General features: G+C 45.9%; 47 protein-coding genes (2 of these 47 only partly in view). 20 read left to right on the forward strand and 27 right to left on the reverse strand.

Going from position 1 to position 54,829, the window contains the following annotated elements; translation table 11 throughout:
• On the forward strand, positions 1 to 326 hold the 3' end of the coding sequence (locus B5D50_RS11210) for an AEC family transporter (RefSeq protein WP_078922736.1). The gene continues 601 nt to the left of window position 1, outside the view; 326 of the gene's 927 nt are visible here — the last part of the coding sequence; its start codon lies off the left edge, out of view; it ends in the stop codon at positions 324 to 326.
• Between the two features lie 2 nt (positions 327 to 328).
• On the opposite strand, the gene B5D50_RS11215 is transcribed toward B5D50_RS11210, so the two are convergent.
• Together B5D50_RS11215 and B5D50_RS11220 are read right to left on the reverse strand one after the other, a co-directional pair.
• Positions 329 to 988, reverse strand: coding sequence for an SH3 domain-containing protein (locus tag B5D50_RS11215; protein WP_078922737.1), 660 nt, complete (start codon positions 986 to 988; stop codon positions 329 to 331).
• Between the two features lie 176 nt (positions 989 to 1,164).
• The gene (locus B5D50_RS11220; RefSeq protein WP_078922738.1) at positions 1,165 to 1,602 is read right to left on the reverse strand and encodes an LEA/WHy family protein; all 438 of its coding nucleotides are present in this window, start codon (positions 1,600 to 1,602) and stop codon (positions 1,165 to 1,167) included.
• A gap of 212 nt (positions 1,603 to 1,814) precedes the next feature.
• Between B5D50_RS11220 and B5D50_RS11225 the strand changes: the two genes are divergently transcribed.
• A complete protein-coding gene (locus B5D50_RS11225) occupies positions 1,815 to 2,648 on the forward strand; it encodes a transglutaminase-like domain-containing protein (RefSeq protein ID WP_078922739.1) in 834 nt (277 codons plus the stop codon).
• Between the two features lie 61 nt (positions 2,649 to 2,709).
• Here B5D50_RS11225 and B5D50_RS11230 read toward each other — a convergent pair whose 3' ends face one another.
• From B5D50_RS11230 to B5D50_RS11240, 3 genes are read right to left on the reverse strand one after another with little or no spacing between them, the layout of a single operon-like run.
• Positions 2,710 to 3,075, reverse strand: coding sequence for a HopJ type III effector protein (locus B5D50_RS11230; protein ID WP_078922740.1), 366 nt, complete (start codon positions 3,073 to 3,075; stop codon positions 2,710 to 2,712).
• A gap of 2 nt (positions 3,076 to 3,077) precedes the next feature.
• Positions 3,078 to 3,641, reverse strand: coding sequence for a YqiA/YcfP family alpha/beta fold hydrolase (locus tag B5D50_RS11235; protein WP_078922741.1), 564 nt, complete (start codon positions 3,639 to 3,641; stop codon positions 3,078 to 3,080).
• A 12-nt stretch (positions 3,642 to 3,653) separates the two neighbouring features.
• Positions 3,654 to 4,700 carry an NADP(H)-dependent aldo-keto reductase gene (locus B5D50_RS11240; protein ID WP_078922742.1) on the reverse strand — a complete coding sequence of 349 codons (1,047 nt, stop codon included), beginning with the start codon at positions 4,698 to 4,700 and terminating at the stop codon, positions 3,654 to 3,656.
• A 151-nt stretch (positions 4,701 to 4,851) separates the two neighbouring features.
• Here B5D50_RS11240 and B5D50_RS11245 point away from each other — a divergent pair, with 151 nt between their 5' ends.
• Both B5D50_RS11245 and B5D50_RS11250 read left to right on the forward strand, forming a co-directional pair.
• Entirely contained in the window at positions 4,852 to 5,637 is a 786-nt protein-coding gene (locus tag B5D50_RS11245) for an inositol monophosphatase family protein (RefSeq protein WP_234975861.1), read from the forward strand.
• 55 nt (positions 5,638 to 5,692) lie between these two features.
• A complete protein-coding gene (locus B5D50_RS11250; protein ID WP_159448622.1) occupies positions 5,693 to 7,021 on the forward strand; it encodes a right-handed parallel beta-helix repeat-containing protein in 1,329 nt (442 codons plus the stop codon).
• Here the strand turns inward: B5D50_RS11250 and B5D50_RS11255 are convergent.
• The 3 genes from B5D50_RS11255 to B5D50_RS11265 all read right to left on the reverse strand — a co-directional run bounded on the left by B5D50_RS11255 (position 7,018) and on the right by B5D50_RS11265 (position 11,625).
• Positions 7,018 to 8,310 (reverse strand): replication-associated recombination protein A, encoded by a 1,293-nt coding sequence (locus B5D50_RS11255; RefSeq protein ID WP_078922744.1) that lies wholly within the window; start codon positions 8,308 to 8,310, stop codon positions 7,018 to 7,020. The two genes, B5D50_RS11250 and B5D50_RS11255, sit on opposite strands and share 4 nt — an antisense overlap.
• 7 nt (positions 8,311 to 8,317) lie before the next feature.
• Positions 8,318 to 8,986, reverse strand: a complete 669-nt coding sequence (gene lolA / locus B5D50_RS11260; protein WP_234975862.1) for an outer membrane lipoprotein periplasmic chaperone LolA — start codon at positions 8,984 to 8,986, stop codon at positions 8,318 to 8,320.
• Between the two features lie 98 nt (positions 8,987 to 9,084).
• Complete coding sequence (locus tag B5D50_RS11265) at positions 9,085 to 11,625, reverse strand: DNA translocase FtsK (RefSeq protein ID WP_327193195.1); 2,541 nt, start codon at positions 11,623 to 11,625, stop codon at positions 9,085 to 9,087.
• A gap of 176 nt (positions 11,626 to 11,801) precedes the next feature.
• On the opposite strand from B5D50_RS11265, the gene trxB reads away from it, so the two are divergent.
• Together trxB and aat are read left to right on the forward strand one after the other, a co-directional pair.
• Positions 11,802 to 12,767 carry a thioredoxin-disulfide reductase gene (gene trxB / locus B5D50_RS11275; protein ID WP_200807085.1) on the forward strand — a complete coding sequence of 322 codons (966 nt, stop codon included), beginning with the start codon at positions 11,802 to 11,804 and terminating at the stop codon, positions 12,765 to 12,767.
• Positions 12,768 to 12,776: 9 nt separating this feature from the next.
• Positions 12,777 to 13,529 carry a leucyl/phenylalanyl-tRNA--protein transferase gene (gene aat / locus B5D50_RS11280; protein WP_078922747.1) on the forward strand — a complete coding sequence of 251 codons (753 nt, stop codon included), beginning with the start codon at positions 12,777 to 12,779 and terminating at the stop codon, positions 13,527 to 13,529.
• Here the strand turns inward: aat and B5D50_RS11285 are convergent.
• The 3 genes from B5D50_RS11285 to B5D50_RS11295 are packed head-to-tail and all read right to left on the reverse strand — an operon-like array spanning position 13,526 to position 16,099.
• Positions 13,526 to 14,470: a S49 family peptidase gene (locus B5D50_RS11285; RefSeq protein ID WP_078922748.1), complete on the reverse strand. Its 945-nt coding sequence runs from the start codon at positions 14,468 to 14,470 to the stop codon at positions 13,526 to 13,528. The two genes, aat and B5D50_RS11285, sit on opposite strands and share 4 nt — an antisense overlap.
• Before the next feature lie 22 nt (positions 14,471 to 14,492).
• Positions 14,493 to 15,161, reverse strand: coding sequence for an HAD-IA family hydrolase (locus tag B5D50_RS11290; RefSeq protein WP_078922749.1), 669 nt, complete (start codon positions 15,159 to 15,161; stop codon positions 14,493 to 14,495).
• Complete coding sequence (locus B5D50_RS11295) at positions 15,158 to 16,099, reverse strand: RluA family pseudouridine synthase (protein ID WP_078922750.1); 942 nt, start codon at positions 16,097 to 16,099, stop codon at positions 15,158 to 15,160. The genes B5D50_RS11290 and B5D50_RS11295 overlap by 4 nt, the downstream gene beginning before the upstream one ends.
• Positions 16,100 to 16,782: 683 nt before the next feature.
• Here B5D50_RS11295 and B5D50_RS11300 point away from each other — a divergent pair.
• The gene (locus tag B5D50_RS11300; RefSeq protein WP_078922751.1) at positions 16,783 to 18,543 is read left to right on the forward strand and encodes an Rne/Rng family ribonuclease; all 1,761 of its coding nucleotides are present in this window, start codon (positions 16,783 to 16,785) and stop codon (positions 18,541 to 18,543) included.
• Positions 18,515 to 20,101 carry a ribonuclease E domain-containing protein gene (locus B5D50_RS11305; protein ID WP_143594342.1) on the forward strand — a complete coding sequence of 529 codons (1,587 nt, stop codon included), beginning with the start codon at positions 18,515 to 18,517 and terminating at the stop codon, positions 20,099 to 20,101. Before B5D50_RS11300 ends, B5D50_RS11305 begins: the two co-directional genes overlap by 29 nt.
• Before the next feature lie 28 nt (positions 20,102 to 20,129).
• Here the strand turns inward: B5D50_RS11305 and B5D50_RS11310 are convergent, their stop codons facing one another.
• Complete coding sequence (locus B5D50_RS11310; RefSeq protein WP_078922753.1) at positions 20,130 to 20,630, reverse strand: low molecular weight protein-tyrosine-phosphatase; 501 nt, start codon at positions 20,628 to 20,630, stop codon at positions 20,130 to 20,132.
• Positions 20,631 to 20,818: 188 nt separating this feature from the next.
• Between B5D50_RS11310 and B5D50_RS11315 the strand changes: the two genes are divergently transcribed.
• From B5D50_RS11315 to B5D50_RS11335, 5 genes are all read left to right on the forward strand, one after another.
• A complete protein-coding gene (locus tag B5D50_RS11315) occupies positions 20,819 to 21,757 on the forward strand; it encodes a chromate resistance protein ChrB domain-containing protein (protein ID WP_078922754.1) in 939 nt (312 codons plus the stop codon).
• A complete protein-coding gene (gene chrA / locus B5D50_RS11320) occupies positions 21,754 to 23,100 on the forward strand; it encodes a chromate efflux transporter (RefSeq protein WP_078922755.1) in 1,347 nt (448 codons plus the stop codon). Before B5D50_RS11315 ends, chrA begins: the two co-directional genes overlap by 4 nt.
• Positions 23,101 to 23,255: 155 nt before the next feature.
• Positions 23,256 to 23,666, forward strand: coding sequence for a hypothetical protein (locus tag B5D50_RS11325; RefSeq protein ID WP_078922756.1), 411 nt, complete (start codon positions 23,256 to 23,258; stop codon positions 23,664 to 23,666).
• 74 nt (positions 23,667 to 23,740) lie between these two features.
• The gene (locus B5D50_RS11330) at positions 23,741 to 24,904 is read left to right on the forward strand and encodes a HupE/UreJ family protein (protein ID WP_078922757.1); all 1,164 of its coding nucleotides are present in this window, start codon (positions 23,741 to 23,743) and stop codon (positions 24,902 to 24,904) included.
• A 31-nt stretch (positions 24,905 to 24,935) separates the two neighbouring features.
• The gene (locus B5D50_RS11335; RefSeq protein ID WP_234975863.1) at positions 24,936 to 25,307 is read left to right on the forward strand and encodes a DUF6488 family protein; all 372 of its coding nucleotides are present in this window, start codon (positions 24,936 to 24,938) and stop codon (positions 25,305 to 25,307) included.
• Between the two features lie 89 nt (positions 25,308 to 25,396).
• Here B5D50_RS11335 and B5D50_RS11340 read toward each other — a convergent pair whose 3' ends face one another.
• Positions 25,397 to 26,434, reverse strand: a complete 1,038-nt coding sequence (locus B5D50_RS11340; protein WP_078922758.1) for a DMT family transporter — start codon at positions 26,432 to 26,434, stop codon at positions 25,397 to 25,399.
• A 232-nt stretch (positions 26,435 to 26,666) separates the two neighbouring features.
• On the opposite strand from B5D50_RS11340, the gene B5D50_RS11345 reads away from it, so the two are divergent.
• Entirely contained in the window at positions 26,667 to 27,704 is a 1,038-nt protein-coding gene (locus tag B5D50_RS11345; RefSeq protein WP_078922759.1) for a hypothetical protein, read from the forward strand.
• Positions 27,705 to 27,788: 84 nt separating this feature from the next.
• Here the strand turns inward: B5D50_RS11345 and scpB are convergent, their stop codons facing one another.
• From scpB to B5D50_RS11365, 4 genes are all read right to left on the reverse strand, one after another.
• A complete protein-coding gene (scpB, locus tag B5D50_RS11350) occupies positions 27,789 to 28,319 on the reverse strand; it encodes an SMC-Scp complex subunit ScpB (RefSeq protein WP_234975864.1) in 531 nt (176 codons plus the stop codon).
• Positions 28,316 to 29,107: a segregation and condensation protein A gene (locus tag B5D50_RS11355; protein WP_327193202.1), complete on the reverse strand. Its 792-nt coding sequence runs from the start codon at positions 29,105 to 29,107 to the stop codon at positions 28,316 to 28,318. The genes scpB and B5D50_RS11355 overlap by 4 nt, the downstream gene beginning before the upstream one ends.
• A gap of 24 nt (positions 29,108 to 29,131) precedes the next feature.
• Entirely contained in the window at positions 29,132 to 30,352 is a 1,221-nt protein-coding gene (locus B5D50_RS11360) for a tryptophan--tRNA ligase (protein ID WP_078922760.1), read from the reverse strand.
• Positions 30,353 to 30,434: 82 nt separating this feature from the next.
• Positions 30,435 to 31,061, reverse strand: a complete 627-nt coding sequence (locus B5D50_RS11365) for an L-threonylcarbamoyladenylate synthase (protein ID WP_078922761.1) — start codon at positions 31,059 to 31,061, stop codon at positions 30,435 to 30,437.
• A 147-nt stretch (positions 31,062 to 31,208) separates the two neighbouring features.
• On the opposite strand from B5D50_RS11365, the gene B5D50_RS11370 reads away from it, so the two are divergent.
• The 4 genes from B5D50_RS11370 (at position 31,209) to ygfZ (ending at position 34,255) form a co-directional block, all read left to right on the forward strand.
• On the forward strand, positions 31,209 to 31,832 hold the full coding sequence (locus tag B5D50_RS11370) for a septation protein A (RefSeq protein WP_078922762.1): 624 nt from the start codon (positions 31,209 to 31,211) through the stop codon (positions 31,830 to 31,832).
• A 3-nt stretch (positions 31,833 to 31,835) separates the two neighbouring features.
• On the forward strand, positions 31,836 to 32,135 hold the full coding sequence (locus B5D50_RS11375) for a YciI family protein (RefSeq protein WP_078922763.1): 300 nt from the start codon (positions 31,836 to 31,838) through the stop codon (positions 32,133 to 32,135).
• 29 nt (positions 32,136 to 32,164) lie between these two features.
• Positions 32,165 to 33,118, forward strand: coding sequence for a peptidylprolyl isomerase (locus B5D50_RS11380; RefSeq protein ID WP_078922764.1), 954 nt, complete (start codon positions 32,165 to 32,167; stop codon positions 33,116 to 33,118).
• 108 nt (positions 33,119 to 33,226) lie between these two features.
• A complete protein-coding gene (gene ygfZ, locus B5D50_RS11385) occupies positions 33,227 to 34,255 on the forward strand; it encodes a CAF17-like 4Fe-4S cluster assembly/insertion protein YgfZ (protein ID WP_078922765.1) in 1,029 nt (342 codons plus the stop codon).
• An 804-nt stretch (positions 34,256 to 35,059) separates the two neighbouring features.
• On the opposite strand, the gene B5D50_RS11390 is transcribed toward ygfZ, so the two are convergent.
• A complete protein-coding gene (locus B5D50_RS11390) occupies positions 35,060 to 36,097 on the reverse strand; it encodes an isocitrate/isopropylmalate family dehydrogenase (protein ID WP_078922766.1) in 1,038 nt (345 codons plus the stop codon).
• Between the two features lie 254 nt (positions 36,098 to 36,351).
• Between B5D50_RS11390 and aceK the strand changes: the two genes are divergently transcribed.
• Positions 36,352 to 38,094: a bifunctional isocitrate dehydrogenase kinase/phosphatase gene (aceK, locus tag B5D50_RS11395; protein ID WP_078922767.1), complete on the forward strand. Its 1,743-nt coding sequence runs from the start codon at positions 36,352 to 36,354 to the stop codon at positions 38,092 to 38,094.
• On the opposite strand, the gene B5D50_RS11400 is transcribed toward aceK, so the two are convergent.
• Positions 38,091 to 40,121: a hypothetical protein gene (locus B5D50_RS11400; RefSeq protein WP_078922768.1), complete on the reverse strand. Its 2,031-nt coding sequence runs from the start codon at positions 40,119 to 40,121 to the stop codon at positions 38,091 to 38,093. The genes aceK and B5D50_RS11400 overlap by 4 nt on opposite strands.
• A gap of 31 nt (positions 40,122 to 40,152) precedes the next feature.
• Positions 40,153 to 41,439: an ATP-dependent 6-phosphofructokinase gene (locus tag B5D50_RS11405; protein ID WP_078922769.1), complete on the reverse strand. Its 1,287-nt coding sequence runs from the start codon at positions 41,437 to 41,439 to the stop codon at positions 40,153 to 40,155.
• Positions 41,440 to 41,475: 36 nt separating this feature from the next.
• On the opposite strand from B5D50_RS11405, the gene B5D50_RS11410 reads away from it, so the two are divergent.
• Positions 41,476 to 41,877: a hypothetical protein gene (locus B5D50_RS11410; protein ID WP_078922770.1), complete on the forward strand. Its 402-nt coding sequence runs from the start codon at positions 41,476 to 41,478 to the stop codon at positions 41,875 to 41,877.
• 72 nt (positions 41,878 to 41,949) lie between these two features.
• Here B5D50_RS11410 and B5D50_RS11415 read toward each other — a convergent pair whose 3' ends face one another.
• The 7 genes from B5D50_RS11415 to dnaX form a co-directional block, all read right to left on the reverse strand.
• Complete coding sequence (locus B5D50_RS11415; protein ID WP_159448624.1) at positions 41,950 to 44,925, reverse strand: IPTL-CTERM sorting domain-containing protein; 2,976 nt, start codon at positions 44,923 to 44,925, stop codon at positions 41,950 to 41,952.
• Between the two features lie 220 nt (positions 44,926 to 45,145).
• Positions 45,146 to 46,624 (reverse strand): DUF7507 domain-containing protein, encoded by a 1,479-nt coding sequence (locus tag B5D50_RS11420; RefSeq protein WP_078922772.1) that lies wholly within the window; start codon positions 46,622 to 46,624, stop codon positions 45,146 to 45,148.
• A 48-nt stretch (positions 46,625 to 46,672) separates the two neighbouring features.
• Positions 46,673 to 51,694 carry an SdrD B-like domain-containing protein gene (locus B5D50_RS11425; RefSeq protein ID WP_078922773.1) on the reverse strand — a complete coding sequence of 1,674 codons (5,022 nt, stop codon included), beginning with the start codon at positions 51,692 to 51,694 and terminating at the stop codon, positions 46,673 to 46,675.
• Positions 51,695 to 51,930: 236 nt separating this feature from the next.
• Complete coding sequence (locus B5D50_RS11430) at positions 51,931 to 52,281, reverse strand: histidine triad nucleotide-binding protein (RefSeq protein ID WP_078922774.1); 351 nt, start codon at positions 52,279 to 52,281, stop codon at positions 51,931 to 51,933.
• A complete protein-coding gene (gene recR / locus B5D50_RS11435; protein ID WP_078922775.1) occupies positions 52,281 to 52,877 on the reverse strand; it encodes a recombination mediator RecR in 597 nt (198 codons plus the stop codon). The genes B5D50_RS11430 and recR overlap by 1 nt, the downstream gene beginning before the upstream one ends.
• Positions 52,878 to 52,894: 17 nt before the next feature.
• Positions 52,895 to 53,218, reverse strand: a complete 324-nt coding sequence (locus tag B5D50_RS11440) for a YbaB/EbfC family nucleoid-associated protein (RefSeq protein ID WP_200807086.1) — start codon at positions 53,216 to 53,218, stop codon at positions 52,895 to 52,897.
• Positions 53,219 to 53,270: 52 nt separating this feature from the next.
• A protein-coding gene (gene dnaX / locus B5D50_RS11445; protein ID WP_078922777.1) for a DNA polymerase III subunit gamma/tau crosses the window boundary here: on the reverse strand, positions 53,271 to 54,829 show its 3' portion. 268 nt of this gene lie beyond the right edge of the window; 1,559 of the gene's 1,827 nt are visible here — the last part of the coding sequence; its start codon lies off the right edge, out of view — the gene reads right to left on this strand; it ends in the stop codon at positions 53,271 to 53,273.

The raw sequence follows: 54,829 nt of genomic DNA on the forward strand, positions 1-54,829 counted from the left end.
CAGCGATTCCGGTGGCTTTATTCTGTTTAGGTGCAAGCTTACAGTTTCGGCAGATTCAAACCAGCCTTGGTGAATTAGGCTGGTTGATTGGAGTCAAGTTACTGGTACATCCGACGTTAACCTATTTAGCCTGTTATCTACTGGGCGTGACTGATCCTGCTTGGTTAGTGGCCAGCGTGCTGCTGACGGCTCTACCGACGGGCGCTTTAGTGCATGTTGTCGCCATGCGCTATGCTTTATTTGAGCAAGCCAGCTCACAAATCGTGGTGTTTTCCACACTAATTTCGATACTTACGGTCAGCTTTTGGGTTAACCTCATGCTTTAGGCTTAATCGCCTGCGATAAATACCGTCATTTGCCAGCGCCCCTTGATCTTTTCAAAAAAAGCCCGATAGTCCACCGAGCTTCTAATGTATTGACTGGCGATATAGCCTTTTTTACCACCGTTGAGTTTTACCGTTACCCACTGCTGATTTTCGCTGAATTCAACAGGGAGAATTTCATAACTCACGGTTTTCAGAATACTGGCATTTAAGCTGGGTTTGGCACGGATGCGCACATTAGCGCCTAATACGGCTGCATACTCAAAAGCATCTATCGAATCAGGCCATTGGCTAAACACATAAGGTGCTACAAAAGTAGTTTTATTGCTGAACGACCCACCCATTTTTAACACAGTACTTAATTCACGCCAAATAGAGCTAGTCGCAGGTTGATCCAACTTCCACAGCTCTTTAAAACCCTCGATCCCATTTTCAGTACCAAAAGAAGCTTTAATGTCTTTATTCACCACCGCCAATAGACCTTTCAGATCTTTGCGCTCCAAGGTTTGCAGGAGCTGATTGCGAAACTCGAGAAAACTAGCTTGTTGGGCTGCTTGATCGACAGGCTTGAGAATAGTGGCGGCTTGAGTAGGCAGACTTGCCGATACCGCCCAGATCACCAGTGCAGTTAATCCGGCCAAATACCTAGATTTGAAACAACGCATAAACAACCTCGCTTGATTTGCAGGAGAAAAGCATAGCAGCCTAGTGTCTAGCGAATGAAGCATTTAGGCTATCCCTTAATCAAGGGAAAACCAGAAAAACCTGCCAGCCTGTGAAAGATTGGGTTAAAAATCAGGTTTAGGTAGCTGTGTTGAACAACTACCTAGCCTGAGCAAACTTAATTCACCCCAATCCCACCCTGCCGTTGAAAAGGTACACTAATAAACGGCAAGCGCACGGCTCCATCCAATTGATATTGCACCGAGCGATTCTGCCACAGCACAGGCGCAAGCTGCATAATCGTTGCTAACTGCAATTGCACAGGGATTTGTACCGCCGTGGGTTGATTCGGCGGCAGATACATGGCTTGGCGCTGATCACCGCTAGCAACCGGTGTACCGTTTAAACGCAAATTATATTGCACCCCTTCTAATGGAATGGGGAAGGCATTCGGATTGGTCACATTCAAACTCACCAACCCCGTACCTTGCGTGAGTGAGAGGCTTTGTAAACTCACGTCTTGCACCGAAATACTCGGCGGTGCGACCACATTGGGCATTGCAGTGCAACCTGCCAGTAAACTCATAGCCCCAAATAACAATGTTGTTAACTTCATCAGATTTTTTCTTATTCAATAACAGAAGTTGTTATCATAAGCCAAGTGTCTCACCACGCAAGCCTAGATCACATAATTTCTATCCAGCCATTCACTATTTTGTGGTGAATAGACTAGCCTATTAAGTTTAAGCAGCGCTTGATTGGCGCACAAATTGCTTCGTAATTGCTACCTGCCCTATTCATGCCCCACTTTTGCCCCGAGGATTCTGTATGAGCCTTATTCAAGTTGCCACCAAACTCGATTACAAACTGGAATCACCTACCAGCTTTATTTTTAGCTTAATGCCTGCACTCAATCCGCATCAAATCATTCAGCAAGAAAATTTAATTTTAAACCCCTACCTGCCCTATGAAACCTTTAACACGGATAACTGTGGCGGGCGGAGCCTGCGTTTGACAGTGCAAAGCGAGTTTTTTAGTATCGACTACGCAGCAACCCTTGCTTTGCAAGTTAATACGGCGGATCCCTATACCTTACCGGAAACTCCTTATCTACAATTGCCACCCGAGGTATTACCTTATCTCAATCCCAGTCGCTATTGTGAATCAGATCGGCTAGGGCGCTTTGCCTATAAAACCTTTGCCAATTTCCCCAGTAGTTATGCACGGGTCGCCGCAGTAGTCGACTGGGTATACCAACATATTGAATATCTACCTGGTACCACCAATGCCTCTAGTGGTGCTTGTGAGGTCTTATTGCAGCGGGCGGGGGTTTGTCGTGACTTTGCACATTTAAGCATCAGTTTATGCCGTAGCCTAGGGATTCCCGCCCGCTATGTATCTGCTTATGCACCCGGCTTAGAACCCCCATCAGATTTTCATGGAGTATTTGAGGCTTATTTAGGCGGTCATTGGTATTGCTTCGATGCCACTCGCATGGCCCCCCTGAGTAGCTTAGTGCGAATTAGTACGGCGCGTGATGCCGCTGATGCCTCATTTGCAACCATTATTGGCAAAGCTAGCCTAACCAATATGCAGGTTTCAGCCAGCAACCTAAGCTCGCAGGAAACGGTCAGCGCGGGTTTAGTGATTAGCATGAGCTAACTAAGCTTAGCCAACCACACAGAGGCCAACTTCCAATGGCCTCAATTTAGTACCTAAATAGTCAACCCCCTGACTTACTTTTTAACGCAGGCTCAGATCCGAGAAATTCAAGCCCCGCCCAACCGTGACGCATAAAACTGCGAATATTCGCATGATCACTACCCTCTGGGGTGGCGAGCACATTCTGGTAATGTTCGGCAAAGCAAGCTAAAGTTTGCTCAGCTGACAATTGCTGAAGCAAGCCAAAAGCAAACACCTTGCAAGAACCTTCATTTGTACCTGCCGGATTATGGATAACCTCTGCACCTAAGCCATTATTAAAGCTTTGTGGTGTGTACTGATAATAGGTTTCAAGGGTAGCAATAACCTCCGCAAATTTGAGCTGCTGTGGATCTTGCAGCCGCAATAAAAGATGCTCAAGCGTCATGATTAATCTCTAAAAAAATGATCCATTAAATCCAATACCGCCGAATAGCGACTAAAGCTATGATTGCCGCCTGCAAACACCAGCTGATGGCAAGCACGATAATAAGCCAAGCCTTCCTGCCAGTCTAAAACTTCATCACCGCGCTCTTGCATAAACAGGATCTGCTCTGGATAAAGCGGTGCAGGCAAATCGAGAGCATGGAGTTCTTGCAAATGGGCTTGAGTGAATTCGTATTGCTGGTCGCCATAAAAACTCTTAATTAGCCCTACAGCTGGACGCAATACCAGCCCCGGATGCACCGCCGGATTCACGACCACTGCTTTCAAACGAAAGCGTGCAACCAATACCGTTGCATAGAAGCCACCTAAGGAGCTGCCAATTAAGTGTGGTGGCTCTTTAGCATCTTGCACTATCGACTCTAAAATTTGCATTGCCTCCAGTGGATACGGGGGCAAATCAGGGCAAACCCACTCTTGCTCACGCCCTTGCGCGGCTAGCCAACGCTGAGTCAGTTGCGCTTTTACTGAAAGTGATGAGGAAAGAAAGCCATGAATATACACAATCATTAGCAGTATCCACTAAGGACAAGGATTAGGATGAGCATCATGAATCGCTTCAATGCCTTTCAGGACTTCCTCAGATAACACTAAATCCACACTGGCAATATTCTTGCGGAGCTGTTCCATAGTGGTAGCACCAATAATATTAGCCGTTAAGAAGGGGCGTGAATTCACATAAGCCAAAGCCATTTGTGCTGGATCTAAGCCGTGCTGTTGAGCCAATTCAACATACTGTTGAGTCACTGTTTGTGCATGCTCATGCGTATAGCGAGTGAAGTATTGCCCCCAGCGTGTCAAGCGAGTTCCCTCTGGACGCTGCCCCTGCAAATATTTACCACTGAGCACACCAAAACCAAGAGGTGAATAGGCTAATAAGCCCACAGAACTACGATGGGCAAACTCAGCTAAACCCACTTCATAGCTACGATTTAACAAACTATAGGGATTTTGTATGGTCACCACGGAAGGCAAATTTAAGTCTTTAGCTAAGCTTAAGTATTCAGCTAAACCCCAAGGGGTTTCATTGGATAAGCCAATCTGGCGTACCTTGCCTGCAGAGACCAGTTGACCTAAAGCAGTCAAGGTTTCTGTAATCGTTTCGGGATGATGGTCTTTGCCATAGCGATAACCGAGTTGCCCAAAATAATTTGTATTGCGACTAGGCCAATGGACTTGATAAAGATCCAGATAATCTGTCTGTAACCGTTGCAAGCTAGCCTCGCATGCTTGCTGAATATGCTCAGCACTTAAACGCGGTCCCTCTCGTAAATGCCCTAGCACTTCTTTTCGCCCAGGTCCAGCTACTTTACTTGCAAGAACAAATTGATCTCGATCCGAGCGTTTGTTTAGCCAAGTACCAATATACTGTTCAGTGCGGCCTTGCGTAGCGGCATTAATCGGCACGGGATACATTTCTGCTGCATCAATGAAGTTAATACCCTGTTCTAGGGCATAATCAAGCTGTTGATGTGCCTCGGCTTCCGTGTTTTGCTCACCGAAGGTCATGGTACCTAAACAAATCTTGCTGACTTTAATATCAGTTTTTCCTAAACGGCGATACTCCATCCCCGACTCCTAGGTGGTAGTTATTTTGACTGCTGATTATAACGCAATTCTGCCGACCCGCCTCAAAACACTTAAAATGAGCACTTGACGCGCGTCAGCTAATCCTGCTGAATGTCGCTTTTTTTGACTTACTTTCAGCGAAATTAACCTAATGATGAGTCCTTTCCTGCACACGGCACTTGAAGCAGCGCGTACTGCTCAAGAGATTATCCTGCATTACTACCACGGCAGCTTTGATATTGAATTAAAACCTGATCAATCTCCGGTCACCATTGCAGATCTTGAAGCCGAACAAGCTATTAAAAACCTGATTCTAGCCCGCTTCCCAGAGCATGGTTTTTTCGGTGAAGAAACTGGCAAAACCAACCCCGATGCCGAATACACTTGGCTAATTGATCCGATTGATGGGACGAAAAGCTTCGTGCGCCGCTATCCGATGTTTTCGACTCAGATTGCCCTGATGCAAGGCTCTGAGCTGATTTTAGGCGTTTCTAATGCCCCCGCCTTTGGTGAATTAGCGTATGCCGAGCGAGGTCAAGGCGCTTTCCTCAATAACCAACCCCTTAAAGTCAGTGGCTATACCGAGTTAAAACAAGCAGCATTGTCTTTAGGGAATATCGCCTCCTTAGCCGCTAGCCCGCAATGGGCTGCTTTAGGCCAGATCATCCCTCAAGTACAACGGATTCGCGGTTATGGTGATTTTCTGCATTATCACTTATTAGCCAGCGGTAAATTAGAGATCGTGATTGAATCGGATGTCAATATTCTCGATGTCGCCGCTCTCTCCGTGATCGTGCAGGAAGCAGGCGGGGTCTTAACTGATTTAAACGGGCAAACCTTGAACCTCGCCAGTACCAGTATCTTAGCGGCGGCCAGCCCTGAATTACATCAACAGGTATTACAACACCTGCACTATCAAGGGATTAATGCAAGCTAGCCTTAAAGCGGCTAGACTTAAAAACCACTCAAATCGACAATCAGGTCAGGCTATCATGATGAAAATAGATCGAGCCGTACTAGCTAGCCTGTTGGCAATTGTCTTGCTAACAGCCTGCAGCGATGAGCAACTGGATGATATTCAAACAGATATTGATAATAATCTTTATCCAGACAAAGATTACTCAAGCGTCATCACTTTCCCTACGACCAACAATACCGCTTGCCCTAACTGGCAGGCGAATAGCACGATTACCTTACGCGAGTCACTCAGCTTGCCCGCTAATTGCACCTTCCAACAGGTCACAGTGCTGATTGACCGCCCTAATGTCGAACTAAACTGTAATCAGGCGGTGTTTAATGGATTGACCACCGTAGCGCGCAATAAATACGGTAAAGCCTATACCCCAGCAACAGCCCCCACCCGCTATGGGATTATTGTCAAAGGAGCTGAGGCTGGCGTGCGGGTCAGTAATGTCACTATTCGCAATTGCCAATTCTTAAATTACAGTGATGCCATTACTGCACATATTGAATTAAAACAAAATACCTTATTAGGCTTACGCAATGGGACTATTCAAGAAAGCACCATTCAAGCAATCGCGCCAACTCGAATTAATGTATTCAACTCACGGATCATTAATTCCCACATGCACGGAATTTTTCTTAATCGCTATATCACGCATTTAAACGTCAATAATACGCGCATTTTAGGCTCATCTAATTCAGGTATTTATTTAGGTGCTGATACTGAGTATGCTTTGATTGAAAATTCCGTATTTGAAGGCAATGGCTTCTCTAATTATGATACTGAAACTTTAAAACGTTTCCCCCGGCGCGATGAAACCTCTCGCCGTGAAGCAATTGCAGTCGATGCCTCCAGTCATAATCAAATTAGTCATAATACTTTCCGGGACAATGGTGATGGTGGGGTATATTTATATAAAAACTGTTGGGAGTTTGAAGAAGAACCACTCACGGCCCCCCATCGCTATGGCTCTAACTCTAATTTGATCACAAGTAATGACTTTTCTGCTGAGGAAACTGCGATTTGGGTCGCTGAGCGGGCTGATCGAAATCTGGCTGATTTTACCTGTGGTGACCCACTGATTTATACTGCTAATTCTAATAAATACTATCGTGATATTGCTCAAAATAATATTATTAGCAATAACAAGATCAATCACAATAAATTTGGTATTCGTGTACAAGACAATGGTACGGTGATTACCAATAATAGTTTTATCGGTACTAAATCAGGGCCGGATATTTGGGTCTATAGTGTGGTTCGCCAAGCCATCAATGATCCGGTTAACACCACCACGATTCGTGATAATACTTTAAGCAAACCGAATAATATTCTTTATGAAAATGGTGCAAGCTAAGACTCTCCGCGCAGCTTCGCCAGTTTTTCACGAATTTTCAGCTCTAAACCCCGCTCAACTGGTTGGTAATAACGCCGACCTTTGAGCGGTTCGGGGAAATAGTTTTCGCCAGCTGCATACGCATCGGTTTCGTCATGGGCATAGCGATAAGCGCGGCCATAATCCAGAGCTTGCATCAGTTTTGTGGGCGCATTACGCAGATGCAGCGGTACATCTAGTGAGCCGAATTGCTTTGCATCGGCCATTGCTTGTTTAAAAGCACGATAACTCGCATTACTTTTGGGTGCACAAGCCAAATAAACCACGGCTTGAGCTAGCATCAACTCACCTTCAGGGCTACCTAAGCGCTCATAAGCATCCCAAGCATTTAAGGCAAGTTGCAAACCGCGTGGATCGGCATTGCCAATATCCTCGGAGGCCATCCTTACCAGCCGCCGAGCAATATATAAAGGGTCACAGCCCCCATCTAGCATGCGACAAAACCAATACAAAGCCGCGTCTGGATCAGTCCCACGAATTGATTTATGTAAGGCTGAAATTTGCTCATAGAATAAATCGCCTGCTTTATCAAAACGCCGTAACGAACCACTGGTAACTTCATGGATGGTTTCATCACTGATCAGCCAACCTTGCTCGGTTGCTTCAGCTAGATCAGCCGCTAGCTCTAGCCACACTAAAGCCCGACGAGCATCACCGTCTGCCATCTGCACTAATTGCTCTAAAGCCGTCGCACTCAGTTTCAAACTCCGCGCACCTAAACCCTGCTCTGGATCGGTTAAAGCCTGCTGTAAAATCTGATGTAACTCAGCAGGGCTTAAACTACGCAAGACATAAGTCCGCACCCGTGAAAGCAGTGCATTATTCAGCTCAAACGAAGGATTTTCAGTCGTTGCACCAATAAAAATCAGCACACCCGCTTCAATATGTGGCAGGAAAGCATCTTGCTGGGCTTTATTGAAACGATGGACTTCATCAACAAATAGCACCGTGGCTTTGCCAAATTGCTGACGATTATTTTGAGCGACCTCAACAGCTGCCCGAATTTCCTTTACACCTGCGAGCACCGCAGACAGGGTTAAAAACTCAGCTTGCCAATAGTGAGCAATCAAGCGCGCCAAAGTGGTTTTACCTGTCCCCGGCGGCCCCCAAAATAGCATTGAATGCAGATAGCCTTCCTCTAAAGCACGACGCAAGGGTTTGGCGGGTGCCAATAAATGCGACTGCCCCACATAAGTGGCTAAAGTTCGCGGACGCATCCGCTCTGCTAGGGGTGTGAAGGCAGTCGCCATACTCAGCTTAAGATGGCTTACCAATCACATCGACACCTGCCGGTGGCTTGAACTGAAACCGTGAAGTATCAATATTCACATCCAGCTTCATTCCTCGGAAATGAATATAAGTCTGCTGACCGAACTTATCGCCCAAAACCATTTCTTGAATCCCCTGCTCACTCATCCCCAGATCCATCGTGGTGAAATCAGAGTCTTTTTTATGCGGCTTGAGGCGAAACCAAGACAATTTACTGTTTTCGGCCTCCATTGGCTCGACTGCAAACTGCTTTTCAACCGGTTGCTTACTTAATAACATGCCCACTGGGGCAGCGGATAGGGCTTGGGTCATCGGTTTGACGGTGACTTGATCTAACTCCACATCATACACCCAAACATTTTTACCATCGGCAACAATTTGATGCGACTCAGGAGCCGCATATTCCCAACGGAATTTGCCCGGACGCGATAAATAAACCGTGCCTTTAGAATTCTGCTTAAGTTTGCCTTTGTCATCATAGACTTCTTGCACAAAGCTAGACTGCATGGAATTGACCGTGGTAAAAAATTGGTTTAACTGTGCACGCCCATCGGCGGCTGAAACCTGCCCAGTAGAAGGTGAGGTATCAGTTTCGGCATAAACACCTTGCATTAAACCAACCACCAAAAATACGCTGACTAATAGTTTTTTCATCATAAAACTCAACAAGATCCTAATTTTAATTTAATTAGCTTTAATCTAATTAGTCTTAATTTAACTAATTTCAATTTAACTACAATTTAACTATTTTTAATCTAATAATCATCGACCGGTGGCGGTGCGAGCACATCACGGGTACCATTGGCTAGCACTGCACTAACCACTCCCGCAAGCTCCATATCCTCAATCATGCGTGCTGCACGGTTATAACCCACTTTTAAACGGCGTTGCAGATAGGAAATCGAAGCCCGACGCGATTCAGTAACAACTTTCACCGCCTCATCGTACAGCGGATCAGCCTCTTCACCGGCTTCTAATGGCTCTAAGCCCGGAATCGCATCCGAACCACCTTCCGTATCAGCTAGGACACCAACAATATATTCAGGTTCCCGTTGCTGCTTCAGATAAGTGGCTACATCCTCCACTTCTTGGTCAGTAACGAGGGCACCATGAATGCGTTGTGGGATGGACGTACCCGGTGGCATATACAACATATCACCATAGCCGAGTAGCTGATCCGCCCCACCTTGATCGAGAATCGTCCGTGAGTCGATTTTAGTCGACACTTGGAAAGCAATCCGCGAAGGAATATTTGCCTTAATCAAACCCGTAATCACATCCACGGAAGGCCGTTGCGTCGCTAAAATCAAGTGAATCCCCGCTGCCCGTGCTTTTTGGGCTAGGCGTGCAATCAACTCTTCCACCTTTTTCCCCACCACCATCATCATATCGGCAAATTCGTCGATCACAATGACGATATAAGGCAAGGGTTGTAAAGCTTGGGGCTGCATGTCTAGCGATTTAGCAGGGTCAAATAAGGGGTCAGGAATGGGTTCACCACGAGCCTCGGCTTCTTCTACCTTCGTATTGAAACCGGTGATATTGCGCACTTTTAGCTTAGACATCAGCAAATAGCGGCGCTCCATCTCTGCCACACACCAACGCAAGGCATTGGCAGAATCTTTCATATCGGTGACAACAGGAGCTAATAAATGCGGAATATTCTCATAGCTACTTAACTCTAACATTTTGGGGTCAATCAAAATGAGGCGCACCTGCTCGGGGGTTGCTTTATACAATAAGCTTAAGAGCATGGCATTCACTGCCACTGATTTCCCTGAGCCGGTTGTACCTGCCACCAGTAAATGTGGCATCCGTGCTAAATCGGCTACAATCGGATTACCAGCAATATCTTTACCCAAAGCTAAAGTGAGTGGCGAGACACTTTTTTGATAAGCACGCGACTCAATCAACTCACTAATCGTGACCACATCGCGCTTTTCATTCGGCACTTCAATCCCAATCGTCGGTCGCCCCGGAATAACCTCCACCACACGCACACTAGAAACGCACATATTGCGGGCTAAATCATTGGCTAACCCAGAAATCTTGCTAGCTTTCGTCCCATCCGGCAGCTGCAACTCAAAGCGAGTAATCACAGGTCCTGGCTCACAAGCCACCACGGTTGTATCTTTCACTCCATAATGTCCCAGCGACTCCACTAAGCGGGAGGCCAGTAAATCCAAAGCTTCTTTCGACTGACGGACCCGATCCTTCGCTGAAGGTGGTGGATTTAACAGTGATAAGCGCGGTAAGGTCACGGAGCTATCAGGATTTAGGGTATAAGCAGCATCTGCCAAAACATTATCCCGCACGGCCTGATCCGCTGCTGTCGTCCGCACTCTCGGCGTTTTTTCCTCAGCCACCTCTTTCACTGGCAATTTGGTCGGTACTTCTAAAGTTTTGGTTGGCTTGTCGGTGCGCTCTAAGTCTAAGGGCTGCTCACGCTCAGCAACCCCATGATCATCAAACAGTGGATCGTGTGATCCATAGGGGTCGGTTTCTAATGGATTACGCTTACCCGTCATTTGCTCTTTTAACGATTGCAACGCTGAAACCTTACCGAGCAAAGCCCCCATTTTACTCACCGACTCACCACTCGATTTTAATAAGTCCTTACTTACACTTAAGGTTGTGCCAGAGGCTGCCGCGACTGTAGGAGCATGCTTATCCTTCATGCCTTGTGCTTTTTCAAAGACACTCAACATGAAATCACCGACCTTTTCAGTGACCTCTCCCCATGAAATATCTGCGACTACGGTCAACCCTCCCAAAAACAAGGACAATAACACCAGCAAACTGCCATAAAAGCCTAAGAAGGTACCTTGTAGACCACCCGTTACCACAGACCCAAGGATACCCCCACCAATGCCATCGGGATAAGGTACAAATAGCATGTGCGCCAAACCACTCCCTGCCACGAGGGTCAAAATCGCCCCCACTATCGTAATCACATCATTCAGACCCCCAATAGGATTCGCAGGTGTGCGTAAATGTTTTGGATAGCGGAAGGCAGTCAAGCCTAAAGCCACTAAGACCACCGGCACGGCATAGGCAAAATAACCTAATAAGCCATACAGAAAATTGGCTAACCATGCACCCTTACAGCCCGCGAGGTTTTTGCACACCGCCACACCAATGCCGCTATTATTGTGCACAAAAGGCCCTGGGTCTTTAGCATCATATGAGACGAGGGCTAACAGCAGCACGGCTGCGATCCCCATAAAGACGATCATCGAGGCTTGTTGCAAACTAACACGCTTGCGCTGGTTGAGTTTAATTTTATCCTTGCTCAAGTCACCTACTTCCTTAGTTTTTTAAGTAATCAGCCAGCTAAAAGTATAGCCCGTTCTGCCAGCTTGAAATCTACTCATTGGATTACTACTTTACCCTATACTCTGCCTGCCTTAGGATTAGGCCAGTTATTTTGGCAGCATGAGCTTGCCCATAAAAAATGAGGATTATATTATACATGAACACCAAACATTGCCGACTATTGATCCTAGGTTCAGGACCAGCCGGTTATACCGCAGCAGTTTATGCAGCACGAGCTAATTTAAACCCTGTTTTAATCACAGGCATGGCACAAGGCGGTCAGCTTATGACCACCACTGAAGTGGACAATTGGCCGGGCGATAATAATGGCGTAATGGGGCCTGAACTCATGACGCGCATGCAAAAACACGCTGAGCGCTTCAATACTGAGATTATCTTTGATCAAATTCACGCTGTCGATTTAAAACAACGTCCTTTTACCCTAAAAGGTGACGCTGGCCTCTATACTTGTGATGCGTTGATTATAGCCACCGGCGCTTCAGCGATGTATTTAGGCTTAGATTCTGAGCAAGCTTTCCGTGGCAAGGGTGTTTCTGCTTGTGCAACTTGTGATGGTTTTTTCTATCGTAAGCAACGAGTCGCCGTCATCGGGGGCGGTAATACGGCGGTAGAAGAAGCATTGTATCTGTCTAATCTAGCCTCTGAAGTGGTTCTAATCCATCGCCGGGATAGTTTACGTGCCGAAAAGATCATGCAGGATCATCTGTTTGAAAAAGCGAAACACGGTAATATTCGGATTGTATGGAATCATACTTTAGATGAAGTGTTAGGCGATAAAACTGGGGTCACCGGTATTCGGATTAAAAGCACGCAAACGGGTGAAACCGAAAATATTGACTTAACCGGGATTTTCATTGCGATTGGACATAAGCCCAATACGGATATTTTTGCAGGCCAACTTGAGATGAATAGCGGCTATATCAAAGTTAACAGTGGCCTTGAAGGCAATGCAACCGCCACCAGTGTCGAAGGGGTGTACGCGGCAGGTGATGTCATGGATCATGTTTATCGTCAAGCGATCACCTCAGCAGGAACCGGTTGTATGGCTGCCTTGGATGCTGAGCGTTATCTTGATATGCTGGCTAAAATTGATAAAACTTAATTGATAGAGATGACTCGCCAGCTTCGATTGCATTTACTCAACCCTAATCGACCAGATGAAAACTTTCCTCCGGTTGAGCAGGCTTGGGATGAACCGAATGGCTTATTAGCAGTCGGTGGCGATTTAAGCCTCAAACGCTTGGTGAATGCTTATCAACATGGCATTTTCCCTTGGTTTGGCCCGCGTGAACCGATTTATTGGTGGAGCCCCGACCCGCGAGCGGTGCTCTATCCAAAAAATATTCGTATTAGCCGTAGCCTGCGTAAGTCCATGCGCAACAAAGGTTATCAAGTCCGCTTTGATCAGAATTTTTCAGCGGTCGTGCGTGCCTGTTCAGCCCCTCGTAGCTATACCAATGGCACTTGGATCACTGATGATATGCATGCCGCTTATTGCCGACTGCATTTAGCGGGTTGGGCGCATTCAGTAGAAATTTATGATGCCACGGGTACAGAGCTAGTCGGTGGTTTATATGGCGTGGCGAGTGGTGGTGTATTCTGTGGGGAATCCATGTTTAGTCGTGCCCCCGATACCTCAAAAATGGCTTTAGTTGCTCTGGCTTATCACCTAAAAACCTGGGGCTTTGCTTTAATTGATTGCCAAATGGCCAATCCTTATCTCATGAGTATGGGGGCTGAGACGATTAGCCGTGCTCAATTCTTGCGTACCTTAGCAAATCACCCTTACACTCCCTTTAAAACTACTTGGCAAGTCGATCCCAACATCGACTTATCGCGTTGGGATCCTGAACTGTGTCTCTAAATCCAGCCCAGTGTCATGGAATAATTCAATAGCATTTTCATCGACAGACTTACTTTCTCAGTCAAACGCTGGATGAGATCTTTTTCGGCAGTAAAATTAACGAGGGTTTCAGCACCAATCAACTCACGGGCTACATAAGACTCACTCCCCAAACCATCAATCAGCCCCAGCTCCACCGCAGTTTCACCTGTCCAAAATAGGCCACTAAATAACTCAGGATTATTCTTTAAACGTTCGCCCCGACCCTGCTTGACCACTTGAATAAACTGCTGATGAGTCACTGCCAGCATGCTATTGATATGGGCAACTTCTGCTGGATTTTCTGGCAAGAACGGATCTAGCATGCCTTTATTGTCACCCGCCGTATACAAGCGGCGTTCAATACCTAATTTTTGCATGGCATCCACCGCCCCAAAGCTGTCCATGCGTACCCCAATAGAACCCACAATACTGGCTTTATCAGCATAAATTTTGTCCGCAGCAACTGCAATGTAGTAACCACCCGAGGCACACATATCCATCACCACCGCATACACCGGGATATTTTGATACTGTTCTTTTAAACGGCGAATCTCATCATTAATATACCCCGCCTGCACAGGGCTACCACCGGGGCTATTAATTTTTAAAATCACACCTTTAGTTTTGGGGTTTTCAAAAGCCTTGCGCAAGCTTGGAATCAGCAAATCGGCACTGGCCTCTGCTCCATCCATAATCGCCCCTTTGACCTCGACAACAGCACTGACTTTATCTGCCGTACTTAAAGCCGACTTAGACTCCAAACCGCGACCCAAGCCCAGCATCATGCCAAGCGCGAGCAACAAATAACCAACAAAGAATAATTTGAAAAAAATACCCCAACGCCTTGCACGCCGTTGCTCTTTAAGCCCCTCCATTGCTATTTCTTTTAGTACTTGAATCGCTTGGGTTTCTTCATTCATGCGCTCGCCTCGTCTCTTTGCCTTAGGATTTAGCTAGATTATCTAACCAAATTGGCAATTCGCGAATATCATCTAGACAAACGCGCGGCGCTAACGCCAACAAACGCTCAGACCCATGCACACCATAGTTTACCCCTGCTGCATCCATCTTGATATTATGTGCCATTTGTAGGTCATACTCGGTATCACCGATCATCAGTGCGGCTGAAGCAGGCAAATCATAATCGACCAAAATTTCTTCTAACATCCGAGGATGGGGCTTAGAAAATGTTTCATCAGCACAGCGCGTAATGGGGAAAAAGGCGGTTAGCTGTGTTTCTGCCAACACCTGATTTAAGCCTTGCCGTGACTTGCCCGTTGCAATCGCTAGCCAATAACCTTGTTCAGCTAAGTGCTCTAAAGTCTCACGCGCTCCCGTAAACAACTCACTTGGTTTACGGTTATGCAAGAAAAACTGCTGCTTATACTCATGGGCTGCTGCTTGAATCAGTGCATATTGCGCTTGAGGGAAAAGATGCTGAAACGCCTCTTCCAGCCCTAAACCAATAATATTCCGAATTTCAGCATCCGTGCGGGGCGCTAAGCCCACCTTAGCATTCACTCGATGAATACAAGCGACAATATGTGCTGCAGAGTCGATTAAGGTGCCATCCCAATCAAAAATCAGCAACTGATAGGGTTTTGGTTTCATTTTGGAAGCTTTAGTGCTTTGAGGACTTGATTAATATCATCGGGCAAGGGGGCTTCAAACTGAAGCTTTTGCCCACTCAACTCAAAATAGCAGGCTAAGCTGGCTGCATGTAAGCACAGACGCTTCACTCCAACATCACGATAAGCACGATTCAATTTAAAATCACCATAGCGCTCATCGCCTAGAATCGGGAAACCTAAATGGGCTGCCTGCACCCGAATTTGGTGCATACGTCCGGTCAGGATTTGCACATCCATTAAGGTACAATCGCCATAGACTGAAATGGGTTTAAAAATACTCTCCGCTGTCTGCCCCTCTTCATCTTCCTCAGCGACTTGCATCTTTTGATAAGAATTATTTTCACGCTTTAAATCCACGGTAATATGGCGCTTACCACCTTGCCAACGCCCATGTACTAAAGCGCGGTAGTGCTTTTCAATTTCGCCCGCTTTGAGCATCTGATGCAAAGCCGTCAGCGCAGGCCGTGACTTCGCCAAGATCACTAGACCACTGGTATCTTTATCTAAACGATGCACTAATTCGACAAAAGGTAAATTAGGCCGTAATTGCCTAAACGCTTCAATCAGGCCAAAGCTGACCCCACTACCACCGTGTACTGGCAAACCTGCTGGCTTATTAACCACAATCAGATGGGTGTCTTCATGAAGAATCGCCTGATCAATCCGCTCAAGTAACTGATCAGAAGCTTCTGCAGTGCGGGGCTGCTCCAATTCAGTCCGAACCGGTGGGATGCGAATCTGTTCGCCCTCAACCAGCTTGTATTCTGGCTTTACGCGCTTTTTATCGACACGAACTTCACCTTTACGAACAATACGATAGATGACACTTTTCGGAACTTTCTTAAAGTATTTTAACAGAAAGTTATCAATCCGCTGCCCTGCCTCATTAGCAGTCACGGTATAGTATTCAACTGACATGCGAGAAAAGCCTTATTCAGGGTGCTAATTGTCGGGAATCCGATTGAATGCAATTAGCCAACTTGCTATATTCAGGCTAGGTTACTGGACAGATGGATTTAAAAGTCTGACCGTTGAGCCTAGTGGTTTCTGCCTACCGATAGACGGATTTACAGCTAGACGTTTACTGGTACGCATAATAGGACTCAAAACCGGATGATTCAATCAAATTCCAAGCGGAATTTGAGCAGGGAGAGTTGCAGATACAGACGATTCTACCTAAGCGCAGCGCCTTCAGTAGGTTTTACTGAAAGTCAATTAACATAGCAGATACCTGTTATTGCCGCTGCCTGTTTTTAGAGAAGGAAACTAACACTAAGATAGATCGAAGTTTAAGATCGAACCTTAACTGATATAACTAATGATAACCTCGTCTCATCTGATACTTCATCAGGTTAGGGCAATTGCCAGCGGGACAAGGCATTGATTGGACAAATCAAGCAACAGCATGCATCAAATTAAGAGGTAATATAAAGCACACTGGGATGATCTCAACCTTACTTACCCCATGTTTACACCTCAATATCCAAACTTAAACGCTTTGGATAGGTGCTAATGGCTTTTACCTTCGGGCTTATTGTTGTCGGCTACTTCTTGATGAATAGGAAAAGCTGAGCAGGTACTGCACGTTTGTGGTGTAGTACATGAAAAGAATTTTAATTAACGCGACGCAAGCCGAAGAAATTCGTGTTGCGATGGTAGACGGGCAGCGCCTCTACGATTTGGATATCGAGCATCCTTTTCGTGCGCAAAAAAAGTCCAACATTTATAAAGGGGTCATCACGCGGATTGAGCCGAGCCTTGAGGCTGCTTTTGTTAACTATGGCGCACAACGTCATGGTTTTCTTTCCTTTCGGGAAATTGCCCCGGAATGCTATCACCCTGATGCTGTCAAAAAATATGGCAATAGCAACAAAGTTAATATCAAAGACATGCTGCGTGAGGGTCAGGAAATCCTCATTCAAGTGGATAAAGAAGAGCGTGGTAATAAAGGCGCTGCCTTAACCACTTATATTAGCCTTGCAGGGCGATATTTGGTATTGATGCCCAATAACCCCAAAGCAGGCGGTGTTTCCCGGCGGATTGAGGGCGAAGATCGCCAACAAATCAAGCAAACCCTCAGTGATTTAGAAATTCCTGAAGGCATGGGTGCGATTGTACGCACCGCAGGCGTTGATCGTGAACTCGAAGAGTTGAGCTGGGACTTAGATTATCTGAAAACACTGTGGGAGGCGATCACCTCAGCAGCCAATCAGCACAAGGCTCCTGTCCTGCTTTATCAAGAAAGCAATGTCATTATTCGCGCCTTACGTGATTATTTCCGTCGTGATATTGGCGAAATCGTTATTGATGACCCTAAAGTTTTTAAGCAAGCCCAAGATTTTATGCAGGCGGTCATGCCGCAAAATCTGCGTAAGTTAAAACTCTATCAAGACAATACTCCGCTGTTTAGCCGTTATCAGGTCGAATATCAAATTGAAACTGCCTTCCAGCGGACGGTCAATCTGCCCTCTGGTGGAGCAATTGTCATTGACCATACCGAAGCCTTGGTTTCAATTGATATTAACTCAGCACGGGCAACCAAAGGCCATGATATTGAAGAAACAGCGCTCAATACCAACCTTGAGGCGGCCGATGAAATTGCACGCCAATTACGCTTACGTGATTTAGGCGGCTTAATCGTGATCGACTTCATTGATATGCTACCGAGTAAGCATCAACGTGATGTCGAGCGGCGCTTAAAAGAAGCCTTAAAAGTAGACCGCGCTCGGGTGCAAGTGGGGCGCATTTCTCGCTTTGGTTTGTTGGAGATGTCACGCCAGCGCTTACGTCCTTCTTTAGGCGAATCCAGCCAACTGGTTTGCCCGCGCTGTGAGGGTCAAGGCCATATTCGTAATACCGATTCTTTAGCCCTCTCGATCCTGCGTCTGATGGAAGAGGAGTCGATGAAAGAACTGACGGGTCGAGTCATCGCCCAAGTCCCCGTCCCTGTAGCAGCCTATCTTTTGAATGAAAAGCGTGATTCGATTGTTAATATTCAAAAGCGCCGCAATATTGAACTGACGGTTATTCCTAATCCGCATTTGGATACCCCGCATTTTGAAATTATGCGCGTGCGGACGGATGATCTGGAAACCGTCGGTGCCAGTTATACGCAAATCAGCGAGCCTGAAGAAACTGATGCAAACTTAATGGCTGAGCGTTTAGTTAACCCTAGCCCTGTCCAACAAGAAGCGGTCGTAGGTAATGTTATTCCGACTCAACCTGCTCCACAAATTGAACGTACTGAGCGTCGACCTACACCCCTGCCAGCAGAAGTAGAAACGGAGATCCTGGATGTCCAGAAAAATCCGGGGCTCATTCGCCGCATCCTGAATGGTCTATTTCAGCAGTGCCAAAGTTGACCCGACAATGGAGCAAGTGAAAGCTAAAGCCGCTGAGCAAGCAGCTCAAGCGGCTACTCAAGCTCAAGCAACCACTGAAACAGCAAGTGCAGACGATCGACGGAACAACTCGAATAATCACCAAAATCGGCGGAACAACCCGAATAACCAGCCCAATCGACGGAATAATCAAAATCAAGATCGGCGACGTAATGATGAAGCTCGCCGACAAGCTCAAGCGGTGGATGGCACGCACTCAGACACGCCCACTGAAGCTGCTCCGGCAAACCGACCTGAGCGCCAAGAACGGCGGAGTCGGCAAGGACGGCGCTCAACAGATAACCCACCATCTGTTGATGAATTCAAGTCAGCCCATCTAGATCCAGCTGCAGAGGCTGAACTTGAAACTGCGCCAACATCAAACCGTAATGAGCATCGTGAACGCAATCGTAATCGCCAAGAACGCGAGACACGTCAACCCAATCAAAATCGGCGGCCGCGTGAACGTACATCTGCGCCCTCAGAAACCAGCCCCTCTGAGCCAGAACTTGAAGTCGTAGTTGTCAGCAGCGAAAGCATTGAACTGGAAGAAATCATCGTTGAAAACACGGCGACTACCTTGCAAGACGGTTCACAAAAACGTGACAATCGTCACCAACGTAATCGCGGGCGGCGGGAACGCAATCATCGTTCAAACGTTGAAACTGAAACGGCGAGTGCCGATTCTGAGCTGCAGATTACTGAAATTTGTATAGCGCAATTAAAAGCGGATATTGCCCAACCTCAGCTGAGGGAAACGGCAACCGGCACGCCTGCCCCACAATCAACAGAGCCAGCAAGCCGCTACAGTCATACTGATAAACGAGTACCCTCGCCAGAAACGCTAGAACCGCTGATTATTGATCTGATTCCGAAGAAGCCTTCACGGCAAGAACGCCGCCAGCGACAGCCCAATCAAGGCAATCCTCGAAGACCCGAACAACCAGCGGTCGCAGCATCTACCGAGCTGATAGCAGCACCAGTAGAGACAGAAAGCGAGACAGTACCTCATCAGCAGGCAGTGGTTACTGAAGCCCAGCCTAGTGCATCAAGCCCAGTCTTAGTACCCACTCGCTCTGAACAGCGACCTAATACCGAGGCCGAGGTTATAGCTGCTGAAACACCTGATGAGTTCGACGAGAAAGCTAATAAGCCTGAACTGCTGAGTGAACCGTCGATACAGGAGGCAGTCATTCCGGCTACCCACCTAGCAACTTCCCTGTCTGAGCAGGCAGGCCTTGCAGCATCAAAACCTGAGCCAGAAACAGTCAATGGTTTTCATCATCAGGATGCGAGCGTGACCGCCACTGAGAGCACAATTAAGCTTGAGACAGTGCCGCTACCTATCGAGCTGAACTCAAATGACACGGGTACAGAGCGCCTAACAGAGCATGGTAGTTATGATCTGCAAACCAGCCATCATAAAGAGGAAGCTGCCGAGGCTAGCGATAGTCTGCCGGAATCAGTGCCAACAGTAACCCCCGAGCCAGAGCCAGCCTTACCTGCGAAAAAACGGCCTATTTGGATGCATTCTGACTAAAGCACGCTAAGTATACCGGAGCGGTTAGCTAGCCTAGCCGCTCTCGTTCTAATGAATGCTGGCGAATAATATGCGCTAACAACCCTTCTGAAGCATCTTCAATCATATCCAATACCCGCTCAAAACCTTGTGACCCGCCATAATAAGGGTCGGGTACTTCGCGCTCACGCCAACGACTGGCAAATTCCATAAACAGCTTAAGATTTTGGGCTTGTTTAGCCTGAGCATAGGACTGTAAGGCTCGCAAATTCTGCAAGTCCATCGCTAGCACATAGTCAAATTCGGTAAAATCAGCGGCTTGGATTTTACGGGCGCGCTGCTGAGTCAGATCAATCCCACGCCCTAAGGCTGCTTGTTGGGAACGTTGATCCGGTTGACTCCCCAGATGATACGCATGTGTTCCTGCCGAATCCACTTGAATGGCCTGTGCTAAACCCGAACGCTGTACGAAGCTTTCGAATACCGCTTGAGCTGTAGGGGAGCGGCAGATGTTTCCCATGCAGACGAAAAGAACACTAACTTTCTTCATAAAATCAATACTCTACAACTAAATACTAAAGCTAGTCACAGTAAAAATCGCGTCTTAGCGAACAAGAATCAACCCATTACGCGATTATTTTAGCTTACTGGAAACTCACTAAGAATTATTTATTTATGGCTAAAAAGCTATAACCAGCAGTATACTCAGTTTAATAAATGTATTAAGTATTTCAAAAAATGTCTTGGTTATTACTTATAATTTCCCTCCCAACAGAAAATGCGACGGCTCGCATGCGCATTTGGCGAGCATTAAAAGGACTTGGTTGTGCTAGTTTACGTGATGGGGTCTGGTTGCTTCCTTCCAATGCAGGAACTCAAGAGCATTTTAAAAACATTGCTGATGACACGCGCCGCTCGGGCGGTGAGGCATGGGTATTAGCTTTACAAGTTGATCATACACAAGCAGAAAATTTCCCTAGTTTGTTTGATCGTGGTGCAGATTACCATGCATGGCTGGAAGAGTTAAGGCAACTTGACCCACTAGCAGATGATCTGATAGCAACACGTAAACAGCTGAAAAATTTGAAAAAAAAACTATCAACTTTAACTGATACTGATTATTTCATACATCCACTTCAAGCCATAGCCTATGAGCGTTTGCAACTGGCTGAATCAGCTTTGCAAAAATGTCTAATTATGAGCGAACCTTGTTTTCAAGCGGGTGAGTTGGAGCTATTAGCAAGGGCTGATTTTCAAAATAAAACCTGGGCCACCCGTCACGATTTATGGATTGATCGACTTGCTTCGGCATGGTTCATCCAACGCTTTATTGATGCACAAGCGAGTTTTCTTTGGTTAGAACAAGCGATTGATTGCCCTGCTGAGGTCTTAGGGTTTGATTTTGATGGAGCTCGCTTTACCCATGTCGGCCATTATGTGACTTTTGAAGCCTTATTTCATAGTTTCGGATGGGGGCATGATCTTGGGCTACAACGACTAGGGCAATTAGTACATACCCTCGATGTTGGTGGAAATACTCCCGAAGCAGCTGGGTTTGCCTTAGTCCTAAAAGGTTTGAAACATCGTATCACCGATGATGATCAGTTGCTCATCGCAGGTGGGCAACTACTCGATGATCTTTATTATGCTTTTTCCCTACAGGAGACCACTTCTTGAACCCGATACCACAAACTGCACCACCCACTCCCAGTTTAGGGCAAGCTTTTGCCTATTGGCTGAAGCTGGGTTTCATTAGTTTTGGTGGACCAGCCGGACAAATTGCTATCATGCACACTGATTTGGTGGAAAAGAAACGCTGGATTTCAGAGCAACGCTTTTTGCATGCTTTGAACTATTGCATGTTATTGCCAGGCCCTGAAGCCATCCAGTTAGCTATTTACATCAGTTGGCTAATGCATGGCATGCTCGGCGCTTTGATTGCAGGGGTCTTGTTCTTCCTCCCGGCTTTTTTATTGTTATCCGTATTGGCGGGTGTCTATCTAGCATGGGGAGATCTACCCTTAATCGCAGGTATTTTTTATGGCATTAAGCCCGCTGTGGTAGCCATCGTCTTATTTGCCGCGTGGCGAATTGGTTCAAAAGCCTTGAAAAATCAATTCTTATGGGGAATTGCCGCCCTCGCTTTCATTGGAATTTTCGTATTTGGTATCGGGTTTCCGTGGATTGTATTAGCCGCAGGTATAGTCGGCGTCATCGGTGGAAAGTTAATGCCTGATCAATTTAAAGGCGGCAGTGGCCATGGGGCCTCCCATCAAACCTATGGAGCATCCGTGATTGACGACCATACTCCAACCCCTGCTCATGCCCAATTCTCGTGGATAAAACTGTGGGTCACAGTGGCGATTTTCGTTGCTATTTGGGGCGTGGCTATGCTGATGGTCAGTGGACAACCTACCCTCAACGCGATGGGGAGTTTTTTTACTAAAGCTGCCTTTCTGACCATTGGTGGCGCTTATGCAGTACTGCCTTATGTTTATCAAGGTGGAGTTGAACATTACGGCTGGTTAACGGGTGCGCAGATGATGGATGGTCTTGCTTTAGGTGAGGCCACGCCAGGACCACTGATTATGATCGTCACTTGGGTGGGCTATTTAGGTGGGGTTGCTAAGCAAGTAGGGGTTAATCCGATAGCAGCTGGTTTTGCTGGAGCGACTGTGGCGACTTTCTTTACCCTTTTGCCATCGTTTTTATTCATTCTTGCTGGCGGCCCTTTAGTTGAAAGCACGCGCAATAATTTGAAGTACACCGCACCCTTAACAGCAATTACCGCAGCAGTGGTCGGCGTGATTCTAAATTTAGCTGTTTTCTTTGCTTGGCATACCTTTTGGCCGCAAGGTACTGCAACAACACCGTTTGCAGGTAAGTTTGAATGGTTTCCCTTATTAGTCGCTATTGCTGCTTTTTTAGCGCTGTGGAAATATAAACAAGATGTGATGAAAGTAATTGGTGTTTCCGCCTTGCTAGGCTTGGTTTATACCTTGGTAATTAAGTTTTTTTGAGAGGGGTGGCCTATAATACTTTGTCATCGTCTAAAAAAATGAAAGCTAATGACATGGATCATACCCTGCAGGCTCACTAAAATTGATGTAGGATCTTTACTGTCAATGAAATTCATACAGGAACTGATGAAGCTTTTTGGAGTTGAACGGCGAACATGAAACGTCCGATTAGTAGGACTTTTTTGTATTACGGGTATTTCTACCTGTTCATGTGCATATGGTTGGGCATTCAGCCAACTTGGGCTGTACAACATGTGCATTTGGCAGAGCAACACCATCATGATGGCTTTGAGCATCAACATCAGGCCGTGGCACATACGCCACATAGACAAAACCTTGCAGAGCATGCGTCACATCATTGGGCAAGAATTGTTGATATTGATTTAAAATATCATCTGTCCAAACTGAATAAACACAATAGCCCTAGCCTAGGGCTATTTCAAACCATCAACTTCAATCTTGCCGGGCTAATACCGTTCATTCTACGCACTGGTTTAGCCCTAGATCTCAAACCAAGGCTGATACCCTACCGAAACCCACCAGCTCGCGCACCGCCTTTAGGATAAACAACGAATCAATCAGTCAAAGCGATGAGCTTGATTTATTTCCGTAGTTTGTTTAAACAACTTAAAGGTATTTTATGGCTTTTATCTCGCAGCCAATACGTTGGGTATTGGTTTTATTGGCATTGCTATTTGCCAGCCAAGCCTTTGGGCATGGTATGTCTGATGCAGAAAAACAAAGCATTATTGAAGGTGGCAATCTGCGCTATTTGTGGATTGGCGCAACACATATGCTGTCTGGTTATGACCACCTCGCCTTTGTATTTGGCATTGTTTTCTTCCTAACTCGCTTTAAAGATATTGTTAAATACATTACTGCCTTTACGGTAGGTCACAGTATCACGCTGATCATTGCCACCTTTAATGGCATTAAGATCAATTATTTTTTGATTGATGCGATTATTGCGCTCAGCGTTTGCTATATCGCTTTTCAAAACTTGGATGGCTTTAAAAAGTACTTAAACCTCAATCCGCCCAATATGTTAGCGATGATTTTTGGCTTAGGCTTAATTCATGGTTTAGGTTTATCGACTCGTTTGCAGCAATTACCTCTCAGTGAAGATCAGCTATTGATGAATATTATTTCCTTCAATGTGGGGATCGAGTTGGGACAAATCGCAGCCTTGGCGGTCATGCTCGTGGTTATTAACTTATTCAGAAAGAGCCGCTATTTCCCAAGCTTTAGCCAGATCGCTAATTATGCCCTGATCGTGTTTGGTGCGGTCCTGTTCTTAATGCAGATGCATGGTTATGTGCATAGCAAGCATCCTGAAGAGTTTATGCCTACACCTGTAGCACCAACGATGACACTTTCAGCAGCGCAGCAGGCGTTATCGACTAGCAGCCCTGCATGGCGTGATACGCAAACCATACCATTAGCAGTGGGAGCTGAGCTAGAGTTTAAGCTTAAATTCGAGAAGGATGCAGTGCTTGAATACACTTGGAAAACCGATGGAGCCGCAGTTTTCTATGATTTTCATGGCGAACCTGCAGGCGATACCACCGGCTATTTTAAAAGCTATAAAACCGATACTAGTACTCAAGCCAGTGGTAGTTTAACCACGCCATTCAAAGGTACACATGGTTGGTATTGGAAAAATACCTCCACCACGCCCGTGGTGATCACGGTACAAACTCAAGGCCCTTATGAACCGTTAGCGAACACCGCACCACCACCGGCTCCCACTGCTACCAACGCATCAGGATCAGCCCCCGCCAAAACCCATGACTCGATTGATTAATTAGATTATTACACTGACTTAGGAGCATTTAATGATGAAAACGCTATTCACTTCAATGGCTATCACTAGCTTACTACTGATGGTCAACCCTGCTATGGCTGGAACAGGGCATAGTCATGGCCCAAGCGGGCATGGACATGAACATGCCGTCAAAGAAATCAGTAGTGAAGAGGCTACCACCAAAGCAACGGCTGAAGTAGCACGGCTGGTTGAAGCTAAAAAAATTGATGCGAGCTGGTCAACGATTAAAGCGGACAGTGTGGAAAAAAAGACCTTCAATGAGCGTTTAGAATGGGTGATTAAATTCAACAATGAAGCCGTGACGGATGAAACTAAGCGCCAACTTTATGTATTCTTGTCACTGAGCGGAGATTATATGGGAGCTAATCACACGGGGAATTAGATCACTTTAAATTAACCCACTACCTGCAGAACTGAGGGTACTCCTCAGTTTTGCACACTTGTACATATCAACAGAAGAACCTAACCTCCTCAATGTCGATGATGTGCATCAGGATAATGGGCATGAGTATGGGTCATTGGCTTATGCTGATGCCAATGCCGATGTCGCTCACCGACTTGAACCGGAAAATCGTGCTCATGTTGATGATGCTCATCATGTACATGACTATGCTCATGTTCTAAGGCCGGATGCTCATGTTCATGACTGTGATACTCGGTAAGATGTAACCACAAACCTAAGGCCATTAAAGCCCCAGCGATGACTAAGGCTAAGCTGATCGGTTCATCTAAGATAATGATGGCTAATATGGCCCCAAAAAAAGGAGCGATTGAAAAATATGCACCAGTACGTGCCGTACCTAAATGCCTTAGCCCAACAATAAACAAACTTAAACTCACACCGTAGGCTAAAAACCCCAATAGCAAAGCACTGAATAAGGTACTGAACTCTGGTAACTTAGCCCCTAAGATTAAAGCCAAGCTCAAGTTCACACTCCCTGCGACTAGACCTTTCACACTCGTGAGCCAAGTAGCATCATTGAGCGACACTTTGCGTGTTAAATTATTATCCAGCCCCCACATGAAACAGGCGGCTAATACCGCTAAAGCTGGCCACAGCGTACCGAAACTAGCTTCATTAGACCAACTCAAGACCACCGCACCCAAAACAATCGCAAACATGCCTAAGGCAATACGCCAATCGACATTCTCGCGGAACACTAGCCAAGCCAATAAGGCAGTAAACACCCCTTCTGCATTCAATAATAAGGAAGCCCCTGAGGCTGGCATCGCCTGTAAGCCCACCAAAAGCAAGACAGGCGCAATCATCCCCCCCGCTAAAATCGCACCCAATAGCCAAACAATCTCAGATTTAGGCAAATTCACTTTCGGTGCATGCGTCAAGCGGCGGTACAGCCATAAGCCTAGGCCTGACCCCAGATACAAAAGCCCAGCCAATAACCAAGGATTGATTTCGCCCAGCAAAAGTTTAGCCAATGGTGTGCTCGCACCAAATAAGGCAGCGGCGGTTAACGCGGCAACGACTCCGGGTGAATGGTGAAAATTCACAAAGCGACCTCACTGGCTACTCAACTCGTCCAAGCTTAAAATAGAGTATCGGTGAGTTCAAGTTCACTGAAGGTTGGCTAAGCTTGGTTTTATAGCAGTTCTACTCTAAAAATTTTAAATTAGCTAAAATTATACAAATTTATATAAGATAAAAATAATTTGCTATAAGACCTAAAATCAGAACTGTATTATCATAGAAAATATTGATCACAATAAATATGGGCTAAAGAAAATGAAAAAATTAAGTGTGCTCGGTACCTTGTTAGTACTGACTGGTTGCACAGTTGTGCCTATTCCTCTCAATACTGCTTTACTACCGGGTTTAGTACCTCAGTCCCCCCCCACCCATCGTGCTTTGCAAACCGAAATCGGCAGGCCTGTGTTCTCGAATCCCTATGCTAGTGCGACGATTGTCCCCCCCCAACTCAGCCCAACTGCCCCTGTCGGTAGCACTGCACCGACCGCAAGCACAACTATATCCACACCCTTGCCGAATCTGCCGATCATCACTACCGGTACAGTGACCTCTTCGCAAGAGATGAATGCTATCGGTGAACGGATTTTTCGGAATGAAACTGAAGGAGATGCCCGTCAATTATTGCGCTGGCATTCACAAGGCAATTTCGCTGATTTAGGAATCGGCCACCTCGTTTGGTATCCGGCTAATCAACGCGGACCGTATACCGAAACTTTTCCAAGCTTTCTTAACTATGTACAAAGCAAGAATGTCCCCTTACCGACTTGGTTAGCTAATCGTCCGAATCAAGCTAGCCCTTGGGCTAATAAGGCGGCTTTTGAGCGCGCTAAAGACGATCCACAGCTGCGCGAATTGGCCAATTTCTTGCAGAAAACCCTCGGTTTGCAAGCGGCTTTTATGACCGATCAATTGCGTAGAAATTTGCCTACGATGGTACAAACTCTACCTGCTCCGTATCGTCAAGCGGCTTTGAACAATTTCCAAGTCATGGAAAAAACACCGGGCGGTGTCTACCCAATGTTAGACTATATGGTCTTCCAAGGGAGTGGTACGAGTAGTAATGAACGCTATAACGGCCTTGGTTGGGGTCTTTTACAAGTACTGCTTAATATGGAAACCGTGCAACCCGGTCCGAATGCTTTAGCTGAGTTTATGCGCTCTGCTAATGATTCGGTCATGCATCGGGTAGCCGCCGCACCCGCTGAACGTCGGGAAGCACGCATGCTATCCACGTGGCAAACACGCATCCGCACTTATAAACTGCCTACCCGTGTTGGTGTGGCGAGTCGCTAAAGCGAATCCGTATTCATTTATATTCATTGAGCTATCGGTTAGTTAACAGTCTGCTAGTTAATTAACCGATAGCGAGTTTGACGCTTAAACCACTAAATCCTTAAGCTCTGCCAATTGCGGCAAATCGTCTAGCGACTTTAAATTAAAATAATCTAAAAACTGTTTTGTCGTCCCTAGCAGTTCAGGTCGCCCCGGTACTGGCTTATGGCCTAAGACCCGCACCCAATCACGCTCGATTAAGGCTTTCAGGACATTCGCATTCACCGCCACCCCACGAATAGCCTCTAACTCAGCACGAGTAATCGGTTGACGCCATGCAATTAATGCCAAAGTTTCTAAAAATACCCGTGAATACTTAGGGATTGGCTCTTCTTGATGTTTAACCACCCACTGACTATACCGCTGCTTCGTTTGTAAACGATAGCCTCGGGCAGTTTCAATTAAATCAAAACTCCGCTCTTGGGTTTGCGCCGCTAATTGTTTTAAAGCCACTTGGATAGCAACCGAATCCACCGACTCATCTTGAGTAAAAAATTGAGTTAACTGCGCTACGGTTAAGGGCTGATTGGCCGTTAGCAAAATCGCCTCTAGAATTAAGACTAACTCCATTTTCATGCAGATACCGCTACCACACGGCTAAGATATAAAGGAGCATAAGGCTCTGGTGCTTGAGTGATTTCAATCATTTGTGCTTTCAGTAACTCTAAAACCGCCATCAAGGACACCACTACACCGCGTCGCCCCTCTTCATAGCTAAACAACTCACTAAACGCAAGCTGAGGTTTAGCTTGTAAGGCGATTAATACTTGGGTCATACGTTCACGAATGGATAAAGGCTCGCGCTTAACTTGGTGGTTTTTAAACTGCTCTGCACGCTGGAGTACCGCTTGAAATGCGAGTAATAACGCCTTTAAATCAACGGCAGGCAATGGCTGCTCCCGTAGAGGCAATTCGACGCTGGTTTGCACTAACCAATGCTCACGCTCCAAACGCGGCAGTGCCTCTAACACAGCCGCTGCTTGTTGACACTGCTCATAGTCTTGCAAACGCCGCACTAGCTCTGCACGCGGATCGTCTTCTTCGTTAGTCGGTGTCAATCGTGGCAATAATAACCGCGATTTGATTTCGGCCAATAGTGCTGCCATCAGCAAATAATCAGCTGCTAAATCCAAGCGAAACGCTTTCATCAGCTCCACATAGTCCATGTACTGACGGGTCACTTCAGCAATAGGAATATCACGAATATCCAAATTTTGGCGACGAATTAAATACAGGAGTAAATCCAAAGGACCTTCAAACGCATCGAGAATCACCTCGAGGGCATCAGGAGGGATATACAAATCCGCCGGTAATTGATGCACAGGCTGCCCATGCACTAAAGCAAGAGGCAGCTGATCAGACAAAGGAAGCAAACGTTTCAACCGAGCTTAATGGTGATGGGTGAAATGAATCGCTTCAAATACATCACGCATGGTTTCACGTGCGACTTCACGCGCCGCTTCTGAGCCTTCACGGAGCACTTTGCGGACTCGTTCTCGATCATTTTCATAGTCCGCCGCACGTTCTTGAATCGGCTTTAACTCAGCTTGCACCCCTTCAATCACGGGACGCTTGCAGTCAAGACAGCCAATCCCCGCCGTTCGACAACCCTCTTGCACCCACTGGCGAGTGGACTCATCCGAATACACCTGATGCAACTGCCACACCGGACAATGCTCGGGATTACCCGGATCAGTACGTCTTACTCGAGCCGGATCAGTCGGCATGGTGCGGATTTTCTTTTCAACATCCGCAGGATCTTCACGCAGAGCAATGGTATTGTGATAAGACTTTGACATTTTTTGCCCATCTAATCCGGGCATTTTTGATTCTTTGGTTAAAGCCGCTTGCGGTTCAGAAAGAATGATTTTTCCACAGCCCTCTAAATAACCGAATAAGCGCTCCCGATCACCCAAAGAAACATTTTGCTGACCTTCTAATAAAGCCTGTGCTTTTTTTAAGGCCTCCGTATCACCCCGTTCTTGATAAGCTTTACGCAAGTCACGATACAGTTTGGCATTTTTCTTACCCATTTTATCAGCAGCTTGCTCAGCTTTTTCTTCAAACCCCGGCTCACGCCCATATAAATGATTAAAACGCCGTGCAATTTCTCGGGTTAATTCAATATGTGCGACCTGATCCTCACCCACCGGCACTAAATCCGCTTTATAAATCAAAATATCAGCCGATTGCAGGAGGGGATAACCTAAAAATCCATAGGTCGCTAAATCTAGATCTCGTAGTTTTTCTTGCTGATCTTTATAGGTAGGTACACGTTCTAGCCAACCTAATGGCGTGATCATGGACAGCATTAAATGCAATTCGGCATGCTCAGGGACATGCGATTGCACAAACATCGTCGCTGAACTCGGGCTAATCCCTGCGGCTAGCCAATCAATTGCCATATCTTCCACATGACGTGCAATCTCATAGGGGCTGGCATAATGAGTGGTCAAAGCATGCCAATCCGCCACAAAGAAAAAACACTCGTGATTAAGCTGCATATCGACCCAATTTTTCAGCACCCCATGATAATGACCGAGGTGTAACTTACCCGTGGGGCGCATCCCCGAAACGATTCGCTGATTCTGCAATGGCGTTGTGTTCACGTCCGCAATCCTTTAAAGCTTAAAGAAAAATACCTGTATTCAAATCATCGCACGATTGAAAGCATCAAACTTAGGGTGCATATTAATGCTCTACCAACCAATCCACTTCACCTTTACCCTGGCGGAGAATTTCGGGGCGCTCACCGGTTAGATCTATCACTGTCGTAGGATCATGCCCACAAAACCCACCATCCATAATCAAATCGACTTGATGCTCAAGATACACCCGAATCTGATACGGGTCAGTCATGGGTAAGTCTTCATTCGGTAAGATCAAGGTGCTAGAGACTAAAGGCTGATTCAGTTCGGCTAAAAAAGCTTGTGTCACTACATGATCTGGAATCCGAATCCCGATGGTTTTGCGCTTAGGATTTTGCAAACGACGAGGTACCTCGCGGGTTGCCTTTAAAATAAAAGTATAAGCACCAGGGGTCAGGGTTTTGAGTAAGCGATAATTAATATTATCGACTTGAGCATAATGTGAGATTTCTGATAAGTCACGACACACAAGGGTGAAGTTATGCTTATCATTCAACTGACGAATGTGCTGAATCCGCTCCATTGCCGCTTTGTCATCTAATAAACAACCAATAGCATAACTAGAGTCAGTCGGGTAAACTACTACCCCGCCCTCACGCACAATATCAACAGCCTGTCGAAGTAGGCGTTTTTGTGGGTTTTCCGGGTGAATTTGGAAGTATTGGCTCATGTGGGCTAGGTTGTTATCGTTTAAAAAAGCAGGATTTTACAGGTTAATGCTAAGAAATACAGTGCGAGCACTTGTTTAAGGAAGGTTCGCCCCCAATAAAATGATGCTTATGACCTCACAACTGCATCCAGTAAAGACTTAATCATTATGAAGTTTTTGTTTGATTTTTTTCCAGTACTGCTATTTTTCCTAGCGTATAAGCTGTTTGACGCGATGCCGCCTGCGTTGATTGAAATACTCAATCAACTGCCGTTTGTTGAGCTATCTCAAGCAGAGCCTAAACATGCGATTTTGTTCGCAACTTTGATTATTATTCTTGCCACCATCCTGCAAAATATCTTGCATTATCTGGTCTATAAGCGCCTTGAGCGCATGCACCTCATCTCGCTGGTGATTCTACTGGCTTTTGGTAGCTTAACCTTAATCCTCAAAGATTCAGCGTTTATTCAATGGAAAGTTACGGTGTTCAATTGGCTGTTTGCCTTAGTCTTCATCGGTAGCCAGTATGTAGGTAATCGCAAACCCTTAGTCGAGCGGATGATGTCAAATGCGATGCAAGTACCCGCGCAAATATGGACAAAAGTTAATTGGATGTGGGCTGCATTTTTTGTTTTTATTGGCGTGCTGAATCTAGTAGTTGCCTATAATTTTAGCGAAGCAATTTGGGTGGATTTCAAATTATTTGGGATTCTAGGTCTGACCTTTGTTTTTGTGATTGCTCAAGCCATCTATCTACAACGGCATATGATTGAAACCGGTAAGGAGTCCTAGACTATGTTATACGTGATTATTGGTGAAGATCATGCGAATAGCTTAGCTAAGCGCCTAGCAGCAAGACCAGCGCATTTAGAGCGTATTCAAGCTTTACAGACTCAAGGGCGCTTAGTCCTTGCAGGTCCTAACCCAGCGATAGACAGTGCTGATCCGGGCGAAGCGGGCTTTACTGGCAGCATTATCGTGGCTGAATTTGAGTCATTAGCAGCAGCAGAAGCGTGGGCTCATGCTGACCCTTATCTTGCTGCAGGTGTTTACCGACAGGTAAGCGTTAAACCCTTTAAAAAAGTTTTACCCTAAGAGCCTATTGTTTAAGGAAATTGATAAAGATGCGAATCATAACTAACACATTAATCGCAAGTAGTTTAATTGGGCTGGTGCTAGGTCTAAATACAGTCAATGCAGAAGATCCAAAACCAGCAGCGGCCGTGACCACAGCTGCACCCGCAGCGGCTACCCCTGCGACGACTGAAGCGAAACCTGCTGCAGGTTCAGACGAAATTATTGCGATTGTCAACGGTGTTGATATTAAGCGTGATACGCTCAACACTTTAATGGATATGGCTAAGCGTTCAGGGGCGGGGGATCAGATTGATGAGAAAACCATGCTCGAAGATTTAGTCGTAACCGAATTAGCGCGCCAAGAAGCGAATAAATCCGGCTTAGCCGAGCGGGAAGATGTTCAAGAAAAACTGAATAATTTCAAAGATAAATTGGTATTAAATACTTGGATGCAAGAAAAAGCGGCTGCTTTAAATATTACGGATGAGGAAGTTAAAGCCGCTTACGACAAAGCGACCGCGCAAATGTCTAAAAGCGAATACAAAGCGCGTCATATTTTAGTGAAGACCAAAGACGAAGCCACTGCGGTGCTGGACGAATTAAAAGCAGGCAAAGACTTTGCTGACTTAGCTAAAGCTAAATCAACCGATACTTCAGCACAAATGGGTGGTGATTTAGGTTGGTTTAAAACTGATAGCATGGTCAAGCCTTTTGCTGAAGCCGTCGCCGCGATGGAACCTGGCCAAACTAGCACCGCACCGGTTGAGACTCAATTCGGTTGGCATGTGATCAAGGTAGAAGAGAAACGGGATGTTAAGCTACCTGAATTAGAGAACATGAAGCCGCAATTGAAGCGTCAAATCGAGCAAGAAAAAATGATGGCGTATATGAAAGATTTACGCGCTAAGGCCGATGTCAAAGTACTATTAAAAGATGAGCCAAAAGCCGCTGAAGCAACCCCTGCTCCAACCGTGGTTGTTGACCCGCCTAAAACTCAATAAGCGGTTAACTCTAAGCTCCCTGATCCCTTGCTAGATCGGGGAGTTCTCGACTTTTTTCACTAGGCGCGCTACCGTTTTCAACAGTAACAATAATGAGAGGCTAGGCGTATGAAGCCAGAATGGAAAAACTTTCTGATTGAACAAGGTGCTGAATTCGACGGTTCTACCTTATTACATTTCGGCAATCCTGAACGTGAACGCCGAATCGCCCCGCAAGGTGCGATACTCTGTGATTTATCTCATCAAGGTTTAATCAGTGCAACAGGCGTTGATGCAGCTGCCTTTCTGCAAGGCCAACTCAGCAATGATATTCAGCAAGTCAGTGCAGCGCGTGCTCAGCTAAGCTCTTATAGCTCACCTAAAGGGCGTGCTTATACCACTTTTCAAATCATGCAACGGCAAGGTGTTTACTATTTAGCCTTATCCAGTGATGTGTTAGAAACTGTCCTCAAACGCTTACGTCTGTTTGTAATGCGCTCAAAGCTAGCCCTAGAAGATGCCCGCGAAAGCTTAGTTCACTTTGGTTATGCTGATCCTATCGGTGAGCAGCGCCTACAAGCCGCTCTCGGCGATTACCCTAAACAAGTTTTAGATGTGATGCAAACCGGCAATCTCACGATTATCCGTCAAGCCGCAAGCGTGCCGCGCTTTGAAATTTATGGCGAGCTTGATGATGCTCGCCAACTGTGGAGTCGGCTGAGTGTACATGCTGCCGCTGTTGGCTCTGCATCTTGGGATTATTTTGATATTGAAGCCGGCATTCCGAAAATCACAGCTGCCAGTATGGAAGCTTGGGTGCCACAAATGCTTAATCTGCATTTGATCAATGGTATTAGCTTTAAAAAAGGCTGCTTCCCCGGTCAAGAGATTGTCGCACGGCTAAAATACTTGGGTAAAAATAAACGTCAACTGTATCGAATTGCGATTGATACGGTTCATCAGCCTGCCGTGGGGGCAAAAATTCAAGATGCTCAAGGCGAAGAAGCGGGCGAAATTTTAAATGCAGTCCTCAGCCCCAGTGGCAATCAGATTGAAGCTTTAGCCGTATTAAAAATAGCCGCTGCTGACCAAGCTTTAAGTTTAGCAGGTGCAAAAATCAATAGCTTGCCTTTGCCGTATAGTCTAGATAGTGAGTGACTGTTATGCTGGCAACCCATAATAGGTCAGGTTTGTGCTTGGCCTTTCATTACTGGGTATATTTGCTTGAAAACACCATGTATTCATTAATCTAAAAACCACTACCATTCATCCTGATTAAAACCATGAAATCGCTTATTCAGACCTATGTTTTTAAAGTATATTAAATACTACTTATTAAGTATAATATGGATTTTATTTATGAATGAAAAAATTGGATTTGTTGATACATGTCTAGCATGATTTAAATAAATCTCCTGAATATATCAATGGTGAAAAGTACTGCCATTATGATTGCAAACTTAAATTTGGAAAAGAAAGTGATATAAACCAATGGAACTCTGAGAATAGAAAACCAATCCTATTAAAAGATTTCTTCGATACCAGAATCAAGAGCAACCGCATTTACAGTAGATTCTAGAGATCTTCAGGAAAATACTGAAAAACCTGTCACTCGTATGATAAATAAGTTACTGAATGGGATTGACTAACATGAAATCATGGTTTTATTTCTTTTTATTTATATCACTCCAAGCCCATTGTCTAGCCGCTCCCATAAAATGTAATGGCAACGTATCAGGGCGAAATTCAATATAATAGCTATGACCCTATGTTTTCATTTATTAGCTTTAGTAGTCATGATGAAGCTAATATTTCTATTTAGGCCAACCAACGATTCCATGATGAATATTCTTGGTTTTAAATACACCTATGCCCTAAACTCAACTAAGCCTTGAATTAAATTTAGCAATAACAGTGCACCACTCGGATGCACTTAAATTAAAGCTTGGATAACTCAACGAGTTATAAAAAAGTTTTCATCCGCTCAATCACGACTTGAGTGAACTCATCTGTATTCAATTTACCCTTCAGATCACGAGTACACTCACCTGACTCAATCGCACTCAGTAAACCTAAACGTAAGGCATGACCTAAATCATAACGATCCACATGATCTAGCAACATACCAAAGGCTAATAGGACAGCGGAGGGATTGGCAATATTTTTGCCTGCAATATCTGGAGCCGTCCCGCCAGCAGGATCAAACATCGCAATATCCACGCTGTAATCATCATTGAAAGAATAATTACCACTAGCACCTGTGCCTAAGCTGCCGACTAAACCACAGGCCATATCAGATAAGAAATCACCATACTCATTGAGCGTCACGATCACTTCATAATCTTGAGGCTTCATAATGATTTTTGCGAGTAAGGCATCAAATAATTCGACATTATGCGGGACATCCGTGTAATCAGCACTCACCTTTTTCACGATGTCTTCAAACAAACCATCCGTGACTTTTTGAATGGTATGCTTAGACGAAGAAGTCACTTTATAATTACGGCCACCATAAGTCTGACCTTTCTTACGCGCTAATTCAAAGGCAAAATGCGCCGCCTGAGTACAAGGCCGCGTTTCAACCATCCGTACAGAGATCGCACTATCTAAACCAATGCGTTGACCCGGATCATCATAAGTACCACCCGTAGCGACGCGAATAATATGCAGGTTCACGTTTTCTTTGAAATTAGAATTAATACCTTTAATCGAAATCACTGGACGATAAATCACACTGAAATTCAACCGCCGACGAATTAAGGCATTGGGGCTACGAGTACGAGTTTCAGTCGGGTATTTTAAGGCTAACTTAGTCGCACGCATGGACGCTTCGGCCTCATCAATCGCAGCCAACCCTTTGGCCTCACGAGTCGCCACTGACCAGTCAACCGGTTTGAAACTAATCTCAACCGGCAAAGCTGCCGCGACTTGGTGAACAGCTGCTGCTAATTCTGCGCCAATACCATCGCCTAATAATTCGGTAATCTCAATTTTGCTCATTCAAGCTCCTCCTTGGGTGGTCATTGCTGAAGACATTTTAGGAATTATTACTCTAGGCAATAATATACATCCTCACTATAATTGTCGACAATAACTGCTTTTTAATGAGATAATCTGCTTATAAAAGCTTTACATGTCGACAAAATTAGAGGCAAGGCTCAGCGTGCAGCAGTAAACTGCTGAATAATGCGTAGTTGTTGCAGCGCACAGAATGCTGCTATACCATCTCTGCCAATCTATCTAGAGCAAGCATTATGGAAGCAGCCACTCGTCTTAGTCAGAACATTGCAAGCACGATTATTGAAGGCTTCAATCGCCATTTTAGTATCTTTCAACAAATTACTTCGGGTGCACGCGAACGCTTTGCCAAAGCGGATTGGCATGCTGTGCAACGCGCTTCTCGTGAACGTATCATGCTCTATGATCACCGGATTGAGGAAACTATTGCCTTAGTGCGTGGTTTATACGGAATCAAACAGCTCGATACAGAGCTTTGGAAACAGATTAAACTCTGCTATATGCGCTTATTGTCATATCACCAACAGCCTGAGCTAGCTGAAACTTTCTATAACTCAGTGTTCTGCCATCAGTTTGAGCGCATTTATTACACCAATGAATTTATTTTCGTCCGTAATGCAATTTCAACCGATTATATTGAATCGACTGACTCAGAACAGGTTAGTTATCAAGCTTACTACCCTAATGAGATTGGTTTGATTGCAGCGATTCGTCAAATTATTCAGCAAGCTAATTTCACTACCCCCTTTGAAAATCTTGAGCGCGATATTCGAAGTATTCGCCGGGCGATTGTTAAACGGTTTCGAGGTAAGCTAGCGCGTAAAACTCATCTGAACTTTCAGCTCAGTGTGATTTGCAGCCCTTTTTTCCGTAATAAAGCTGCCTATATTGTTGGGCATTATAGCAATGGTCGGGAAGATGAAGGCTTCGCTCTGGCGGTTTTAAATAATGAACAAGGTCAGCTGTATATTGATGCGCTACTGATCGGTGAAAAGCAGTTATCCGTTGTATTTAGCTATTCACAAGCTTATTTCATGATTGAGCACCAAATTCCCTCGGCTATTGTTTCATTTTTACAAACGATTTTACCAGAACGCACCCGTTCAGAATTATATTCAGCAATCGGTTTACACAAGCAGGGTAAATCAGATTTTTATCGCCATTTCTTGCATCACATGCGTCATTCTAGTGATCAATTTGTGATTGCCCCGGGGATTCGCGGCATGGTGATGATGGTTTTCACCCTACCCTCTTATCGCTATGTTTTTAAAATTATTAAAGATAAATTTGCACCACAAAAAGAGTTCACCCGCAAAGTCGTTGCGGAAAAATATCAACTGGTTAAACGCCATGATCGTGTCGGGCGTATGGCAGATATGTTGGAATACTCGGATGTTAGTCTACCCGAGAATCGAATTCAGCCTGAGCTATTAAAAGAATTACTTGAAACTTGCGCAAGCAGTATGAGCCTCGAGAATGGTAAAGTGATTTTCAAGCACATCTATATTGAGCGGCGCATGATTCCTTTGAATATTTATCTAGAAACCGCCACCGATGCTCAACTCGAGCGAGTGATTCGTGATTACGGTGATGCGATTAAGCAACTAGCCGCTGCGAATATTTTCCCTGGTGATTTTTTATATAAAAACTTTGGTGTCACTCAGCTTGGGCGAGTAGTATTTTATGATTATGATGAAATCACTTATATGACGGAATGTAATTTCCGCAAAATCCCGCCACCTCGATTCCCCGAAGATGAGTTCAGTTCAGAGCCTTGGTATTCGATTGAGCCAAATGATGTCTTCCCAGAAGAGTTTGGTACTTTTCTTTTAACCAACCCAAAGATCCGTAAAATCTTTATGAAATACCATAAAGACTTACTCAGTGCTGCTTATTGGCAAAAGAAGAAAGATAATATTCAAAATGGAATTTATGAAGATGTCTTCCCTTATCCTGAGGATCTACGCTTTAAGCGCTAGTACTGAGCCAGATTGATATTCTGGGTAATAGCTAGCACTGAAGTTCTTCGATTCGCGGCGGTTTGGCTGCTCATCACGCCGAGCAGCGTTAAACCATCGCGGCGGATAGCTTCAGAAAGCAGAATATTGCTCGTCACCCCTACCGTATTGAGATACGAGGCTAATTGATTGAAACAAACTATTTCCTGTGCGGGGAAATGGCGCAGATAAGCATCCAAAACGGGAGTTTTGCGGCGTAACTCATTCAGTAAGCTTTGTGCTAAACCGCTGGCAACTTGTATCAAACTCGCGGGTTTTAAAGGTTTATTTAAAGCAGCTAAACTTAAACTGAGCTTAGGATCAGTGGGTATAAGGATACAAGCGCCTAACGGCAAATCCGCTAAAGCCAGCTCACCCTGCGCATTGCTCGTCACGGTATAATAATGGTCGGGATCAAAAAATAAGGTAAATGGCAAATGAGCTGCTGCCTGTCGAGTCCCAACAAATAAGACACGCACATCTAGGTAGGCAAGTTTAACTAGATTCCTTAATTGTGATGGCTCTAATACAAACTGGAGCGCTAATTCACGACGCTGATTGGCTAAGCCCAAATGGATCAGCGGTTGTACTTGAGCATGCATAATCGCTAAGCGCTTCATTGCAAAGCTACGAATCGGCGAATAATCCAAGTCCACTAAGCGTTGTTGCTCGACTGAGCCTGATTGTAGGGCTTTTAAAGCCGGTTGTAGGAGCTTATCACCGATGGCTTGTTGCTCAGCCCCAACACTGCCTAAAGGATGCCCATCAGCTCGCCCCTCGCTAAACTCGTGGATACGCTGTGTTAACCAAGTTTCTAGTTGCTGCGCGCCAAATGGGTCGAATTGGCGATATTCGCCTAAACTCAGACTCGAATAGTGGGCTAAATAAGCATGATAGCGAAACTCGGTTAAACCCAGCCCCAAAGCCATGAAGCTCTCGGGAATAACCCGACGCATATCATGAATTTGAGCCTCAGTTTCAGTACCATCGACCTGCAGGATTTGATTCGCTGCTTGCACCAAAATCGGTGCATATTCAAGACTCAGCTGTTTGGGTTCTGCGGCAAACCCTAAAATACAAACCACGCCATCATCGGCGATATTGCCGCCAATCCGTGCAGGATAAAGATTAATTTTGGGTAGCTCGCCACCTGCTACGGCTTGCAAGCGATTACCGGAAATCTCACAACCCTCTAAAACACCGGCCAAAGAGATCGAATGCGCCCCCTTAGTAGCAATCAGATTAGAGCGGATCACTAATTGCCGTTGCATACCATCACTGGCAAAAATACCTTGGAGTGGACCATTCGGCGCACTAATCTGGCAGTTTTGGATCGTCACATTTTCCATGATCGTACCTGCCATTTGATCCGCAAGGCGGCGATATTGATCGCCTTCACGCCGACCTAAAGCCGGTGGAATCAGCTGAATGGCATCCCGATGTGCCTCAGTATACGTGCGCTGATCACGAATGATCAAACCATCCACCACGACATGATTGCTCCATACCCGTACCGCATCGGTTTGCTCAGGCAAAGTCAGCTGAATATTATCTTTACCCTTAAAAACTGCCCGCTGCCCACTAGGGTTGACCTGTTGATAAGACTCGGTAGCAAACTCATCCCAATTAATGGTACTCGCTTGACCACTTTCCTCATCCACCATGTATAAATATTCACTTTGCTTGGCAGCAGGCGCAAGAAAGAAATCATTGGTGGCAGCTAAAGCTTTTAATTTAGCTGGATATTCGCTCAGGACCTGTTTAGCACGGGCAGCACGCTGTTGATAGCTCAGCCAATTGGCTTGCATCAGCGCAATTTTCTGCTCAATACCAGCAGGTGGCTGCGGAGAGTCTTTGAGTATGATTAAATTTTGAATATACGCTGGCAAATAATGAGGTGACTCTGGATCAAGGTATTTAGCCGTTTGCACTAAATCCTCATTGGCTTTTTTTAATTGCCGCACATAGTCAGTCGCGAGCGTATGCCCTTGCACACTTGGTTCACTCATACCTTCCCCCTTTGCTGCTAAAACTGCGCCACTAGCCCATTAGTTGCGGTTGCCCCGTATTTTCACGCACACTAAACCACAATTCCCCACAAGGGTTAACAGTACGCTGCTGCCCTTTTAAAGCGCGAATCGGTACATGAGTTAAACGCCCATTCCAATCACCGATCAACATACCGCCCTTACCCGCCATTGCAGCATGCACAGCAGCTCGTGCTAATTGATCACAATACAACTGATCCGAAGCCGTCGGAGGTGCAGAGCGAATTAAATAGCTTGGCTCGATGTATTTTAAACCAAAAGGGATCGGTAATTGGCTGAAATGCTCAGTGATTTTTTGCTTTAAATATAAGCCAATATCGCCTAATTTAGCATTGCCCGAAGCATCACAACCGACGCCCTGCACTAAATCCTGCCCTGCACCCTCGGCAACCACCACCACCGCATGATGGCGACTGGCTAAGCGTTGCTCCAATAAGGTGAGTAAGCCATTCTTACCCTCTAAACTAAAGGGAACTTCAGGCAATAAACAAACATTGGCATTACCCGAGGCTACGCAAGCAGTTGCCGTAATAAAACCCGCATGCCGCCCCATTAATTTGACCAAACCTACACCATTAGGCATGCCCTTGGCCTCTACATTGGCGACATTAATCGCTTTAACAGCTTCAGCCACCGCCGTATCAAACCCAAAAGTACGACGCACATAAGGAATATCATTATCAATCGTTTTCGGAATACCGACGATGGAAATCGCTAAAGCACGCGCCCGAATCTCATTCCATAACGCCTCTGCCCCACGCATTGAGCCGTCACCGCCGATCACAAACAACATATCAATCTTGTGTTTTTGCAAATTATCGACTATTTCATTAGTGGGCGGCGTCCCGCGTGAAGAACCAAGGAGAGTACCACCATTCCCCTTAATACCTGATACCGTATCGGGTGTAAGTGTGATGGGCGCACTTCCTAGATTGCCAAGACCATGATAGCCATAACGGATACCTAAAATATCTCGACAGCCATAGACATGCCATAATTGCATGACCAAACCACGAATCACTGCGTTTAAGCCCGGGCATAAACCACCGCAGGTCACAATCGCAGCTCTGGTTTTGTTTGCTTCAAAAAACAGGAATTCACGCGGGCCAGCCAATTCCAAGGTTGCTACAGATTGCAGTTCAAACCCTAAGTCTTGGCAATGGACTTCAGGCTGCAATAATAAACGCTCGTGCTCATTGCGATAGCTAAAATTTAATAAGCGGTGTAAGGGATTTGGGTGCTGACAAACGCCTAAGTGATCAATACTGAAATCCGCCACGATAAGTCCTTTAATATAGACAAGGTAAAACCATAGATGCTAAACAATATCACAGACTGGCTAGCGCAACACCACACACTCCTGTACTGGTTTGGCATTACCTCATTCTTTATGTTCGTGCTTTCTTTGTTGCTCTTACCTTGGTTACTCAACAAAATTCCAGCCGATTACTTTATGCATAAAGAAGAAAAGCATAAATTCAATCCCTTCAATCCGATTAATATCATTCGCAACTTGCTGGGGCTGTGCATCCTCATCTGTGGGGTATTTATGTTGATCTTACCCGGCCAAGGTATTCTAGGTATTTTGCTGGGTCTTACGTTGATGAATTTCCCCGGTAAATATTCCATCGAACGTTGGGTAGTAACCCGTAAAGGGGTACTAGAGAGTATCAATTGGATTCGTAAAAAAGGTGGGCAGCCGCCTTTACAGGTTTAGAGTTAACGGGATACTGGCTGGTTATGAACATTAGCCCAACATGCGGTTGGGCTAATGTTTGATCGTTAGTCGTTAAACTTTGCGCCGTCTCCAGAACGCTAATCCGGTCAATAACATGGATAGCAGACCTAAGCCCCATTGGCTTAAAGTAGGTATTTGTAAATTACCCTCAGACGGCAAGAAACCAAAACCTACGGTTAAATTCGTCGAGGGGTCATTATCACCGTCATTCGTAGGCTCACCGCCCCAAGTTAATTTAATCGGTAAACTACCGACCGAACCATCGGTTTTAGTAATACCATTGCTATCGTTATTGACATTATCATTAGGATCACTTCCTCCTTGCGTTAAGTTATAACCTACAGGCGGCGTGACTCGAAGGACATAATCACCTTCACGCAAGTTCCCAAAGAAGTATTCCCCATTACTGCCTGTTGTTTGTGACCCCACCGTCTTGCCATAAATATCGGTCACGGGTTTACCATCCAGACCGACTAAACTCACCGTGGCTTTTGGAATACCCGGTTCACCCGCCTCTTGCTTACCATCACCATCAAGATCCACCCACAAGCGACTGCCTAAACCGACCGAGCGATAGAAACCACAGTCAACGGTATGGTTCACCAAGCCACTCTTACCCTCCAAACTCATGAGCTTGAAAGATAAGGTTTGGAAACCATCATCAACCGCTTTGCAGTTACTATCGGTATTGGAATTATTATTATCTGGATCAGCCCCACCGGGTGAGAGTTGATAACCTAGACTGGGTTGAACATGAATGCCATAACTACCGGGAATCAAATGAGTGAATTGATATTTACCATCCGCGCCCGTGGTAACACTGGTCACGGCTTTCCCAGTGGCATCATAAACCGTAGAAATACCATCGGCGGCTGTTAGTGTGACAATGGCACCACTGACCCCACCTTCACCCGCATCTTGCACCCCATCGGCATTTTTATCCTCCCAAATCAGATCACCCAAGGTCAGGGTTGGATAAAAACCGCAATCAGCCGTTAAATTGCCATTGCTGCCGTCGCCATCAATCAATAAATCTGGCTCAGTTCCTTCAGCTAAACTAAAGATCGGGGTTTTAGCCAAGCCTTGTTGATCCAAAATACAATTGCTATCGGAATTATGCGTATCCTCATCCACATCCAAACCACCGAGGCTTAGATAATAGCCAGCCGGCTGCTGCACGGTAATTTGATAATCACCCGCCGGTAAATGTGTAAACTGATATTTCCCATCGGCAGTCGTGATTTGAGCAGGCACTGTCTTGCCATCGAGGTCTTGAGCAGCCACACCACTGGCGGTTAACAGCGTCACGGTAGCTCCCGCTAAACCTAACTCGTCAGGATCACGAATTCCATCACCATCACCATCCATCCAAATCGAGTCACCCACATTCACAGCGGAAGCTGCGACTTTAGGGGGCAAGACTCCAAAGTCGATGGTTAAATTCGAGCGTTCATCCGCTGTACCCGCACCATCCTCACCCGCCACACCATTCACCGTCGGTGATTCTTGAGTCGGCTCATCGGCTGTTAAGCTGATCAAACTTGAGCATAAGCCCATGTTGATCATATCCGTACCATTGTCGTTATTATCGACATTCAGATTAGCATCTTGCTCATTGCCACCGGTACTGGCGGTATAACCAAGTAATAGAGATTTAGCGGTAAAATTAGCCGCGCTCAGGCAGACTTGATAATTGCCGACCGCTAAGCCACTGAATAAATAATAGCCATCTTGAGTCGTGGCTGTTTCCAGTACCACGCCTTTGTCGTCCCGCAATTCGACTTGAACGCCATTCATGATGGCAGCCTCACCTTGATCGCGTTTACCATTATTGGCATAAGCGGCAACACCGGCGCCATCATCCACCCAGACTTGGTTACCAAGGCTATGCAGAGGTTGTTTGGACTGATAGAAGCCACAGTCAAGCGTCATATTGCCATTTGCATCATCTCCATCAGTGGTAGGCTCACTACCCGCCGTTAAGCTGATGGGTAAGGTCTCAGCACCGCTATTATTCGCAACGCAATTATTATCCTTATCATTGGCATCCGTATTCGCATCAACACCCCCGGAGCTGACCAGATAGCCCGCTGGTGGAGCAACTTTAAGAATATAATCCCCCTCAGGGAGATTAGTGAAGGTATAAGCACCTGTCGCGCCAATAGTTTGCGTACCCACCACGACATTATCCAAATCACGTGCCACCGTGCCATCCGCTTTCAGCAGGCTAACCACAGCTCCGACTAAGCCAAATTCACCTTTGGATTGCTGACCATCTTCATTCGCATCCAACCAGATAAAACTTCCAAGGCTCATCGGCGTTTGAGGACGCTTGCTAATCGTGACTTGATAATCCTCAACCTCACCATCTGCTGCCTCACCCGTAATACCATCCCCCCCTAAACTTGAGCAGCGGAAACGGGCATAACTCGCCCCCTCCATCGCAAAGGAGGGAACATCAATACTCAGTTTATTAACCCCTGCTAGGAGCGGGGTATTGGTCAAGATCTGTTCTGCAGGCCCTGTCCAGCTGCCATCACCGTTCCAGTCAAGCCAAGCATTGAGCTTGCAAGCATTACTGGCCACGACATCTAAAGCAACGCCTGTTGCGCCTAGCGCCAAGGTATCAAAGGTGACACCATCCTCATCATCCGGTGTCGTACAATTTCCATAGGAGGGAGTCCCCTTTGAATCGTCATCTTTAGTCGCCATGCCGACTAAAGCCCCTCCATCCGCCATGAAGCCCGGATCACTATCCACACAGCTGCCGAGAAATACTCCCGTACCTAATTGATGGCGTGCTCCATTACTAGCAGTCAGTGAAGGATAAAGGGGATCAGGTGCATCACCATAATCAAAAGGGACGAGCAATTTGATACAAGACTCGTCATCCTCGACGGGCAAACCACTCGCACGATTGCCTGGGGTCGAGTCAATATCAGTACCATCTGCTTTAATGACTTGAGTACAATTAGTAATGGTCTCACTCGCTTGAACACTGGAAAGAACCGCCAGCAAGCTGAGCATTGATATGCTTAAAGGGAGCTTTGTTATTTTCATCATTAATGCCCTGGCATTTGTTGTAATTGAGATCCGCTAAACACTTGTTATAAAAAATAAACCGAGGATCAAAGGGTCAAAGAGTCAAAATAAAAAATCATGAGTCAATCGACCGAAGCAGCAAACTGCCTCGGCCTCGTTCATGGCTTACTGAGTGACGTACTGAATCACGCTGACTGAGTGAGCATTACTTCACGGTTGCAGTAATTTCTAAGGTTTTGCTTGCACCATTATTCAGAGCATCGACTGTCCATACCCCTGTCATAGTATCGAAACTACCTGCGCCATTATCACTGACATAGACTAAGCTGCTCGGTAAGACATCGGCGACCTTTACACCAGTGGCATGATCAGGGCCTTTATTCGTTACCGTTAAGCTGTACTTCACCGTATCGCCACGACGTGCCGTGGTTTTATCCAAGGTTTTGGTCAATTCAAGGTCAACCGTGGGCGCGACGGTAATGGTGGAAATATCATGGTCGTCTTCATCACCCCCAGTATTATCCGTGACATCATCAACTAAGCCTGTTTCATTGGCAGAGTTATTATCTGCGCTAGAATCGGTGTCAGTCGCGGCCGCACCCGCTGCATCCAAGGCCGCACTAATTTCTGCCGCATTGGTTAAACTGCCAGCAGCGGCTTGATCAGAAACAATCAACTTAATATCAACCGTGGTCGTATCGCCTGCCGCTAATAGAGCAATCGTGGTCGTGGCCGTACTGCCATTAGCCGTCCAATTAGTATCGGTTGGATCTAAGCTCATACCTGTAGGAATGTAGTCAGTTACGGTAATACCCTTAGCCTCCACCGTACCTTGATTGAGCACCTCAATCGTATAGGTGACGGTTTCACCCGCTTTAACCGTAGTGGCTTGACCCATTTTTGGTTTCTTAGTTAAGGCTAAGTCGAATTTTGGCTTGGCAACAAAGGTAACTTTGTAGTCTTCAACCTCACCATCAACAGCAAGCCCTTTTGGCGTAGAAGCGGTCAAAGTGTCAGTACTTAAACGACAACGTGCATAGCTACTCCCCTTAGTATCTGCCGTGGCAGTGGCCGGTACTTGAGGCATAACCACCTCTAAAGCCGCCGCATTAGTCCCCGCAGGCACAGCGACTGCACCTGACTCAGAGCCATCGGTCGCAAACAGACCATCACCGTTATAGTCAATCCAGCACACTAAACTAGCCGCTTTACTCGTCGTATTTGTTACATTCACACTCAAAGTCAGTGCCTGACCATCGGTCAAGGCCGGCATATTCACCCCATCATCATCCGTACCTTCTAAAGCAGCATTGGGATCTGGCTGACCATCTGCTTCATCATCAATCGCTGCCCCCAATTTCAAACCCGGAATAATTTCGTGTTGTGCACCACCGCTAGCCGCTAAACTTCCATAACTATCCGGTGCATCCCCTAAGTCATAGACCGATTGCACCGTCAACGCCACGCAAGCCTCATCATCTTCTTTGGCATCCCCGACCAGCATCGGGTTACTCCACACTGCATTATTGGCGGTAGAATCGGCATCACCTTCGGTACTGGCGCTGACTTGTGCACAGTTGATAATCGGAGCATTGGCGGCCCAAACCGAATCCGCTGCGGCTAAAACACCGACTGCACAGAAGGTTAGTAATAAGTGCCTAGCTGGTTTTATTTTTTTCATCATGAATACTCTTTATTGTAATTGTTAGCCCAAGGGATTAATAACTGGTCTCTAATCTACGGTGACCGGAATCTCCAAATACACTGCTTGCCCAGCATTTAGATTGCCGACCTCCCAAATACCTGTTCCTGTATCATACGTACCTTGTTGTGCTACTGGCACGATGGCTGGATTGAGGCTGACACCTGTTGGCAGAACATCAGTGACTTTGACACCCGTCGCCGAGCTTGGTCCTTGATTAGTCACCGTCACTTGATAAGTCAGAGCCTCGCCACGCCGTGCATTCGACTTGCTCAGCGTTTTGGTCAGCTCCAGATCGACTAATTTTGGCAAAGCACATTGATTATCAGGAAAGACATAATTTGAGGGCACAATCAAATCCTGTCGCCCAAGGTCAGTCTGATTATGTAGCCAGTAAACAGCCGTCATTGCATACTGAGTTTGACCATTCGCGCCTGTAACTCTATCCAAAATCAGGCGACCCAAAGCGGTCATCGCGGCCTTCTGTGGATTAGTCCAGGACGTATTATTGATCGAATCTTCAACCTTAGCGAAATCCTCACTCCAGTCTGTGTAATACCAGACAAGATACTGCAATAGGCTATCGAGGCTTTCCGTAGCACTACCAAACTCAGCATTGACCGCTGCCAATACCTCATGATCCCCCAAGGCTGTAAATAGCCGTTGCAGAGCATCAATTCGGGTGGCACTTAAGTTTTGGCGGTCGACACCGCTTACTTTAAAGAGATCATCCACTGTTGGATCAGCATCCGCTTTTTCCAAACAGAAACCGATCAGATTTAAATCACCGACCTCTACATTATAAGCATTCGGGTGATGCCACGGACTAGAGCCATAACTGGGCATCTTGGCTTGAATACCTAGCGGTATCGTAGGGGCTGTACATTGCGCATGAAAGACACCTAAATCTTGAGTGTCATCATTGGCGGCTAAATTGAGATCGGTTATTCGATATTGGTTCAGCGTACTGGTCACCACACCATCAGAATCTGAGGTATTGACCCCTACATCTTTAGGGCTTAATGACCAGCCCGCTGGCGTATTAAACTGTAGGCAATAACTCCCCATTGCCAAGCCATTGAACTCATACCAACCGGTTTTAGAGGTATACACATCGGCAATAGATGCCCCTGAGCAACTGGCATTAGCATACAAAAATACTTGTACCTGCCCTACACCGGCTTCATTTGGGTCTTGAATACCGTCCATATTAAGGTCATACCAAACATAGTTACCAAGACTAAGGTTAGGTTTAAACCCAAAATCAAAACCTTGATTTTCTTGACCTGAAGAATCCGCTGTAAAATCGACCGTGATACTGCCCGCGCTCAAGCTACCATCACTGTCATTCAGATCGGTTACGCGATCATTAGTCGTATCCCCGTCTGCATTGGCAGTAGTCAATTGATAATTGCTTAACTCAGCCTGAGCCGCATCAATGCTCAGTGTGCAAGCTGCACCTGGGACTAAAACATTCGCCGCATTACCTTCTGGTAAACCACTAAATTGATAGCTACCTGCTTCATCCAATGGTGTAGAGGCTAAATCAGCTAAAGTCGTGGTTGTAATTGAGGCACTACCACAAGTTAGCTTGACCTCAACCCCAGCCAGACCTGTTTCACTGCTTTCTTGCAGACCATTACCATTGCTATCTAACCACACCCGATTTCCTAGCGTACTCGGCACAATGGCCACAGATGCATCATTAGAAATCACTTGCAAGGAAAGCTCTGGTACTCGCCCACCAAAATTATTGGTATAAATATCGCCAGTCGATGCTGCCGTGACTTTGCCATTCTCATCTAATTGTGGTGTGCCACCGATATTACCTAACGGGCTAAGCTGAATGCGTACCGCTTTACCACCACTGTCACCCATTAAAGCAGGCGTTGTGAAGCGCAAACCGGTAATAGTATCTGCTGGCAAAGCGCCGCAGACCAAGGGTGCGAGGCTACTACAGGCCACCCAAGGCGTCGTACCTGTACCGGTACTAGAACCCCCTGCCAATTGATTATTATTGTTTAGATACATCTCATAACAGAGATCACCCTTGGCTGGCACATAGCCTGCTGCTTGATTACTCGCATGGCAAACATCTTGCTGAATGCTGCTAGAGGCCGCATTCGTCGCATAGAAAACCTCATTATTCGTTGCAGTAATCTGACTAACCGAATAGCTGCCATTAAACCGACTGCTCGGTTGCCGAGTACTTGCTAACCCACTGGAGTTTTGCCCGTTACCATCGTTGTTATAAGGTAAAATGTCGATAAACTCTCCACCGCTATAATCTTCACCGCCTAGATTGGTATAAACCAGCTCAAATTCAAATGGCTCATTCATGCCGTGAATCGGATAGTCTACTGATTTGAAAACATCCAAACCGGCATTAGCGAGAATATTCAGTTGATACTTGGCACGAACCGGATCGCTGGCGGTATCAGTATCCTCACCATCGGGGCCAATATCAGAAGTCAAGATGGCGGTATTAATAAACGTACCTGTCGTCAACTTCGGATCGACCTCGACGGTATAGCGAATCAAAGGCAATTGATCCCCTGTATTCACACTCGCAAAATTCCAGTGAATAGCGCGTGGATTGGTATTTTCCACCGAACTGATCGTCACCGCAGGATTAGCTGCATCATAGGCTGCACGGGTCAACCAAGTGTTGCCTCCATCCAACGAGAACCGTTCAGACCCTAAAACATAATCAGTCCCAACCGGTAAACTATCCGCTAATGAAGCCGTCGTAATCGCGGGACTCCATTGGCCGATGACTTGTGGCTTTAGCATAAATTGCACGCGATCCGCTCCACGCACGACCTTGATACCCCGTGGCTCGGTGTATTTCTCAAGCGCTAGTGAAGAAGGCACTAAAATCACCCGGTCAGCATCATAATCTGCGAAAGAAAAACCGACATGATTCGGATCAATCGAAACCGCACTAATATTTTTCCATGCTGCCCAACTGCCATTTGGACCACTATCTATCCGCGCCGTCATAAAATTGGGTAAATAAGTCACATCTGTCGTTGTATTGGTATAGCCCGTAGCTGTTGGCTTTATTTTCAATAAATGATTGGTAACAAAGGCTATACGGGTGGAGGTCGGGTCAAGACTGAGCAAAAACTCCTTATTGATCACGCCTTGCATCCGCAATTTACTTACTTTATCTGCCCCCCCCAACAAAGCAGGATCCGTCACCCAATCATTCGGCGCATCGGGCTGTTGAGTGGTTTGATTAATACCATCTAACACGAACTTACCATCTAGATTGACATCATCGTCACAAGTTTCATCACGTTGTGCCTGCAAACCCGGGTGGGGGTCATCTGAGTAGAGATAGGTCACTAGCCCCAACTTATCCTCGCTGAAGACCGGGACTAATGGGCCATAACTAACAATCGTTGGATTAAATGCCTTATTCGAATTCCAAGAATAGGTCATATCTGTGCGATTCGGCTCTGACAACCCCACATATTCAAACTGAGTAGTATCAATCTTATCGCAGACTTGCGATTTGCCGCCCTCAACAAAACGGTAGTCCCAAATATTCAGTAGAAACGGGATCGTTGCCCCCAAAGCATATTTACGTGCTCCAGTTTTATGAGGCAGCCATGCGCCATCAAAACCCTTAGCAGCCACCCAGCTCCCGGGTTCTCTATATATCAGCGGGTAAGGGGTATAATCAGGAAAAGGCTCACCATTACCATTATAATTCAGTAGATTATTACCCGAAGCGTCTTCAGTTGAGACCGGATTAAAACCTAAAACGGTCGGTGTGCCGCCTGCTCCTCCTGTCGCACTATAAAACCCTACCGAATTGAGCGTGAATGAAGTACAGGGTAAAGGTGAGCAATTTTGATGATTGGCAATGTCGTTAGGTTCGCTATACCAAACATTAATTTTTAACTCGATTAAATTCGCATCCTTATCGGGATCACGCACATCAATATTTTGCAAATCAATCGCAATATTTGGATCATTAATACCATCTGCTGTGAAATTTGGTCCAAGCTGATCCAGAATATGATTGATTTGCGTACAACTAACCGTTGCATTCGGACCATGATTACCGACTAATTCACAAGCAGGTTTAGCAGGATTCCACGTATATAAAACAGCATGGGTCGAAACCGTGGTGGGTGCGCCCGAGCTAGAAATAATGGCTTTATTATCGTTATTGGTATTGTCGTCGGTGTAATAGTCGAGTAACTGATAGTCCTGTTCAAAATCACCATTCGCCTCATCCGGTGCATTGGCCAGCATTGAACCCTTTTGATATTGCACCTTAATCACATATTCGACCACTGAACCTTTGGTTGTACCATCTGAACCCTTGTAAGCGGGAGCAATATACAGCGGCTGATTTGTCGCTGGATCGAGCGCTGTGACTTGCAGCTCTTTAGTGGTATTCACCCGAAAATTAGCCGTCACGATAACATCTGTCGGGCCGGCTGTTGCAACATTAGAAATCCCGTCCGCTTGTGCTGAGACATTGGCACTGACATGGTTATCGTTCAGCGTGATTTCTGAACCATCATAAGAGGCAGCAATCGCTCGCGCTACGGGATAAATAGCACGGGTCGTTCCCTCAACCGCTGGGCCAAGATTACAGAACAGCGTGCGTTTGTCTACTGAAATACTAGAGACTGGATTCACTTCAGTTGGGTCAGTTTTACAACCCGTCGGCAGGTCAATCCATGCCTGCTTTTTATCCAGCTGAACTGTTGTAGTTAAACTTTTAACCTTGTTGTCATTAACAGAAACTTCGACTAAATAAGTGATGGAGTCTTGCAAACGAGTGACATTGTTATCCTCGCTCTCATCGTAACCTGCGGTGGCTAAGTTGCCATTCCAAGTAGTATTATCAAACGGTTCAGAACCCGTTTTAGCCACTGAAATAGTCGTGTTAACGACCGGTATAGCATTACCTGCAGCCATTGCCGGTTGAGTTAGCAGAAAGAAGATACCTAAACTAGCGAGGAAGGCGGTAGCAGAAAATAGCACGCGCAAACAATAAGGTTTGCTAACAGCATGTTTGTATTTCATTATTATTTAGCCCGTTTTCTTGTTGCCCTGATTCAACAGGACTAGCCTATTTTACTGTAGGAACATAGCGCAGTTATATTGCAAACCAACGCCTTACACGAACCTTAACAATAGCTAACTTAATTGAAGCTATTATTTATTTTAATTGGCAAAAAACGTTCAGCCCTGTGTATAAACTTGGGCAGAGCTAGAGGCTATTAAGGGCGGCCCAAGCCAATCAGCGCGCTGTGTAGGCGTTAATCACTGACTTGATCTTGCTCATGGTCGTAAAAACCCGCCATTAAATGCAAATGCAGATGGAAAATCACTTGACCACCCTTCTCCCCACAATTCATCAGCACCCGATAGCCATCACCATATCCAGCTTCAGCAGCGATCTTTTTAGCGGCTAAAAACAAACGCCCAGCGAGTTCAGCATCGCTCTCTTCCAGATCATTGATCGTCGCAATATGTTTACGTGGCACGATTAACACATGCAAAGGGGCTTTCGGGTAGATGTCCTTAAAAGCCAGCAAATGCTCATCTTCATACACCTTAGTCGAAGGGATTTCTCCATCACGAATCCGACAAAACAAACAAGCTGTCATTAGTATTTTCTCCGTCCTTCAAATGCATGCGATAAAGTACCACTATCAACATATTCAAGCTCACTGCCCATCGGTACACCATGCGCAATTCGACTGGTTGAAACTTGGCGTTTAGCCGCTAACTCACTAATATAATGTGCTGTGACTTCACCTTCAACCGTCGGGTTAGTCGCTAAAATTAACTCCTGCACACTACCCTCATCTAGGCGCTGTTCCAGTCGATCTAAACCAATATCGTCAGGACCAATCCCATCTAAAGGCGACAATCTGCCCCCTAAGACAAAATAATAGCCTCGATAAGCCGTCGCCTGCTCAATGGCGACGACATCTGAGGGATGCTCAACGACACATAAGAGGCTGGCATCGCGGGCAGGATTACTACATAGACGGCAGATAGTCTGCTCAGTTAATGTCCGACATCGCTCACAATGCTGAATATTCTGCATCGCCGCAGCCATCACTCGCGCCAACCGTTCGCCACCTTGACGATCATGTTCGAGCAAATGAAAAGCCATCCGCTGAGCCGTGCGTGCTCCCACTCCGGGTAAACAACGCAAGGCATCCACTAACTCTTTCAATAAGGAGGATTCGGACATCTACATTCCTAATCAGTTTAGAAGGGCAGTTTAAAGCCCGGAGGTAATTGCATCCCCGCTGTAGCATCGGTCATATGCTCACGAGTCGCCACTTCCAAACGCTGTACTGCATCATTGAAGGCAGCAGTGATTAAATCCTCTAACATATCTTTATCATCGGCGAATAAAGAAGGATCAATCGTCACCCGCTTACAAGCATGATTACCTGTAATCACGATAGAGACCAAACCACCACCTGACTGGCCTGTTACCTCCATCAGCGCAATTTCTTGTTGAGCGCGTTGCATGTTTTCCTGCATCTTTTGCGCTTGTTTCATCAGATTACCTAAACCACCTTTCATCATAACTTTATCCTCATTTCTTTGATTAATTGGATAGTATTTTACTCTATTTTTACTCGTGCGTATGCGGGCGGACCGAACCGGCCACAATACTTGCCCCAAACTGCTCTTTTAATTGTAGGACGATGGGATCTTGTTCAATCGCCTGTTCAGCTTGTCGTTGTTGCTCTTGAGTCATCCGTAAGCGCCGTTTTTCTGGCGTATCCGCTAACTCAGGGCTTAGCTCTAAACTGACACGTAGCGCTTGGCCTAAGACCTTAGTTAAAGCAGCCGCTAGTTGCTCTATAGCCCCACTAGTCTGTAAATTACTTGCGCTACTATCCATCAGTAAACGTACTTGATTACCTTCAATAGCCTTTAATAAACAATGCTCTGCTAATTGTTGAGCCATTCCCGTTAAATTTAAACGCGGTAATAACTCATACCATTCATTGCTACTCAGTTCTTGATTATTCAGCTTTGCTTGATCACTCAGTGTTTCTTGCTCGTTCAGCTTTGCTTGATCACTCAATTTTTCTTGATCATTCAGCTTTGCGTTAACCATTAAAACTGGGGTTTCTACGGGCAAACTCTGATTGTTGGCAGCTTTAGGCTCTAACTTTATGGCAGAGTTTACCGATGGTACAACTGAACTGACTGAAGGCAAGGGAATAGACACAAGCCCCGCTGATTCTGGCTTAGGACTGGTTAAGCTTATTGGCCTAGCAGCCGTCGTGATAACAGGCTCTACTGGTGATTGCGCGCTTGGCTTTGATTCAGATAAGGGTGGTGTTAGTTTTTTTTTTAAGGTCGGTGATACTTTTGGATCATCCAAACGAAAGGCCAGCATCCGCAAAAGCATCATCTCAAAACCACTACGGGGGTCTGGATTTAAGGGGAGATCTCGCTTCCCATACAAAGCCATTTGATAAAATAGCTGCAAATCGGCGGGTGTAAATAAATCAATAAGCGCGGCAAGCTCAGTCTCAGACTCAAGGGGTTGAGCGACTAACTGCGCAACGGCTAGTTGATGTAATAAAGCAATTAAACTATCCGCAGCGGTATTAAAATCTGTTGTTACTTGTGCCATTTGCTCAATGGCTACGAGTAAGGCATTGGCATCATTGCGAGCTAAGGCTTGTAGTAAGTGATGTAAGTGCTCACTAGGCAATAAGCCCAGCATATCCTGTACGGATTGATCACTAATTTGCCCCCCTCCCGTCACGATGGCTTGATCAGTTAAACTCAAAGCATCACGCATCGAACCATCAGCCGCTTTAGCCAACAAGTTTAGAGCGGTCGGTGTAAAAGCAATCTGCTCCTCAGTGAGTACATGTGCTAAATGTGAGCTAATGAGCGCTAAGGGCATCCGCTTGAGATTAAATTGCAAACAACGCGATAAAACCGTCACTGGCAATTTTTGTGGGTCAGTAGTTGCTAATAAAAATTTAACGTGAGGCGGTGGCTCTTCCAAAGTTTTTAACAACGCATTGAAACTATGCCCAGAAAGCATATGCACTTCATCAATTAGATAGATTTTATAGCGGCCACGAGTAGGCGCATATTGGACATTATCGAGTAGCTCTCGGGTGTCCTCCACTTTGGTTCGTGAAGCAGCATCCACCTCTAAAA

It is taken from the genome of Thiothrix eikelboomii, from assembly GCF_900167255.1.
Taxonomy (GTDB): Bacteria; Pseudomonadota; Gammaproteobacteria; order Thiotrichales; family Thiotrichaceae; genus Thiolinea; species Thiolinea eikelboomii.

Excerpts from the sequence above, each read along its gene's own strand:
- scpB (WP_234975864.1), bottom strand. The coding sequence starts at position 28,319 with ATGAAAATGGAGTTAGTCTTAATTCTAGAGGCGATTTTGCTAACGGCC.
- B5D50_RS11300 (WP_078922751.1), top strand. The coding sequence starts at position 16,783 with ATGAAAAGAATTTTAATTAACGCGACGCAAGCCGAAGAAATTCGTGTT.
- B5D50_RS11365 (WP_078922761.1), bottom strand. The coding sequence starts at position 31,061 with ATGAGCCAATACTTCCAAATTCACCCGGAAAACCCACAAAAACGCCTA.
- B5D50_RS11400 (WP_078922768.1), bottom strand. The coding sequence starts at position 40,121 with ATGAGTGAACCAAGTGTGCAAGGGCATACGCTCGCGACTGACTATGTG.
- B5D50_RS11315 (WP_078922754.1), top strand. The coding sequence starts at position 20,819 with ATGTCTTGGTTATTACTTATAATTTCCCTCCCAACAGAAAATGCGACG.
- B5D50_RS11220 (WP_078922738.1), bottom strand. The coding sequence starts at position 1,602 with ATGAAGTTAACAACATTGTTATTTGGGGCTATGAGTTTACTGGCAGGT.
- B5D50_RS11285 (WP_078922748.1), bottom strand. The coding sequence starts at position 14,470 with ATGAATGAAGAAACCCAAGCGATTCAAGTACTAAAAGAAATAGCAATG.
- B5D50_RS11240 (WP_078922742.1), bottom strand. The coding sequence starts at position 4,700 with ATGGAGTATCGCCGTTTAGGAAAAACTGATATTAAAGTCAGCAAGATT.
- B5D50_RS11310 (WP_078922753.1), bottom strand. The coding sequence starts at position 20,630 with ATGAAGAAAGTTAGTGTTCTTTTCGTCTGCATGGGAAACATCTGCCGC.
- B5D50_RS11235 (WP_078922741.1), bottom strand. The coding sequence starts at position 3,641 with ATGATTGTGTATATTCATGGCTTTCTTTCCTCATCACTTTCAGTAAAA.
- B5D50_RS11440 (WP_200807086.1), bottom strand. The coding sequence starts at position 53,218 with ATGAAAGGTGGTTTAGGTAATCTGATGAAACAAGCGCAAAAGATGCAG.
- B5D50_RS11380 (WP_078922764.1), top strand. The coding sequence starts at position 32,165 with ATGCGAATCATAACTAACACATTAATCGCAAGTAGTTTAATTGGGCTG.
- B5D50_RS11430 (WP_078922774.1), bottom strand. The coding sequence starts at position 52,281 with ATGACAGCTTGTTTGTTTTGTCGGATTCGTGATGGAGAAATCCCTTCG.
- trxB (WP_200807085.1), top strand. The coding sequence starts at position 11,802 with ATGAACACCAAACATTGCCGACTATTGATCCTAGGTTCAGGACCAGCC.
- B5D50_RS11335 (WP_234975863.1), top strand. The coding sequence starts at position 24,936 with ATGATGAAAACGCTATTCACTTCAATGGCTATCACTAGCTTACTACTG.
- aceK (WP_078922767.1), top strand. The coding sequence starts at position 36,352 with ATGGAAGCAGCCACTCGTCTTAGTCAGAACATTGCAAGCACGATTATT.
- B5D50_RS11415 (WP_159448624.1), bottom strand. The coding sequence starts at position 44,925 with ATGCTCAGCTTGCTGGCGGTTCTTTCCAGTGTTCAAGCGAGTGAGACC.
- B5D50_RS11245 (WP_234975861.1), top strand. The coding sequence starts at position 4,852 with ATGATGAGTCCTTTCCTGCACACGGCACTTGAAGCAGCGCGTACTGCT.
- aat (WP_078922747.1), top strand. The coding sequence starts at position 12,777 with ATGACTCGCCAGCTTCGATTGCATTTACTCAACCCTAATCGACCAGAT.
- B5D50_RS11390 (WP_078922766.1), bottom strand. The coding sequence starts at position 36,097 with ATGAGCAAAATTGAGATTACCGAATTATTAGGCGATGGTATTGGCGCA.
- B5D50_RS11420 (WP_078922772.1), bottom strand. The coding sequence starts at position 46,624 with ATGATGAAAAAAATAAAACCAGCTAGGCACTTATTACTAACCTTCTGT.
- B5D50_RS11375 (WP_078922763.1), top strand. The coding sequence starts at position 31,836 with ATGTTATACGTGATTATTGGTGAAGATCATGCGAATAGCTTAGCTAAG.
- ygfZ (WP_078922765.1), top strand. The coding sequence starts at position 33,227 with ATGAAGCCAGAATGGAAAAACTTTCTGATTGAACAAGGTGCTGAATTC.
- B5D50_RS11370 (WP_078922762.1), top strand. The coding sequence starts at position 31,209 with ATGAAGTTTTTGTTTGATTTTTTTCCAGTACTGCTATTTTTCCTAGCG.
- B5D50_RS11410 (WP_078922770.1), top strand. The coding sequence starts at position 41,476 with ATGCTAAACAATATCACAGACTGGCTAGCGCAACACCACACACTCCTG.
- B5D50_RS11255 (WP_078922744.1), bottom strand. The coding sequence starts at position 8,310 with ATGGCGACTGCCTTCACACCCCTAGCAGAGCGGATGCGTCCGCGAACT.
- B5D50_RS11225 (WP_078922739.1), top strand. The coding sequence starts at position 1,815 with ATGAGCCTTATTCAAGTTGCCACCAAACTCGATTACAAACTGGAATCA.
- B5D50_RS11345 (WP_078922759.1), top strand. The coding sequence starts at position 26,667 with ATGAAAAAATTAAGTGTGCTCGGTACCTTGTTAGTACTGACTGGTTGC.
- recR (WP_078922775.1), bottom strand. The coding sequence starts at position 52,877 with ATGTCCGAATCCTCCTTATTGAAAGAGTTAGTGGATGCCTTGCGTTGT.
- B5D50_RS11230 (WP_078922740.1), bottom strand. The coding sequence starts at position 3,075 with ATGACGCTTGAGCATCTTTTATTGCGGCTGCAAGATCCACAGCAGCTC.
- B5D50_RS11425 (WP_078922773.1), bottom strand. The coding sequence starts at position 51,694 with ATGAAATACAAACATGCTGTTAGCAAACCTTATTGTTTGCGCGTGCTA.
- B5D50_RS11325 (WP_078922756.1), top strand. The coding sequence starts at position 23,256 with ATGAAACGTCCGATTAGTAGGACTTTTTTGTATTACGGGTATTTCTAC.
- B5D50_RS11305 (WP_143594342.1), top strand. The coding sequence starts at position 18,515 with ATGGTCTATTTCAGCAGTGCCAAAGTTGACCCGACAATGGAGCAAGTG.
- B5D50_RS11295 (WP_078922750.1), bottom strand. The coding sequence starts at position 16,099 with ATGTCAGTTGAATACTATACCGTGACTGCTAATGAGGCAGGGCAGCGG.
- lolA (WP_234975862.1), bottom strand. The coding sequence starts at position 8,986 with ATGATGAAAAAACTATTAGTCAGCGTATTTTTGGTGGTTGGTTTAATG.
- B5D50_RS11330 (WP_078922757.1), top strand. The coding sequence starts at position 23,741 with ATGGCTTTTATCTCGCAGCCAATACGTTGGGTATTGGTTTTATTGGCA.
- B5D50_RS11215 (WP_078922737.1), bottom strand. The coding sequence starts at position 988 with ATGCGTTGTTTCAAATCTAGGTATTTGGCCGGATTAACTGCACTGGTG.
- B5D50_RS11250 (WP_159448622.1), top strand. The coding sequence starts at position 5,693 with ATGATGAAAATAGATCGAGCCGTACTAGCTAGCCTGTTGGCAATTGTC.
- B5D50_RS11290 (WP_078922749.1), bottom strand. The coding sequence starts at position 15,161 with ATGAAACCAAAACCCTATCAGTTGCTGATTTTTGATTGGGATGGCACC.